Raw genomic sequence first — 57,671 nt, 5'->3', positions numbered from 1 at the left:
AAATATTAATTCGATAACTTTACATGAATACACCCCAAAAGTTAGATATCTCCTCTAACTTTTGGGGTGTATTTCACTTGGACGCCTCATCTGGTTTCTTATTTTCCTGATGAATATTTTTACCTTTTTGATTCCCTATGCCGTGATGACTCTGAGATTCCGGCTTCTTTGGTTTCTGCCCATTGCCAACAGGATTCTTTTGTGAATTGCCTTTGATTCCTTTTCCCGTATCGACCGACTCCGTTTTACGAGTGTTGTTTTGGCGTTTTTCAGCAACTTCTCTGGACGGAATATTTTCAGATGGCTCTTTCTCTATAATGTCTTTCGTTGTGTTCTTCTGTCCATTCTGTCGCATTTCCGGTTCGGAATGCGGTTGAATGGCTTTTTCCTTCTGTACTGGTCCGCCGTTGTGCTCTTTTACTCTCTTTTCATTTTCTACTTCTTTTTTCATATCGGTATTGGAATTATGGGACTTCGGCTGAATGTTTTGTTGCTTTTTATATTGCTGAATGGAGGTATCTTTTTTCTTTGCTAGTTTTCGTTCTTGTTCGGAGCTCTCAACTACCTGTAACTTCACTTCTGCCTGACTGTTGCGGGCCGATTTGATAGCGGTATTCATAATATCTTTCATCTTGGCGCTTTTTTCATTATCTTTGAAGACAAGCGTCACTACCATCTCCTCTGCACCACTTTCATCAGCTATCTCATGCGCAGCCTTCCCCAGAACATCATGGATTGGCAATCCAACCCACCCAGAAAGTAACGTTTCAGATACCAACTTCTGCGTATCGCCAAATTGATGATAGCCAACCACCATGCCACGTTGATCCACACCGAATTCCAAAGCAGCTTTCGACTCCATTTGTACATAGGCAAGTGCTTTTTCGTTATCAGGATAAATAGATGCAAAGAGAACTACCAAAAGCATTGCAGCAGCAATAACAGGGCCGTATAGTAAAGGCTTCTTATGGAGGCGGGGCGACGAAATTGGACGAAACTCCACCTCTTGGCCAATTTCAGGGTTATCGCCAATAGGACATCCGCGCACAAATTCACCATCGCTCGTCAAAAACACGGTATATGCAGTTTTCGTCTCGCAAACTATGCCTCTATTTGTACGCATGATATGACGTCCCCTTTAATGTAATCCTGTATGTATATAAAATCGCCCTTCAATAGCAGAACGATAGCCATAATATATTTCCTATGCCGCTCAATTGTTTTTCTGGATACATCCACTAGACTCTCCAGCTCTTTTATCGGTAACTGCTTCTTGTGGTCCATGAAATCGAAAAGAGTGGGCGTTTCAGCTATGATTTGAGCAATCTGGATGGCTGTTCTTCTAGTATCCGCATGCTTTGGTGATGTTCGGCTTAATTCACCGAACGATAATCCGTATGTTGAAAGCAATTCATTATATCGATGTATCTCGTCTTTTCTTTCTTTGGCTTGATAATCTTCTGTATATTGATGCATGGAAACCTTAGTGAAAACAGGATGTTGATCATCTATATTTAAATCCGCCTCCTTGTTTGCATCCACAAGAAGGACGGGAGTGCTATTTGCCGTTTCTTTTCGAATGAAGTCAATGAGTCTTCTCTTGATAATCAAATACGCAAATGTTGTCAGAGAAGCGTAATGTGCCGTTTCAAACTTTACTATTGCTTCATAGAATGCATTCATTGCTATGCTAAATTCATCATCATGTTCATCAATACGACGGTTGCAAATGAAGGAAGCTGTTTTTTTCATGAATGGCGTATAGGTGGAGAGGAGGTCGTTCATGACCTCCTCATCCCCTCTTTTCGCCTTGCATACTAGTTCGTGTAATGTATGGTCTGTTTTTCTGCTATGAAACATTCCTTGAATTAATGACAAGAACATACATACCCTCCGTTCCCACTAAACCCGATTGCTTATGATTGTAATGGGTGCACCGGGTATTGAAAAGATGTTTTGCCTGGTAATTTTTACTTGTGGTTCTCTTTTTTCTCAACTTGCTTTTTGGCTTTTTCTGCTTTACGCTCTACCTTCACTTCGGCACGCAGTTCTTTTTCAGTAGTTTTTAACTCTGCTCGAGCTGCTTTCTCTTTCGCTTTCAACTCGGTCCGCACTTCTTTCTGAGCCGCTTTAAGAGCGTGGAATTCCTCTTTTTGCTTTTGCTTTTGCACACGCAGTTCTTCTTTTTGTTTTACTTTTAAAGCTTTACGCTCTGTCTTTAATTCCATGTTTGTTTGTGCTTTTGTTTTTACTTCTTGATTTACTACTGGTTCTGCAACTACGTTTTCATCTTTTTCCTCGATTGAAGACTCGGATGCTTTGTTTTCTGTCGTTTGCTCCGCTTTATTGTCTGCCTTTACAGTCGATTCTTTTGATTGTTTCGCTTCCCACTTTTCTAAAGCGCGTTCGTAGTTGCGTTTAATAGATGCTTTGGCGTTTGGATTTTCCACTTTGTCATAAGCTTTTGCTAGTGCTGCCAGGTTGCCTGCAGTATAGCCCTCCGGAATTGCTGGCAATTTTTCTTCAGCCTGATCTTCCTTTTCCTGGCCCTCTGCTTTTTCTTCATTGTCATCTTTGGACTCATTCGAAACTGCTGGCACCTCAGTACTTTCTGATGTTTCGAATTTTGGAGCCTCTGTCTCTTCTGCTGTAGTAGCTGCTGCTTCATCCGCTTTTTTATTCAGATTGCTAAGATCGATTACTTCCTCAGCATTCGCCCATACATAGCCTGTCCCTGATACTGTCAAACCTGCAATTAATAGTGCTACTCCGGATTTCTTCCATTTCTTTTTCATATTCTCATCATCCTTTTTTACGTTTTTGTCTTTGCTGACAACTAGTTGTTCGAACTATAGTTTGATTTTCTGGGGGTCATTCAGCTATAAATTGAACTTATTTATGTAAAAGGTAAATTCGTACTATAAATTAGGGTGTTAATAAGCAAAACCGGCTGCGAATGAAGGATAGTCCCTCTTTCACAGCCGGTTTATTATTAAATCCATTGTCTGCCTTATTTCTCGCAAGCAATTAAATCTTTATCACGATCCAGCTTGGTATTTTTATTATAGAGCTCTTTCGATACAAAGGGCGTATACTTCGTTTTGCCGCCTTTATTTTTCACGTTCGCAGATTGGGCAACGCCGCCTTTGTAAACCTTGTTCAGCTCGGTGCAGTTTTTATAGGCTACTACTTTTTCGCCTTTCGCTTCGACTGGTGCAGAGCTGACTGAAAATGTGAGTGCGATTAGCAGTGCAAATAATGCGGTGATCCATTTCTTCAATGTATTCATCTTCCTTTCAATCAAGTTCCATATACTGCTAATAGAATACTCCCGATTTACTATTTTGTCTAGAAATCTTTTATTTATTACATAAAAAAACCAGAGAATAAGCATCTCTGGTTTTTTCGTTTTTTATGAAGCTTTCCGTAAGTCTTCTGTGCTTGTTTTTCCCCAAATGGACTCTACCCATTCCGGATGGTCGATAAAAGGATTTCGGTTGCCTTGGATGGAAAAGATGACTTCATTCCGATTGCGTTCAAAGGCATCGACCGGATCCTGCTTATGCCATTCAAGAAGAACTGACAGCTTGCCGTGATATGGCGCGCTTCCGTTTCCTAAACGTTCATTCAGCTCAAGATCGACTCGGTCGCCCGCTTCATAGCGTGTCGCCATGTAAAACAGCATTCTCGCCACGTCGCCCTTCACCCGATCTGGCGGCTCAAAGGAGTTCGCTGTCTTGTAACAGCCGTTACACCCGCTTACCGGGCTTCCTCCATTGTCAAAGTCTAGATTTCCACGCGAGCTATTCACTTGGACATCTGTTGGACGTAAGTGATGAATATCTGTTCCCGGACCGACTGATGTTCCAAAGTTGCCGTGTGACTTCGCCCAGACATGCTCTCGGTTCCAGTCGCCGACATTACCTCCATTCCGATCTTTCGAGCGTGATTCGCCGGAGTAGAGCAAAATGACATTGTTTGGATTGGACGGATCTTCATCTGTCTGTTTCAATGCATCCCACACTTGGGTATATGTCAGTTTCCGATGATCCGCGATGATATCATGAAGGGCTGTCTTCAATGCCTGCCCTTCTTTTCCAACAGCATTTTTATAATAGTCATTTTCAGGAGTTGCTTCTTCTTCCGTTACGACTACTGTAAAGCTTGCAGTGACTGTCTTTTCTCCATCCGTCGCTGTGACACCGACTATATGATCCCCTTTTTCAAGAGAAAGCGTCAAAGTTCCTTTTCCTAGATCGACTGTTCCCTTTGTCGCTGAATAACTTAATTTGTCGCCATCCGGGTCAGAGAAATGCTCGGAGAGATTGATGGTAATCGTCTCTCCGACTTTCACATTTTTATTGGCAATCGGCTTCGTCACAACGGGTGCTTGATTGACAGCCGGTACCTGAATCCGCTTGCCTTTTGAGTTGTAGAAAACAACTTTTGATGGATCTGCACCTTTTACAAAGTCGATTTTCCGGATATTCTCCGCTCCTCTGACTTCTAGAGGATTCGATCCTTCAACAATGACATGCCCCATTTCGGTGCCTTTCATATCTACGATCAAGCCTTTTTTCTTTGGCTGTAGAATGACGCGATTCGTCTTGAAGCCATCTCCCGTCAACTCTACATAATCCCCTTTTAAATAAAGGCCTTCCTTTAGAGAAGATGCCGCATCCATTGAAACGGAGACACTTGGTTCTGCTACAACGATCTGCTTTTTATGCTCATTCACTAATGTATACACTTTCTTAATCGGAACCGGTTCCCAAATAACTGGAGCTTTAAACTCGATTTGTACCATGACCGGATCATGGTCGCTCGCACGTCCTGCCATGTCTGTGAAATCAGCATTGATATGCAACATATCAATTTCCGTCTGATCCGCCAGGTTATTTGAAACTAGAATATGGTCGAGCACTTGTGAATTTCCTTGGTAGACATAGGAGTAACGATCGGATTCTTCTACCCGGTTGATCATATCCGTCATTAACTCGCCCTCATGGATTTTGATCGCTTGAGAGAATTGGAAATCGTTAAAATCTCCTAGGGATACGACATACGCATCCGGATTTGCGTTTTTGATTTCTCCGATGAAATCATAGACGATTTTCGCGATTTTCTTCCGCTGTACTTCACTGCCAAGAACCGGTGGCTGAATTGCACCAAATGCCGGTGTATCCCCATTCTTTGAATTCCAGTGGTTCGCAATGACGACAATAGACTCCCCTTGGAAGTCGAACTGTGCCGCAAGCGGCTTTCGGCTGCTCACGAATGCTTCATTGTTCGGATCAATACGTCCAGGGTTCAATGTTAATTTTCCGTTTTCATAGCCAACGGCAGTCGTTGCATCACCTGCTGGGCTGCCTTCCGTCAATGAGACACGGGCCGGATTGTACAAGAATCCGACACGGATGTTGGCATTCGGCTGACCGCCGTCTGCATTATTGACCGGATCGATATTGACATATTCATACCGCACACCGCCTGCATCGACAATCGCTTGGATGAGACGCTCGTAGCTTTCATTGGCACGTGAATCGCCTGCATCTGGTCCGTTATTGTCTTGCACCTCGGTTATACCGACGATATCAGGGCTCTGCATGTCGGATGCGAAAGCTCTTGCCAGTTTTCTTGCTTTGTCATCGGATGTCGTTTTCCGGTTGTTAGAGAAGTTCTCTAAGTTATACGAAGCGATTGTCAGCTTGTCATCCGCTTTCACAATCGTCGTCTTTTCAGGTGTTGCGTTCCCTTTGCGATGGGCCGCTCTCATCGTATCTAATGACGTGTAAATCTTATAGTTTTGGAATGAATAGCCGACGACCCCTGTGATTGGACCTTCGAATCGGTCGCCTGTCGCTACTTCAAACTCGCGTGCCGGTCCGTTCGGCTCTAACCTGAATTGGACGCGATCCGCGTTTTCATCGTTTTCCTTCAGAAGAATTCCGCCCATAATCGTCTCAGTCGGAACATTTTCAAATACTGTTACAAGATCGCCATGCTGCTGTGGCCCGACTGCCTTCACAGTCCCGACTTCCACGAGCATCGCTTCACGGCTTTCCCAGAAATCTGCCGCATATTTAGTCGGATCGAATTCCGCAAAGTTCGGGCTTGCAATATGCGATGCCGGCAATTTTGTTTCATCGATGACAAACGGGGTAGGCAGTGGAACATTGCGTTTAAGGATCGTCACCTTGCCGCCACGGTCATCCCGAACATTGATCTGTGTCGTTTTCAAATCAGTTTCTTGTCTGTCCGCGTATCCATCAATCGCATATTCGCTTACTTGACCTGATACAGACACCAAATCACCGATAGCTAGTTTCCATTTGTCTTTTCCGCTATAGAGAACAATCGCTTCCGAAGTATTCAAATCACCATCACGTTGATCGTCAGGCGTTTGGATATGGTAATACGTCGAACCGTTCAGTTCGTACTTGTACGTCACAATCCCTTCAACGCCTTCAACTACTTGATTATTGAAAGGCGATACATGGCCATCCCCTTGGATGTCATGGATTTTCAAGCTTTCAGTAATCGTGTAAGTGAATGTTTTTACATCGCTGTAGCGACCGTCATTTGTTCGAACGACCGCCTGGATAGTTGTTGATTCTTGAATGTCAATTGGCTCCGCATATGTGGCGCCATTTGCAATTGGGTTCGTTCCATCCAATGTATAGAGGATGTCCGCATCAGCTGTCTGTGTCGACAGCGATACCTTTGTGCCCCCGACATACGTTCCACTTCCAGGCGTTGCGATAACCGGCTGGACAATGGAGCTGTCGACTACGATATCTTGCGCGGAACGCGGAATTAGTTGATAGTCGTTGTCAAACTGCTGAACGATACCTGTAATGGAATCATACGTCGTTCCAACTGCAAGTCCGAGTGCAGCTGTTTCATCACGAACAATGAATTCCGTTCCATCTGTTGCCAAGTAATTCGCCCATCCGCTACCTGCCTGCACGTCGGAAAGAATGACGTTATGCACCGTAACAAGCTGAGATTCATTGGCTTCGTTTACATCCGCACCCGTAATGACTTTAGGTGCAGGAGCGCCGACTTGTTCCTTTTTCTCGACAAGGGTTGCCTTGTCCAATTGGAGCAGTCCACGATAATCTGCAAGCGTTCCGGTCAAGACGACTTCATCTCCAACCGTTGCTGCAAGTGATGTCGGCCTGACTGCGATCCCGCCTGTTTCATCTTGGACGGAAATCGTATTTTTGAGGGTAGCTGCTACGACTCCCTTGATCGTCACGGTTTCCCCAACAGCCATATTGCGCGCTTCAGCAATGGTTACAGTTCCAGCTGGATCTTCAGGATCACCCGGTTCTCCAGGAGTACCGCCTCCATCCATTTCATGCTGACCAAGATATTCAAATGTATCTTTCGGATAAACAACCCACTCATCATCACGGTTGAATGAATCATTGATAACACGGTCCCCTTCCGTCACGGAAGATTTCCGCACAAGCGTCACGTCAGTTCCCCAGTTGCTGCGTACCCCGACTTGTCCGAACGAATCAATGATAGTTCCTTTATGCTTCAAAACAAGCGCGTCATCCCCATTAAAATTAATGACGCTCGTATTTTCAAAATCCCCTTTTGCTTTTAACTCTGCCACCGCATCCCGATGCGTCAGGACATACGTGTCATCTTCGGCTAAAGTTCCCGACAATGTGAGCGTAGCTGAAGGCGCCGTTGCCCCATTCGCATACAGCTCCAAGGTGTACTCGCCAAGATTGACCGGAGCGCCTGTCCCGTTATATAGCTCAATGGCTTTATTAAAACTGCTTCCTTCCACATACTCCGAAATAATCAAATCTTCCGCTATTGTAGCCGATCGTACAACAGCCGGAAAAGTTGGAACGATCAAACTTGCAATCAACCCAACCGATAGCAAGCCGTTCAACCCTTTTTTCCATTTCCTACTTTTCATGTAACCGTTCTCCTCTCAAAGTTAGTATTCCACGGTACAATTGGAAAAATCGCTCCCTTTCCCTTGCCAGATTCATATTCTGCAAGACTTCATACTCATCGTACCATTGCCTCGAGAGCGTTTCTATGCGACTTTTTGTAAGATTTTAAAGATTTTATCTATATCATTTGACATATATTTCATTGGAAATTAAGTGAGTTTCGTCCGATTTGGTAATGTGAGGAAAGTTATAGATGTATGATTCTTGCTTGATTTTTTGTGGATTGATTGAAGACGGACAGCATACCCGGGCTTGAGGGACTGCAGAAGAAGTATGACTTTATTAAACTGTTGAGTTGCAAGCGGCGCTTGGAATTTATTGATGTTCGATTTGCCTTATTGGCGTTCGACTCGAGTTATTGGCGTTCAACATGAGTTATTGGCGTTCGACTCGAGTTATTGGCGTTCAGCTCGACTTATTGGCGTTCAACTCGAGTTATTGGCGTTCAGCTCGAGTTATTGGCGTTCAACCCGAGTTATTGGTGTGCAGCTCGCGTTTCTGGCGTTCAACTCGCGTTTCTGGCGTTCAACCCGGGTTTCTGGCGTTCAACTCGCGTTTCTGGCGTTCAACCCGGGTTTCTGGCGTTCAGCTCGCGTTATTGGCGTTCAACTCGCGTTTCTGGCGTTCAACCTCATATACTGGCGTTCGCCCCGCGTAGAATAACCTTCACCCCATTCGGGCGATCACTCCAAATTAAAAAACCATCCCCCACGGAGGATGGCTTTCGGTTTCATTAATATACAATCAACGCTTGCTCGACGCCGGCGCCTTCGACAATTCCTTGGACTTCTGCGCCGTCGAGTGTTTCCTTATGGTAAAGCACGTCGACCAGGTGTTCAAATTGTGGGGCGTATTCTTTAATGAGCATTTCGGTTTTGCGTAAGGCTTCTCCAAAGATTTTTTGCATTTTCTCTTCTTTCTCGCCTTTGTTGAAGGTGAGGGTGAAACTGTCTTGGAACAAGCCGGTGTCGACCATGCGCTCGATGATATCTTTGGCTTGTTGTACGTCACCGCTGACACCGATGCTATGCTCGCCGAGATAAATCCGTTCTGCGACACCGCCGGCCAAAATCATGCTCACTTGATCCATCAGCTCACTCGCCGTCTGCAAGTGGAGTTCCTTCTGAATTGGCGCCACATAACCAAGTGCCTGGCCTCGCGGAATGATTGTCGCTTTTCGGACTGATCCCGGTTTCGTCAAGGCTGCAACGAGTGCATGCCCTGATTCATGAATCGCGACACGGCGTTTCGTTTCAGGATCGTTTAACGCACGAGATGTGCTTCCTAAAATCGTCCGGTCAATTGCGAAGTCCAAGTCGCCTTTTCCGATTTGGTCGCGGCCGTCACGGATCGCGCGCTTACTGGCGGTTTCAAACAATGAACTCAATTCCGCGCCGGAGAAACCGGATGTGCTTTCTGCCAGCACATCGAGTGATGCGTACACTTCTTCAGACAATAGACGCCCTTTTGTATGGATATCGATGATCTCCCGGCGTCCGCTTGTATCCGGAAGCGGAACATTGAACGTATAATCGATACGACCCGGACGTAGAAATGCATCATCCAGCATATCTTTCCGGTTCGTCGCGGCAATGAAAAGAATGTCTTCGTTATCTTTTCCGCCATCTAATTGGACAAGCAATTCCGTTAACGTCTTCTCAGATTCTTCCCCGCCGTGCTCTTTCCGTTTTCCTGCCAGCGCATCGACCTCATCGATGAAGATGACTGCTGGACGTTGCTTGCGGGCATTTTCGAACAAGGTGCGTACACGGGAAGCCCCGACACCTACATATAGTTCTGTAAAGGCAGAGCCGCTGGAAGAGAAGAACGTTGCGCCTATTTCCTGGGCAATTGCTTGGGCAAGAAGCGTTTTCCCTGTTCCGGGAGGCCCGTATAATAGAATCCCTTTTGGCGCTTTAATGCCGATTTGCGCTGCTTTTTTCGGATCCTTAATAATCGATAAGGTTTGGTGGATCTCTTCCTTCATTTCTTCCGGAAGGCCGCCAATATCACTCAAAGTCACATTAGGCAGCGGAGTCGCTTTCGATGCTCCATTTTTCATAGAAGAAAGACCGACGCCGATTTTCCCTTTTTTGTGAAGAATGAGCAGCGTAATAAAAGAAAGGAGAATGATCCCGGCAATGATAAGTCCGCCGTATTGACCATTATCCACATATTTATAGGCAAGATTGTATTTCTCAACGAGCTGTTCTGCCAGCTGGCCTGAGGGACGGACTTGCGTTACATAGACCGTGTCCCCGTTTTCCAAATACAACGTACCATCCGATTTTTCTTTAAGCTTGAGTGGCTCACCCTTATGTTCTTGAATCGTTTTCTCCATTTCGGAAAACGACACCTGAACACCTTTATTTGCACCAGAGACATACCATCCGACACTGACAACTACACCCATGACGAAGAGGACCAGGACGACAATCTTTGTTGCAAATTTTAGATTAGGCTTCAAGCCATCCCCAACTCCTTTAGAAAGATAGACTTATTATATAAGAAAAAAATTCATTTTAACAGTTCTATGATTGGAGAATCATTGACAAATTTATTACGCTTGGTCGCTATCCTACTAGTATTAGTATGTTAGCAAGCCTGTCTTCGCCAATAAAATATTGACTTTCTTTGCACTACATGGTATTATTAATTTCTTATTCAAGTAGTGGCTTTTTAGTTTACATGGCATTCTACGTACTGTTTTTGAGGATACTTATTCACACTGGCGCGGCTATAGGGTCGCAAGGACGCATGAGAAGGAAGGGCTTGCGTTGCTTAGGTTAGAAGACACCCAGTGGAACATTGACCGCGGCAAGAGAATTCAATGAGAATTACTGAAACGAAAACTTGAAAAGTTACTATAATAAAAGGGTTGCTCCGATTTTCCGGGGCAACCCTTTGTTCATATTCTCTCTTCCGTCGAAGAATCAAAGAAATGAGCTTTATTCATATCAAATGCAAGCGTTACAGTTTCCAGCGGCTTGATGGCTGTGTCCGCTTCAATGCGCGCAATAAAGTCAGCACCATTCAAATTGGAATACAAATACGTTTCCGCTCCCATCAATTCAGCCACTTCGATTGTCGCCTCAAACTTCGACTGTGCATTGGACTCGATCGCTTGTGGATCTGTGTAAATATCTTCAGGGCGTACGCCGAGAATTAATTCTTTCCCTACATACCCTTTCTCTGCTAACCTGGCACGTTCCACACTTGGAACCGTAACGGTCGTGTTGCCAATTACAAAACCAGTTTCTGTTAACTTCCCCGGGAAAAAGTTCATAGCGGGTGAGCCGATGAAGCCGCCGACAAAGACGTTTACCGGGTTATCATACACTTCTTTTGGGGTTCCAACTTGCTGAATAAACCCATCTTTCATAACAACGAGGCGTGTCGCCATCGTCATCGCTTCTGTCTGGTCATGGGTCACGTAAATCGTTGTCGTTTGAAGCCGTCTGTGCAGCTTTTGAATTTCGGAACGCATTTGCACGCGAAGCTTCGCATCCAAATTCGAAAGAGGTTCATCCATTAGAAAAATTTTGGCATCCCGGACAATTGCGCGCCCTAACGCTACCCGTTGACGCTGTCCGCCCGACAACGCTTTCGGCTTACGTGATAAATAGTCTTCCAATCCTAAGATTTTAGCAGCCTCTTGAACACGTTCCTCAATCTCTTTTTTAGACACTTTCCGCAGTTTTAAGCTGAACGCCATATTTTCATAGACCGTCATATGCGGATATAGCGCGTAGTTTTGGAATACCATCGCGATGTCTCGGTTTTTTGGCGGCACATCGTTCATACGTTTGCCATCAATTTCAAAATGGCCGTCCGATATGTCTTCCAAACCGGCAATCATTCGTAAGGTTGTTGATTTTCCACAGCCGGAAGGACCGACGAACACGATGAATTCCTTATCTTCTATATGCAAATTAAAGTCTTTGACGGCGATGACGCCTTTTTCGTACTCCTTCGTCAAGTTGACTAATTTCATTTCAGCCATTTAACCTTCCCCCTCGCTTTCCTCCCCGTATAGCACTGTCACATTTGGGTGTTCATGCAGACAGCTGGCGGGAAATGATCCTGTTATTTTACCTGTACGCAGCTGGGCCAGCGCGTCCCTTTTTTCGTGGCCGTATGCCAGCAAGACAATGCTTCGGGCCTTCATGATTGTTTGCAGCCCCATTGTAATTGCCTGTTCCGGCATTTCTTTAACGTCAAAATACTTGGCATTTGCCCGCCGAGTGGAGGCGGACAATTCCGTCACATGCGTCCGTGACTGGAAAGAGGTTCCGGGTTCATTGAAACCGATATGACCATTTTGACCGATGCCGACGACTTGTAGATCGATCCCGCCGCTCGCCTCAATGGACGACTCGTACGCTTCACATGCTCCCTCCAAATTTTCCGCCATGCCATCCGGGATGTGCCGGCTGGCCACCGGTATATCGACATGACCGAAGAAATGGTGTTCCATGTAGGAATAAAAACTCTCAGGCTGCTCCTTCCCAAGCCCGATGTATTCATCCAGATTGAACGCCGTCACGCGGGCGAATGAAATTTCCTCTCGCTTAAAGCGGCTGACCAATTGCCTATACATGCCAATCGGCGTGCCCCCTGTAGCAAGCCCAATCACGCTGTCCGGCTTGCTCTCAAGTTGCTTCATCAGAATCTCCGCTGCCTTTTCACTCAATTCCTCGTAATCTTTCACTTTGATCCAACGCACGGTTTATGTACACCATCCTCCCCCTGCAGAATGTGGCCACAACATTAAATTCCTCATCTAGCAATACGATGTCTGCATCCTTCCCCTCCGTAAGGCTTCCCTTGCGATCATAGACACCAAGCCGTCTCGCCGCATTGGCAGAGGATAATGCGATGAGTTCCGGCATTGTTACAGTGCCAATCCCTTGCAGACGTTTCAACGCGTCGTTCATTTTAAGCACGCTGCCCGCTAATGTACCGTCCTTGAGTGTCGCCCGGCTGCCTTTTACCGTCACTTCCTGGCCGCCAAGCGTGTAGACGCCATCTGTCAATCCCTTAGCCCGCATGGAATCAGTGATAAGTATCATCCGTCCGGGACCGATTGTTTTGATCATCAGTCTGATCATATCTTCCGAAAGATGGATGCCGTCCGCAATCAATTCGCAAAATAAATCATCGATCAGCATGCCCGCACCGACTGTTCCAATTTCACGATGATGCAATCCCTTCATCGCATTGCCGAAATGAGTCAAATGAGAAAGCCCGTGGCAAGCCGCTTCATTGATCGTCATGAAATCAGCGTTTGTATGCCCTGCAGATACAAGAACATTTCGCGACGCCAATTGCCTGGTGACCTGGAAATCCTCATCTAGCTCAGGCGCCAACGTAACGACCGACAGTCCGCCCAAATCGTGGCCAAACCATTGTTCCAGCATTTCCATGGAAGGCAGCCTTATGTAATCGGCCGGCTGCGCGCCAGCTTGTTCTAAATTAATGAAAGGTCCTTCCAAATGAAAGCCGAGCATTTCTGCCCCATCTGGATGTTGCTCTTCCATGAAATGCTTGCCGCAATCAACTGCCAGCCGGATTGCTTCTGGTGATTGTGTCATCGTCGTCGCCAGGAATGCTGTCGTCCCTTCACGCGGCAGGGCATTCGAGATATTCGCATACGATTGCTTCGTTCCGTCCATAAAATCTGAACCGTCCGCCCCGTGGATATGGATGTCAATGAAACCCGGTAATGCCAGTAAGCCTTGGCCGTTAAAAATAGTGCCCGTAAAACCTTCAACAGAATCGGATTGAACGTTAGCGATTCGACATCCTTCCATTTGGATGTTTCCTTCTAGCATACGCCCATCCGGATGTACCATCTTTACATTCGTAATGAGCTTTTCAGACATTGCCCCTCACCCTTTCCTACTTTTTCCGGCGAAATGTCTGGCTTTGGATCTCCTCAATTGCCTCACGGGTCGCATCCAAATAAGTGATGGTCGTATCAAACTGCCTGGAGGCGACAGACATGAATAACATATCGATGACGTGAAGCTGGGCAAGCCGGGAAGATGTTGCACCGCTTCGGAAATTCGCTTCACGGGTAGGCGACGTATATAACTGTATATCGCTTATTTCCGAGATAGGCGTCTGTCCATATTTTGTTATGCTGATCGTGGTCGCGCCGTTTAGGCTGGCCAGCTCCATGATTTTTTCCACTTCGAAGGTGGCGCCGGAAAACGAGATGCCGACCACCACGTCTTCCTCGCTGACGTTCGCCATGATCGTGGCGCCCATATGCAGATCGGTGCTCGCTGTCGACGGTTTATGGATGCGAAGGAACTTCTGCTGGGCGTCTAGTGCCGGAATGCCTGAAGCCCCCACACCGAAAAAGTGAATGTTCTTCCCCTGAACAATCGCTTCTACCGCCCGTTCCAGTTGCTCGCTGTCGAGCAGCTCCACGGTTTCCAGAAGCGTGTGTACCGCATGATCAGTCACTTTTTGCATCAGCGCTTCCACCGGTTCATTCGGCTGGATATCACGATTTGTTATTTCCAGCTTCCGTCCAAGATCCCCGTTGATCCGCAGTTTCAAGTCTTGAAAACCTTTCAGCCTCAACGATTTACACAGCCTTGTGACCGCAGCTCCGCTTGTCTGTGACACTTCTCCCAACTCCGTGACGGTCATGGACACGATATCTTGCGGGTTTTCCAGAATATAATCCGCTATTTTCTGCTCGGACGGCGGGAGGGTTTCCCTCATCTCTTTAACTAATACTAATCCGCCACTCGTTTGTGCCATCTCCATCAGCCTGCCTTTTCGATCAAGTCAACTCTTTCATCATCACTTCAAAGGTTCTGTATGTGGTAAATCCATTCTTTCTATATAAGTGCCCTGCTGCACTCGTTTCACTTGTCCATAGGAACCAAGCCCCTTGAATAGTCAATTGCTTCATTGAAAACAATATCTCATGCAATAGGATTTTTCCAAGTCCTTTGCCTTGTTCCGTTTCACTGACGCCAAATGGCCCGAACCGCTCCCGAATCATCTCATACCCGCCAAACATCGCGAAGCCGACAATTTCGTCTTTCTTTTTCGCAATCATGATTTGCGATGAATCAATCCCTTGCAGCAGCCCTTCCCGAATGGCGCGTCCCCAGTCCGGATTAAAGGCTTCATTTGCAAAACGGATCAAGCCGTACAAATCCCCGTCGCCAACTTTCTCGAAAGAGTAGCCTTCCTTCTCGCGAATCTCCTTCAGCCCTTTGACCTCTTCGGGATATGAGTATTCCGCCAAGCTTCGATGCATGGCAACTGGCGAATAAAGGCGGCGAAAGCCTTCCTTCATGAGAAACTCATAACCCGAAGCATAATGAGCCCGATCAATGCCTGGGAGAAAATAATTGGGTGCGTAGGAAGAGAAAAAGACTTTATCCACTCCCTGTTTCTTTAGGAATCGAAGCGCTTGGTCCATCATGCCATGGCCGATTCCTTCCCTTTGGGCATCTGGTTTTACCATAAAGAACGTAATCCAGCCGGTCCCCTTTTCCAAATCTATTCCGCTCATCGGCAACCTTCGTCGAATGGCAAGAAGCGCCCCGGCCATCTCTCCATTCTGTTCCGCGATAATCAATCCGTCCGGATCAAAATTCGCATCAAGCAACACTTGATTCCGAAAACGTTTCAACGTAATCGGGTCGAAGGCCAGGACTTCATTCCATAAAGAGACGATATCCCTCTCATCACCGCTCGTAAATGTGCGAAAGACTGTCATCGGGTTTCACCTGCTGATGCCAAAGCGACTGCTCTTTTCACAAAGCCTTCCGACCGGTCAATCAATTCCAGAGCCTCCGACTCCGAGACACCCGCGAGAATCATGACAATCGCCTGTTTGACATTATAATTTGTCGTTTCAAGTGTTGTTTCTGCCAGCTCATACGGAGCTTCTGTAATCGTGCACACCATTTGTTTCGCACGTTCTTTTAATTTGAAATTGCTCGCATGCAAATCAACCATTAGATTTTTGTAGATTTTCCCGATTTTCATCATGGCGGTTGTCGAGATCATATTCAACACCATTTTATGGGCTGTTGCTGCACGGAGCCTTGTTGACCCGGCCACGACTTCGGGACCCGTGATCACTTCAATTTTCACATCCGCATGTGCGCTGATGGCGGAATTGGCGTTGCCCGTCAGACTGACTGTTGCTGCACCAATAGATTGGGCGAATGCCAGGGCGCCTTTTACATAAGGCGTCCTGCCGCTTGCAGCGATGCCAATCACGACGTCATTTTCTGCAAGATTCAGCTCCCTCAAATCCGCCGCGCCGAGTGACTCATCGTCTTCCGCGCCTTCCACTGCATGGTACATCGCACCAGGACCGCCTGCCAGTACGGCTTGCACCAATTCTGGCGGTGTGCTGAAGGTTGGCGGGCATTCAACTGCATCCATGACACCGATCCTGCCACTCGTTCCTGCTCCGATATAAATGAGCCTTCCACCATTCTTGAAAGCGGCAACCACTTGTTCAATCGCCTGTTCTATTTCTGGCAGCACTTGCTGGACAGCTAAAGCAATTGTCATATCCTCTTCATTCATGACTGTAATCATTTCCCGGATCGACATCTCATCCAGGTCCACCGTCTTCGGATTACTCTCTTCAGTGATCAGTTTCGATATCTTTTCCATCGCTCCGCCTTCCTATCTATAACGTAAGTATCGTTCTCTGTCCGCTACAAATTCCTTTGTTCCTTCCACACATTCTTCGATATATCCCACTGGGTCCCCAATTCTCAATCCGTTTCGCAACGTGGAACTGCCTGCCAGCAAATCAAACATTGGATGTTTTAATGAACCATATTCCAAAAACGAAATATCGTATGGGTACAATTTGAACAACACATCAAGAACTTGCACCATCGTCCTGACAGGCTCGATTTTTCTTCTGTCCAGCACATGCAGCTGGATGCCTTGGCACATTTCTCCGGCATACTTTTGATACGTCGGAGTGAAAACAGTCGACCGTGCTTTCACATGCTTCAGGCCCAGTTCATTCACCGCATCCTGTAGCCGCTCTCCGTCAATAAATGGAGCCCCCAGAATTTCAAAAGGCTGCGTCGTCCCTCGCCCTTCCGAAAGATTCAGCCCTTCGAGCAAGCAAGTTCCAGGATAGAGCAGCATCATATCAAGGGATGTGACATTAGGAGACGGCGGTACCCACGGCAAGTTCAAGTCTGGCAGTAGATTGTCACGCTTCCACCCTTGCATCTCCACAACAGTTAGTGGACATTTGATCGCAAACGCCTCATTAAAGTAGGACGCCAGTTCCCCGATCGTCATGCCGTGCCGGTTCGGAATCGGATACAATCCGACGAACGACGTAAAATCAGGCGCAATCCTGTTTCCTACCACGGCAGTGCCGCCAATCGGGTTTGGGCGGTCCAACACAATCATACGCTTGCCTTTCCGCGCACAAGCTTCCATCATGTAAGCCATGGTGTATATATACGTATAGTAACGGGCGCCGATATCTTGAATATCCATCACGACGACATCAACCTTCTCCATCATCTCATCCGTTGGCCTTTTCGTTTCACCATACAGGCTGAAGACCGGCACGCCTGCCTTTGGATGACGGCTGTCTCCGAATTTCTCTCCTTCTTTCTTATTCGTCAGCAGCCCATGTTCAGGCGCGAATAAAGCGGTGAGATGGATGTCCGGATGTTCGTGAAAAAGTCGGATTGTCGAATCAAGCGAGGCACTAACTCCGGTTTGATTCGTCAAGAGCCCGATTCGTTTGCCGCGAACTTCTTCAACTTGTGTCTCGAGGAACACGTCAATCCCAAGTTTGACGAACATCATTCTTTGACTCCGCCAAGTGTTAATCCTTGGACGAAGTATCGCTGGAACAGGATGAACACGATGATCATCGGGATTGCAGCAACCGCAGCGCCGCTCATCAATAATTTAAAACTCGCCAAGTTGGCGTCTTGCAATGTTTTCAATCCCACTGGCAATGTGTACAGCTCCGCTGTGTTCAGGACGATAATCGGCCAGAGGAAAGAGTTCCACACGTTCATAAATGTAAAGATGCCGAGCGCTGCCAATCCCGGTTTGGCAAGAGGCAGAACAACTGTCCAAAACGTCCTCCACTCACTTGCACCGTCCATTTTAGCGGCTTCCAGCAATTCATCTGGAATGGAATACATGAACTGTCTCATAAGGAATACTCCAAATACCATTGACAAATCAGGCAGAATGAGAGCCCAGTGCGTATCCATCAAGTTCAAATTCCCGACCATGATGAACAATGGCACAAGCGTGACTTGCCCCGGAATCATCATCGTCGAAATGATAATCCAGAAGATCAGGTTCCTGCCGGGGAACCGCTTTTTTGCCAGTACATATCCCGCCATGGAGTCGATGAGCAGGATGCCGACGGTAACGACAACTGCAATATATAAGCTGTTGAAGAACCATTTTCCGACATCATGTTTTTTGAACAGCGATTTAAAGCTGCCAAATGTATTCGAGACGATATGATCCATCTGCGCCTTATGGTATGCTTCAAGCTCCCCATCTCCAGCTTTTTTCGCTTCCCGCTCGCCTTTCCAATGCTCGAAATACAGCGGGATGCCCATCGGATACATTTTCGGCGGATTGGAATCCACATAGGAAACTGGCCGTTCCATCTCCATGGACTGATAGCTGCTCAATTGGAGTGAAGTCGAGAACACCCAATACAGCGGAAGCAGAGAAACGACTGCAAATATAGAGAGCAGGGCAAAGATGATAAATTTATTTAAACGATCAAGTGGTTTTTTCTTCATTTTCCATCCTCCAATCACTCATCATGACGAAGCATCCGGAACTGGATGACAGAAAAGATGAGGATGATGACAAACAATACGACTGACTGGGCACCAGCCAATCCGAAATCAAAATCGCGGAATCCAGTTTTATAGATGAGATGCACGAGTGTTTCCGTCGCACTTCCTGGTCCCCCGCCCGTCATCATAATAATTTGGGTGAAAACTTGGAAGGAACCAATTGTACTGAGAAGCACTAAATACAAAGTCGTTGGCTTCAATAAAGGGATCGTTATATGGATCCATTGTTTGAACTTGCTTGCTCCATCCATTCTCGCCGCCTCATAGAGAGATTGGGATATGGACCCCATGGATGCCAAGTACATGATGATGCCGACCCCGAACGGGATAAGGCATTGCATAATGATGAGCGCCCAGAGAGCAGTGTTTGATTGGCCCAGCCAGTTGACCGGACCGACGCCAAACCATCCAAGTACATAGTTGAACAGACCAAAATCGTAATTGTACATCCATCTCCAGACCATCGCGATGATGACCATGGAAGTGACCGTCGGCAAATAAAATGCGGATCGGAAAAGACTTTGAGATAGTTTGCCCAGTTCAAAGATAAGCGTCGAAAGAACGAGTGCACTGATCACACCGAATGGCACGGTAACAACTGTAAACAGGAGTGTATTTTTCAGTGCGATCCAAAACGCATCACTTTGGAACACTTCTATGTAATTCTTGAGTCCGATAAACTCGCTGCCGAACACTTTATACTTTTGGAACGATAGAATAAAAGCCCAAACGACTGGAATAGCAACGAAGAGGGTGAATAAAATGAGCTTTGGCAATAAGAAAAGGTACGCGCTATAATTTTTCTTCATTTGCCGGAAGAGGTTTTTGTTCGGTTTTCTGAACAGCTTCATCTTTTCTTCTTTTTTCTTGGGCACAGCACCCATCGGCATTTGCGTCATGAAGACTCCGCCTCCTTAAAGATGAAGCAGGCGTACGCGATGCATAGCCTGCTTGCTTGATCACTTTATTATTTTATCGACTGCTTTTTTAGCGTCAGCCATCGCTTGTTCAGCGGTTTTTTCACCATTGAACACCAGTTGCAATTCATTTTGAATCGCTTCGTCAATTTTTCTCCACTCCGGATGGCGCGGCAGCATGACGACTTGATCGGACATTTCCATTGCTCTTGTCATCTGCGGGTTATCCTTGAACGGATCCATTTCCGCAGCACTTACACGAGCCGGGAAGATACCGTAATGCTGTGCCATGTGATATTGCTCATCCGCAGTTGAAATGAATTTCATGAAATCCGCAACAGCTGCCCGTTTATTCGCATCGTCCTGATGCATCATAACCCAGCCGCCGACACCGCCGATTGTTACAGGATCCTTCGAGTCGCCTGTCGGATAGTTGGCTACCGCAAAGTTAGTCGGGTACGCGCCTTGTGCAGCACCGATCGCCCATGTTGCCCACGGCTCCATTGCGACAGTCCGCTGCTCTTCGTTCGCCCACGCTTGAAATGTTCCGCCGACATCATTGCCGCCCAGTGTTTCCGGAGCAACTTTTTGCTTTAATTTCAAATCAGCCAAATCTTGAATCGCCTTAACGACTTCCGGTGAATCGAAAGTGAACTCGGTCATGTCTTCGTTCAACGGTGAGCCGCCATTTTTATAGAAGAACGGCCACGCTTCATAATAGCCAGGCATGATATACGTCGAGAAGCCGTATACATCCATCTTGCCGTCTCCATCCCGGTCAAATGTCAATTTCTCTGCAGCCTGAAGGAATTCATCATACGTCCAATTGCCGTCTTTCGGTGGTTCCACGCCTGCTTCCTCAAACAGATCCAAGTTCAAAAGCATCGAGTGCAACGTAATACTATTCGGAATTCCGTATAGTTTCCCATCATACGTATAGGCATCTAATGCGTTTTCGTAGAAATCCTCTTTTTCTTTCTTATCCAAGTAGTTATCCATCGATTCGATGACGCCTTGCTCGATATGGTCAATGCTTACCGCGCTGCCGCTAATATCGACCGGCGCGATGTCCGGCCAGGCCTTCCCGGCAATTGCCACACCAAGCTTATCGCCCATCTCAGCCCAAGGTACTTGAACAAGTTCGATCTCCACACCTTCATGCGCTTCCTCATACTCTTTAATCTTCGCTTCAAGCCAGTGGAATTTATTTTCCTCTTCATCCGGCCATCTCGGTCCATCCCAAATCGTGATTTTTCCCTTGAATTCGTCCGCGTTGCCTGCTTCCTTCTTGTCATTGCATCCGGCAAGAACCGATGCAGCAAGGCCCAAGGAAGCTGCTGCGAGTGCAGACTTCTTTAACATCTTTTTCATTCAATTAACCCCCCGATGTTTGATAAATCAACATTTCCCTTTTCTTAATAAGCGATTTTCCCCATTACCGTCTGCCGTTTTGCTCCTGTTGCGGACGGCAAGGAATTCGGCAATCGCTGAAACCCTAGGTAGCCAAGGAGTGCAAAGACGAATGCTTCCTTCGCGTCCGGGTCAATTCCCACTTCGGCAGAGGTCGTGACCTCCAGTCCTTCCGGCAAAAGATCCTTTAAGAAGGTTAGCAATGTTTTATTATGCACCCCTCCCCCACTGACGATGACTGTCTGTAACCGGTATTTGTCATGATGCCGGGTAATTTCGTCAGCAAGCGAATGCGCAGTCAACATCGTAACTGTCGCAATTTTATCCTCATCCGCCATACCTTGTTGCTCCATTTCCGTCCATACGCGTTCTGCAAAGGCAGCTCCAAACAATTCCCGGCCCGTGCTTTTCGGTGGTTGCGCCGAAAAATAAGGTTCCGAGAGAAGCTGATGCAGGAATGGCTCATTGACAGTTCCTTTCGATGCAATTCCTCCATCGGCATCATAGCTCATGGAACCGGTAGAATGCTTCGATACGAACGAATCGATAATCATATTTCCAGGACCTGTATCATACGCGATGACATCCAGTCCTGAATCCCCGGGAGGCAGCACCGTAATATTCGCGATGCCCCCGATGTTAACGAGCACCCTGCCTTCCGTATCAGATTGGAATAAGTAGTGATCCGCGAAAGGAACGAGCGGTGCACCTTGCCCCCCTGCCGCCATATCCCGCGTTCGGAAGTCGCCGATGACCGGAATGCCGGTACGCTCTGCCAGAACGGCAATATCACCGATTTGCATCGTATTCGGATGCGTAAAAGGCGCATCTCCTTCCACAAACGGTTCATGCCAAATCGTCTGGCCGTGTGAACTGATCAAATCAATCGATTCCATCTGAATATCCGAATCATCCAGTGCTTCTTCTAGCAATCTGGCATACAGATCACCTAAGTACATGTTCATAGCAGAAACGCGGTTCAAAGGTGCATGGGCATCCATCAACCGGAGCAGTTCCTGCCTGAGCTCCTCCGGATAAGGGACTGTCACGAACTTTTTCACGTCGAAATGTAGACGGTCAGGCTGCATGGTAAAATCGACAATCGCTAAATCAAGACCATCTAAAGAAGTACCTGACATCATTCCACACACTCGCACAATCACATCACCTTCCTTCCAATCTAGCAATGAAAGCGCTTTCCACCATTTTACTTGTTGTGAAATTAAATTTCAACACTAAATTCTAAATTTAAAAATTTATTTCAAGATAATGAAACCGGCAATTTCCCTTTGAATTGCACCTCGTCTACTAATCCTGCTGCTACGACTTCAAATGCTGTTTTTGTAAACTCATAAGTACAGATCATGCGATTCGCCCCTGTGAAGAGTGACAGGTCATAAGGCGAACGGATTGCAACGATATCCACGGGTTTTCCTGACTCAATTAAGCTCTCTACAAGCCGTCGCTGAGTATCATGCTGGATGGCATTCAAGGTCAGCACGACAATATGGTCATAGTCTTTCGCCATCTGCCCGACTTGCTCCAGCTGACCCTCCAATCGCTCAGGTTTCAGCTCCATGTCGGTTACGTTTTCATGCACCTTTCGCATTTCTTCTGCCATCGTCACCGTTGCGTAACGCTTATCTTCCACCATCGTCGCATATTCATTCGCTGGGTAAACAAGAAGAACCCCATCCCCAGGTTGAATCGTTTTTCCGTGCTCGCCCACTTCGGTAATCCCTCGCTCGTAGATTTTTCGCATTTCCATCTTATGCGCTTCGGAACCGACAAAATCCGGGACAACCTGACTTTCCGCTTCCTCCCATGAGGCATAACGGCGAATAAGCTCTTCAATTCTTGCAACCGATTCATCTACTTGCTGTTCCGAAATCTCCCCGTTTTCGACCGCTTCTTTCATTGCAAGGATCGCTTGTTTCTGCAAATCGAACAAATGGGATACCATGACAAAATCGACTCCAGCCTGAACGGCTTTCACACAGCCCTGCACAGTGCCAATCCCTTTTGCAATCGCATCCATTTCCATACAATCCGTTGTGATCACGCCTTGAAACCCAAGCTCTTCCCGCAGCAAGCCGGTAATAATAGGGCGAGATAACGTTGCCGGTGTATTCACTTCAGACTCCAAAGCCGGAAAATAAACATGGGCACTCATAACCGCATCGGCACCCGCTTGAATACAGCGCTTGAATGGCACGAGCTCCACTTCATGCAGCCGTTTCAAATCATGAGCAATGACAGGCAGATCGAGATGGGAATCAACATTTGTATCCCCATGGCCAGGGAAATGCTTCAACGTCGTCATGACACCCGCACTTTGCATGCCGCCCATCGCCTTTTCTGCCATCTCTGCAACTTGATTCGGATTTTCACCGAAGGATCGTACACCGATGACCGGATTTTTCGGATTGTTGTTCACATCCACAACAGGCGCCAAGTTCCAATTGATGCCGAGCCCTTTCAATTCCTTCCCAGTCAAAGCGCCTGCTTTACTCGCATTCTCGGAATCTTGCGTAGCGCCAAGCAGCATAGCTCCAGGGATAATGGTCGTACCTTCACCTAATCTTCGTACGACGCCATTCTCTTGATCGATACAGATCAACAGTGGTACCGAATAACCCGCTTTTTTCGCCTCCGCTTGCAGACCGCTCGTCAAACGGGCAATCTCTTCTGGTGTCCCGATGTTTCGGCCGAATAAAATAATTCCGCCTATATGGTAGTCATGGATGAGGCTTTTAATCTCCTCAGACACCGTGGTTCCTTTAAATCCCGCAATCATCAATCGACCGACTTTTTTCTGTAAACTCATCTGTCTTCCCCCTTACACCGGAAACCCGGGAATCGTTCCTTCTTTTCGTACATGAAGGCCTCTTGAATTTTTCAATGTTTGTGCATACGTTGCTCGGGCGAGGCAGCCCCGCACGGTTCCGAGCGCTTTGTAATAATCATAGTAGCGGAAGCTCGAAGAATTCATCACGAAATCATAGCAGGAAATCGCTTCTAAATAAGCTTTGAAAGATTCGCTCACGTCTACGTAAATATCCGGTTCATATCCCTCCATGTCTTCCCAGTTCTCACTGTGAAACACCCGCTTTAATCCATGAGGCGGCAGTCCGTCCAGCTCAAACCCGGGAAGGGCGGCCTTTAACCACGCATCTTGTACGATCCGCTGGCAAAGCGCATGGTCGGGATGCATACTGTTCTCCCAATGGGTGATGACAAACTCAGGCTTCTCCCTCCGAAAGATAGCCGCCACTTCCTTGCAAATCTCTTCATTAAAGGTAAGCTCTGCATCACGATGAGAAAGGGTGATGCTGTTGCCTCCTAATATGGCGGCCGCCTGTTCCGCTTCCCTTATTTTCTGGTCACGGTAGACATTCACATCCATCTGGGCTGGCGCTCCTTTTTCTCCTGCCGTCAAATGCAGAAACGTAACATGCCAGCCTGCTTTGGCGTATTTATGCGCAATCGCTCCTGCCTGCAGCTCACCATCTCCGCAATGAGCTCCGACAATCATCATTCGCATGTAAGTCCCTCCTCATCTAATTGGGCGACGATCAAATTATGTAATCGCGGACGAAGTCGTATCATATGAGGATGCCTCCCGAAATAAACGCGGTTCGTCAGGAGCATGACCGTCAGCTCCTTCTCAGGATCAATATAGAAGCTAGTTCCTGTAAAACCGGTATGGCCATACGTACCGACTGACAGCAAATCGCCTGCCGGGCTTGCGCCTTCCCCTTTTAATTGCCAGCCAATCCCTCTGCTTTCGTCAGAGAATGGTGTGTAGTTCCGGCGCGAAACTTCCAGCCAATTCCGGTCAATAATTCGACGACCGCCATATTCACCGCCTGACTCAAGCATCTGGGTAAACACGGCCAAATCGTTCATCGTGGAGAACAGTCCCGCGTGTCCGCTGATGCCCCCCATGAATTCCGTATTGTCGTCATGGACTATTCCATACTTATGATCATTCAAGTGGGCCATGAACTCAGTCGGCGCATAGCGCTCACGTTCATATTGCTGCAGGTATCCCGTGTCATTCATCTCAAGCGGCCGGAAAATATGTGCTTTCGCATAATCATCAATCCTTTGGCCCGACAGCTGCTCGATCAGCTCCATCAGAACAATGAAACCAAGGTCACTATAGACGACTGCCGTATCTGGCTTATACGCTAATTTCTCCTCAGAAATGGAAGCCAGCACTTCCTCCTTCGTCATCTTTTCTTCAAAATAATGCTTGTGGGCAGGCAAACCGGAAGAATGAGTCAGCAATTGTTTTACCGTGACCTGGTCTTTTCCGTTAACTCCGAAAGCAGGAAGGAAGGTGGATACTTTATCATGTAAATACAGTTCACCCGATGCAAACAATTGGAGCATGGCAGGCAATGTGACCATGACCTTCGTCAGCGAGGCCATATCAAAGACATGCCGGCTCGACATCTTTGTCTTCCCTTGCTCCAAACAGTTATAGCCGAGCGCTTGGTCGAGTACTATTCTGCCTTGATGTCGAACTCTGATGACTGCACCCGGCGTCACGCCTGCATCAATCTCTTTCTGCAGGAAATTCAACACTTTTTCCAGAATGAACACCTCCTGATTCCAGTTGTTTGGACATCGTTTGATATTGTTTCCACGGCGTGAATCCCAATTTCTCATAAAATGAGACAAGCTGCGTCCAATCGATGACAATTGAATTCACGCCACGCTTCATCAGCTCGTTTGCCCCCGCTTTTACAATATCCAGGCCAAATCCTCGCCCGCGTAAAGAGCGGTCAATGCCTAACGGGCCAATGCCCCCTAATTCTCCTTGAACCAATTTTCGCCAATATGTATTCGGACCGATTTGCGGGGAGGCCCCATCATTCATTCGGCAAAATCCTTGCAACTGATCGTTTTCGAACAGACCGATGAACTCGCGGCCTGTTCCGTTCAGCAACACATAGTTCTTCGCCTCTTCGTGCCACCGTCCCGGGAAAGAACGCTCCAAGAATTCCAGCAGCTGCGGCAATTCTTTTTCAGTTAGCAATCGGAAGTGCTGCAGCCCATTTTCGAGTTCGTAGGGCTCCCACCCTTTCACGTGAGCAATCAAATCCGTCTCTACTGTTTCACACACATATCCCCTCTTTGTAAACCAATCAATGGCACTTGTATCCTCAGCCGGAACACCAGGAAAGTAATGGCGCATATCCCGCCCTAGCCGGATATCTGTTATCCCCTGTTTGCGAAATGCTTCTTCCGCGCACTCCAAAAGCCGATTGCCGATCCCCTTGTTTCTGGCATTCTCATCTACAAGCAAACATTGGATCCAGCCCATCTTTTGCATTGCCATTTCGTTATGTTCTTCAGGACGTTTTGCGACGATGATTCCGAGTAATTCCTGTCCCTCAACGACAGCCAAAGATGCTTCTCGCATGACGCTCCTGTCATCGACCGTATTTTGCTGCCACAATTCATTTGTCATCGGAAAGCGTCCTCCAATTGAACGATTCCATAACGAGATGATTCTTTCCGGTTTGACTTCGTCGATATACAACATGTTCACGGCGTCCCCTTTCTGTTCAGCTCGCTTGTGATCGTCGACACAAATCCATTTTCCGGTTTTATTTGCATCTCCGACAACCCTGCCAGCACGGCACCTCCTGCTGGCGGTACTTGCGTAGACTGCATCGTGACCGAGGGCAAACGATGGCCAGCCAAATCGATCATCGTGTTTCTGCATAGATCAGAACCCGTAAAAACACCGCCCGACAAAATAACAGTTGTGGAATGCTCCTCATCAAATAATTGTCTCCTACAAGCCGCTATGCTCTCGATCATCTTTTCGCACGCCGCCTCAATGATTTTCTGCGCAATTCCATCCCCTGCCATCGCCTCCTCTACAACATATCGGGACAGCGGCGCAATGACGGAGCGGGGATGCTCCTCACCATATATGAAACTAATCACATCAGGAACGGATGCAACCGAAAAATGATGGAGCACTCGATGGCTGAGCGATGTGGACGGACCTCTGCCGTCATGTGCTTTAAAAATATGATGCAGCGCTTCATTCCCTAAATGAAAACCACTGCCTTCGTCATCGAAAAGATAGCCCCAACCCCCAGAACGTGCTGTCTCACCACGATCATTAATACCAAACGTAATGGCTCCTGTACCGGCAATTTGGACAATCCCCGCTTTTCCGAGTGTTCCGGAATAGAGTGCATTGAAAGCGTCATTTCGGACTGTGATAGATGCGCCTTCCGGGAGCAAATCACGTAGCAAGTGGGCCACCTCTTCATCTTTACCGCTTTCCCCGACGCCCGCCAGTCCAGCGAAACAGCAGCTCACTTGTTCAAATACGCCTGGATTTTGTAAGGAGAGAGTTTGCAGCAAGTCGGTCATGACTGCTGCAAACTCCTTCCGGTCCATCGTATTTGGATTGCTTCTGCCCGTCTTGGCGTACATATGCACGCGACCAAATTCGTCTGAGACGATGCCGGTCGTTTGCGTACCGCCTCCATCAATCCCTATTACATACATATTCGTTACCGCCTTTTATCTCAGTATCTAGTTTCCAGTTCAATTCCTTGATAGAAATGTTTTAGGATGACAGTGAAATCATAGCCGGCTTCAGCCATTCCAACTGCACCAACTTGAGACATGCCGACGCCATGGCCCCAGCCGCCTCCTTCCACTTTAAAGCCAGACACTTCATTCGTAGCCGGATCAAGGACCGGTTCAACGATGAACAAAGTGCTCAATAAAACAGCCGGCTTGCCAGTTGCATCAATATATTGCAGTGCCCAGCGGATGCGGTCCTTGTACTCGTAAAATGTTCCATTCTCAGTAACGAACTCGATTATCGCTGCACGGCCGGAACTGGAACGCTCTGTAATATTAATCTCCTGCACTTCGCCGACATCCGTGCTGAAATAACTGCTTAGTACGCTGCTGATTTCCTCAGCTGTCCACTCAAAGTTCCAGCGATAATACTTGGACCAGTCCGCTTCAAAGTCCCCTTTTTTCGCTTTTCTAAGTGACTCAGAGTTGCCCGTCTTCTTATACACATCAAGGGCAGGAACATACTTTAGCGAGTTTCCTTTTTGCGCTACATGTGTCGCGCGCAAATAAGGTGTCGCTTCCGAATTCCAGACATCCTCATTATTTGCCGTAAAGCCACCACTTGTGGAATGGAATACTGCCGTAATCAGCTTGCCTTCATACGTCGCCACAATTCCTTTTGTGCCATCGACAGCTTCAGTCGAGATCGGATGTTCAGACCTATATCCTCCGTATACTTGATCAGATGTAGTCGGCAACAAGTCATAGCCGTCGGCACTCCGTTTCCCCATATTCGATAACGCATACGTACGGGCAGCAACCGCCTGTGCCTTTTGCGCTTCGACTTCATTGTACGGAACCGGCGGCAATTCTCTCGGCACCACTCCATACAAATAGTGTTCGATATTCACTTCATTAATGCCTGCCAGCGTGCCCCCGCTATTGAATCCAACTTCCGCAATTCCTCGATACGGGGTGCCGTTAATCAAAACAATGCCGGAATCGGCTTGCAATTGAACGGGATGACTTGTAGTTTTTTCCTCCGAGCCCATCTTTGCGGATAGCTGTCGTTCCCCATCAGCCGTCGTCACGATTTTCCAAAAAGCATCTGAGGCAGCTAGCCCCTTTGCCACAACTTCATCCTTAAAAGCAGTTCTTACACTGAACGAGGCATCTGTCGGAAATTCCCCTAAATACAATCGGTATCCGCCATTGTAATCCTCTACATACGTCGGATAACCCTCAGCATGAGCCCGCGCGAGCCAATCGTCCAAGTAGGCCTGGCTTGTCGTGAATGCGACTTGCAGACGATAATAACTCTGAATTTGGGCTGCTGATCCTAACGTAACGGTCACTTCTTCTCCGTTTCCGCTAAACAGAATTTCCCCAGTCCCTTTATCCAGCACAGTAAACGGACCATCCGCCTTTAGCTTGATTGACTCCGCAGTTGGAACGACCCCGATTCGGATCATCGGCTCCGTCTCCTGCGCAAAAGATATGGTGGAATACCCATAGAACGAGAAAGCGCTTACAAGCAAACAAACTAAAACAATCTGTTTCCATTTTCTCAACCTGTTCATCCTCCCTATTCGTCAAATTGTTACTATCTTTAGAGATTCGACTTCAGATTGATATTCCCTTTCAATTTATTAAAATACTTCCGAAAATATTTTTCAGTAAGTTGCGCGATAAATGAACAATTGCTTCCTTTTCTCTTAGTAAGCCTGATAGAACAAGTACATCAGGGCGCAAAGTTCCTTGAAAATAAAAAAACAGCCGCCGGATTTTATTGTCCAGTCAGCCGTTCGTTTTCTCTTTTCAACGCTTCCGCCCGCAACTCGCCGCTTGTCTTTTTGCGCCTGTTAACTTTCAGCTGATGCTGTTGAAGTAATGCTTGAATATCTAGATTAGGTAACATTTGATTCCCTCCATTTTGCTTCTTCCCTCTATCCTATGTTGTGAAAAAAGAAAGGATACAAATTCTAAATATGTTCATCTAATCTAAATATATCCACAAGTCTAAATAGAGCGTGATACCATTTACATAAAATATTCGTAATGAATTGTAATGTATTTGTAATGTTTATGCCGTTAACCTGTAAACTCCACCTAGTAAGATGGAGAACGTAATCAGCTCACGTATATAAAAAAAAGCGAAAATCCATATCGAGCAGTGGTAGATAGGGGAATTACATGAAGAAAGTTGCTTTGTCTGTACTTTTAGCAGGTTCATTGGCATTCGGCCTCGCAGCAAATGACGCTGAAGCAAGCACCCATAAAGTGAAACAAGGAGAATCCTTATGGACTATCTCACAATCGACCAATGTATCTATAGCGAATCTAAAAAAATGGAATAACTTGAAATCGGATCAAATTAAACCGAATCAAGTACTCGTTACTTCTAAACAATCAACTAGCGCATCAGCAACAAAGACTGGCACCTACAAAACAAAACATAACGTCAATATCCGTTCAGGAGCCGGCACAAATCACAAGATTGTAACACTAGCCAAACAAGGCACTTCTGTAAAAGTCATCGGTGAAAAGAAGGTTGGCAAGGAAGTTTGGTACAAAGTAAGTGTCAACGGCAAAAACGGCTGGGCTCTCAGCACTTTGCTGACAAAAGGAACCGTGGCTAAGAAATCCGCATCCTCCAATGTCGCTTTCTCCGATCGAGTTATAGATCAGGCAATGTCGCTTCGAGGCATTCCATACCGATTCGGCGGCACAACCGTCAACGGCTTTGACTGCAGCGGCTTTGTCCAATATGCATTCAAAAAATCCGGAAAAATGGTCCCTCGGGATACACTTGGCCAATTCGCAGCTTCTACAAAAGTATCGAATCCTAAGCCAGGCGATCTTGTATTTTTCCAAAATACATATCGAAAAGGCATTTCCCATGTCGGTATCTATCTCGGAAACAATAAATTCATCCATGCGGGCGGCAAGAAGTCACAAGTCACCAGCTTAAGCGACCGCTATTGGAAATCCAAATTTCACAGCTTTAAAAGATTATAAAAAAAACGTCGATGCGAAAAATGCATCGACGTTTTTCTATTCATTGTCCAATCGCGCCGTATCCTCCCTGCACCAACCGAAACCCACTATAATCCGGGCGGGCATATCGCCAATGATGCAAAAAGACGGTCGTGCGCAGTCGGCCAATCTTAAGTAACTCATCCTTTTGTTCATCATCCAGATCGAATTGGGTGGCACTATAATGATCCACCGGTATAAAAATTATGTCCTTCTCATGCTTTCTTGAAATATATTGATCGTCGTGAGCATTTTTCATCGTGGAAAACAGGGCTTCGAACAGATTCAGCGCATTATCGATCCGGTTACGAGACAGTTCATCTTTCCGGTGGCTCAGTTTCATTCCAACAACCGGCCGTTCCCGATTCCCCTCTTTGTCATCAAATAACCAGAGAGGGAAATTGCTTAACACGCCGCCGTCCACGACAATCGTATCCCCTGTCGGCACCTTCAACCTCACTGGTTCAAAGAAAAAAGGGATGCCGCAGCTCATTCGAAGAGCTTTGGCGACCGAAAATGTTTCAGGCTCAATGCCGTAATGAACGAGGTCATCCGGCAAGACGATCATTTTACCGTTCGTCAAATCAGAAGCGACCAATTTCAGCGATCCCGGGGGGATATCAGAAAACGTATAAATACCTTTCAAGGACAATTTGTCAAAAAACCAATTCTCCAGTTCCTTCCCTTGATACAATCCCATGCGCCAATACAAATTAATCCATTTCATGAAAGGTATCGGCAAAATCGCTTTACGCGGATCCAGCAACGTCTGCAAATCCTCTTCATGTAGCATGGTCTCGATTTCTCTTCCTGTATAACCAGCTGCAATGAAGGAAGCAATAATCGCACCTGCACTCGTGCCTGCCAGACGTTTGAAGCGATACCCTTTCTCTTCCAGCACCTGATACGCACCAACAAGGGCAAATCCTTTCAATCCCCCGCCAGCAAATACCCCGTCGATCTCCAAGTCATCCCTCCTATTGGTATAGGATAAGTTGAAAACTTGTGAAGTAGAACAGATTGGAACAGGATTCCTTATTTCAAATATCTTCTTGCTCCCGCGTAGTTTGTTTTATAAGTACCTGTATTTATCGAGACAATCTCCACTTTCTTGGATGAATTCGGAGCATGGATCATTTTGCCGTTACCGACATACATGCCAACGTGATAGACAGAACCTTTTCCTTTGTCACGTGCAAAAAACAGCAGGTCTCCCGACTTTAGATCGGCCCGTTTGACGGCCGTACCTTCCTTCGCTTGATCCGAAGAGTCTCGAGGTATTAAAATGCCATGATTTTTGTAAATGGAATAGGTTAGCCCGGAACAGTCAAACCCGTATGCAGAAACACCTGCCCATAAATAAGGCAGCCCGATATAGCGCTTTGCCGCATTTATAATATCCTGCCCGGTTGGTTGTGGCACAGCATCATAATTTTCATAGAGCTTCACATCCGTTTTCCGGATATACTTCAATCCATCCCCTGGCGTCCCGACAGTAAGCCAATCTCCCTTTTCCTCTACAACCGGAAAAATCGTCGTGTAACTGACTTCCAAAAACGCATATTTCGGTGACAGCTTCGGCTGCTCATAAAGGGTCGCGAGCTTCGCATCCACAATAGCGATCGAACAGTTGGAATCATACGAGTCAACAGACGTCACGTGACTTTTAGAAACCCACCCTTCATAGCCTGATGGTTTCCCTAGCTTCTTTTGATCCTTTATGGCAATATAAAGCCAATCCCCTTTTGTTTTTAATACAGAAACTTCATCGCCATACAATGCCTGGGTATCCAGCCGGCCGATTAGTCCGTTCTTCTCAGCAACCGTCAAGCTCTTGGTCCACTTCGCCATATGTGGCATCGGGACAACCGTGGTCGCATCGACGGATCGTGGCTTGGAAGGGTGGCGCCAGACGTTCGCAACCGGAACGCTGATCGCATATCGTTTCTCAGCTTTCACCGCATCCTTGTTTTGCAATTCAGATCCTTCACCGCATGGACTCTGCTGGAGCGGTTTTGCTGAGGCAGGATGAGTAATGAACGATAGACAAAAGATGGATAATAACAATGCTAAAAGATTCCTAGACATATAGCCTGCTCCTTTCTACTCAATTACTATTATAGTACTAGGCAGAAATGAAAAAGCATAGAAAAAAAAGACGAAACGATATCATACCGTTCCGCCTTTCTGAATTATTGATTGAGCCGTTGAATTTCTCGATAAATGCCGGAAGGAAGATCATCGGTATTGACGGACGACAAATATCCCTCGGCTTTCATCTTCCTCACAAACTTTTTCAGTTCGATTCTCATTTTAACGATTTCCATGTCCCTGTACTCAACATAAAACTCTGTACCGCTCCGCTCTAGTGCCATCCCATCACGCTCCTTTTCCGTTTGATTATATATAGTTCTTTCTTCTCTCTCAGTGTCCCCGAAAATTGTGTCTATTATGCCTTGTAAAAAGAATATCATGATTAGTCCCCTAGTTGGAGATGAACAGATTGGGACATTTTTTTCAGAAACCGTCGATTTTTAGGCCTTTTTAAAATAAATTTCCCAACATTTCATGATATGATAATAGATACTTATATACTATGATAGATAAAGAGAGGGATCAGGGATGAGGATAGGACATGTGATTCGGGCCGAGCGCGTCCGGCAAGAAATGAAACAAGTCGTTCTGGCCAAAGGGATCTGTACGCCTTCCTACTTATCAAAAATCGAACGGAACCTGATTGACCCCAGCGAAGAAGTAGTCGAATTGCTCATGGATCGTCTCGGCATGGACCCAGGTAAATTCACACAGCCCGCCCAAGATAAAACCGAGCAGGAATTTTTAAAAATGCTCAAAGACAGCTACCGGAATGTCATCACCAAGCGGGACAAAGACTACACACGCCAGCAGCTAGACATGCTCCTTCAGGAAAACCCGATTTTTGAAGATCAATCGATTTATTATACTTATTTGCTTATTGTGCTACATTTTAGATTAAGGCTTGAGGAAGACTTTTTACTCATTAATAAAGAATTAATTGCATTAGAAGAACAAGTTAATAACTTTAACCGTTATCAACAATTTTTATTTCTTCTTTGCAAAGGCCTAACGTATTACAGTAATAGGAACATAAAAAAAGCTGTTGAAGTTTTTGATACAATAGTAGATATGCTTGATAAAATTGATTTAGAGAATTGGGAACTAGCCGATATCTATTACGTACTAGGCGTAGGCTATACTGCTAATAATCAGCTTGTATTATCAAGTGAATACATTGCTAAGGCTTTAGCATTCTACAGAGAAAGTTTATCTATGAAGAGACTGATGGATTGTTATATATTAATAGGAATTATTAATAAGCAAAGTAAAAAATATCAAGAAGCAATCGACGCATATTTAAAAGCTCAACGAATTTGTGATGATTTCAATCTAGATGGTGATAAAGGTATTATATATCACAATATCGGTTCTTTGCATAGTTCAATGGGAAATAGTTGGGAAGCAATTGATTACTATACTAAGAGTATTTCTGATAAATATGAGAGTAAGAGTGGTCAATTGATTACAATTTTTTGCATGGTTTCTGAATACTCAAAGCTTGAAGAAATTCAAAAACTTAACAAATGGTGCGACATTGGAATAAAGCTTTATCACCAATTAAATGATGAAAATTTAGAGTCTTATTACCATCAGCTGTTATTTTTCCAATCACTTCATAGCAAAGAGGGGTTATCAGATGAAGTAGCTAAGAATACAATTAATTACTTCAAGAGTATTCAAGATTATAGACAGACATATAAATATTGCATAGCCCTGGCACAATGGTATTACTCTAAAAGAAAATATAAACTATCATCTATTTATTTTTCTGAATCAATTAGATATAGTTATATTAATAACAACATTAATAGATGGGAGGATATATGATGAAGAAAATAGTTTCCTTGTTTTTTGCCATATTATTGTTAGCTGGTTTTACTATGACCAACCAAGCATCAGCATCCACAAAAGACGAACTTCCAAAAATTCTAAACGCAACTTCTTATTCTGTGTCACAATTACAATAACTCCCCCAAGAAGCTCCCCATTCGGGAGCTTCTTTTTTAATTCTTTCGCCTATTACAAGCGTATTACATTTTCCCATTTTCAGGTGGTTTGCGTTTCTCGCACTCTGCAGCGGGTATGTACGGAGTAGTACTTCGAAGCACAACACAACTTGAAGGAGGAATCTGATAATGGATGATAAACGTTTTATTGGAGTGTATCATAGCGAATCAGCATTACTTGACAAGGTGGAAGAGTTGAAGGCGCAAGGGATTGCAGATGATAATATTTATGTGGTAGCTAAGAATGACACGGATCTTTCGATGCTGCGGTCTCGCACATCGGCAGATATTCAAACGACAGATAATGAGTCGTGGCTTGATAAGTTTATGGATTTCATTACGGGCAAGGATCATGTCAATGGCATGCTTCATCATCTTGGTTTAAGCGATGATGATGCAGAACGATACTATCAAGATATTGAGAACGGCGGCTTGCTCCTCTATGTGGATCAGGGCGAGGCATCGATTTACTATGAGGAAAATGAAGCTACGTTCGGTATGACGGATCTTGGCAGCGATCAAAACTTAGGTGCCAATGCTGTTAATGCCTATCAAAATATGGAACTGCGCAACGAGTATCAAGATAGCTTGCCTCCAGACGAGCAGTACGTCAACGATGGCCAATATGGCCGTGTCGGCGGAGAAGCCGTTTTGGACCGGACTCCTTTAGACACGGACACTGATTATCAAACTGGATACGGCCGTGATGAAGAGCGGATGAAGCTGCGGGAAGAACGGCTTCAGGTTGACAAGTATCCGGAGGAAACCGGCGAGGTGTCTCTAGGGAAAGACGTTGTGAGTGAAGAACAGTCCGTTGATGTCCCTGTTATGCGGGAAGAAGTGTACGTGGAGCGCCGTCCTGTGATGGATGGAGACGTTACGGATACTGATTTCACTATGTCTCAAGAGGAGGATACGATCCGTATTCCTGTCACGGAAGAACGGCTGGAAGTGACGAAAAAACCGATAGTCACAGAAGAGATTGTCGTCGGCAAGCGTCAAGTGGATGACGTGGAAACCGTCAGCGATACCGTTAAACGGGAAGAAGCGCATCTTGAACAACAAGGCGATGTGGACATCACAGGCAATTATTATGGCAAGCGGAAGAATGATGACTTGTTAGATTAATAATGTAAGTGCGAGTCCTTTCGTACTGAGATAGAAGACTGCAGACTAGACCTGACGAATTCAGGTTTGTCTGCAGTCTTTTTATTATCAGCAGATAGATTTGAATGCTCATTATCCGAGAACAACCTTCCGACATTTTTCTTTATTATCCTTCTTTTTGCTGAAGGGTCCCTAGTCAATTCATCTCCATATCACACAACATATGGTCTAGAGACGCAAACTTTGGTACTTCTAATCAACTAGATAATCCCCTTTCTAAACTGCCACCGTTTTAAAATTTCCTTTTTCCTTCGACAAATTCTTTTTATTTTCTACATTCACAAATATGCCATATTTACCTTGACGTTTGTATATTCTCACTTTACGATGGAATGAAACTATTCTCATAATCTACTATGAGCAATACAAAATGGAAAGGAATGGTTTCGTGACTGATTTGACTACGTTCACAAAGCAGTATTTAGAAGAAAATGAATCTTATTTCTCATCGGTAAGTGAATTTATTTTTCGACATCCTGAGACACGATTCGAGGAATATGAGTCTGCCCGCTATCTCGCTGAGCAATGTGAACAGCAAGGTTTTACAGTGGAGCGCAATATCGGCGGAATTGAAACCGCTTTCGTTGCTACACATGGAGCTGGTGAGCCGGTCATTGCATTTCTAGGAGAATTTGATGCGTTGTCCGGTTTAAGTCAGGAACCGAATCTTGCCTCTCCCAAGCCTATTGACGGACCGAATGTCGGCCATGGCTGCGGTCATAACTTGCTCGGTACAGGAGCGTTTGCAGCTGCCTGCGCAGCGAAGGCTTATTTAGAAGCCAATAACTTGCCGGGTACCGTGAAATTTTTCGGATGTCCTGGAGAAGAAGGCGGGTCCGGCAAGACATTCATGGTGCGCGACGGTGCTTTTCAGGGAGTCGATGCGGCTTTGACTTGGCATCCGTCACCGACTAACAGCATTATGAGTTTAAGTTCCCTTGCGAACTATCAAGTCTTCTTCCGCTTCAAAGGGATTACCTCCCATGCCGCAAACTCCCCTCACTTGGGACGGAGCGCACTGGATGCTGTGGAACTCATGAATGTCGGGGTGCAATATTTACGGGAACATATCATTCCCGAGGCACGAATACACTATGCCATCACGAATACAGGAGGCATCTCTCCGAATGTCGTGCAGGCAGACGCCGAAGTGCTTTATTTAGTCCGTGCGCCAAAAGTGGATCAGGTCGATGCGATTTATAAGCGAGTCTGCAAAATTGCAGAAGGCGCTGCATTAATGACGGAAACGGAATTGACGATCGAATTTGACAAAGCTTGTTCCAATTACATACCGAATCGTGCGCTGGAACGGCTTTTGTATGACAGTCTCGTCGAAATTGGAGTCGACCCGCCGACAGATGAGGAAACCGCGTTTGCCAAGCAAATTTTTGATTCCATGACGGAAGGCGAACAGAAAGACTTCCTGAATGGCATGAGAGGATTTGGCTATGAAGGCGACGGCAGCGAGTTTGAAGGGAAATATATTTCGGATGTCATTTCCCCTTACGTCGAATCGGACGGTATTTTAGCGGGCTCCACCGATGTGTCGGATGTCAGCTGGGTTGTTCCGACAGCTCAACTTTCCACGTCAACATCTGCGCTCGGCACACCGCTCCATACATGGCAGATGACGAGCCAAGGCCTGTCATCCAACGCTCATAAAGGGATGTTCCGTGCAGCTGGTTCGATGGCATTGACTGGCATCAAACTGCTTGCAGATCCGGGTCAATTAAATGCTGTTAAGGACGAGTTCAAAGCTTTCTCACAGAAACATCCATACACATGTCCGATTCCAAAGGACGTACGGCCATCTCCGCTTCAGAAGGCCTGAAGGTAAACTATCACTATTGAATCGAGGGGAAGTAAATGGAAACTACGAAAAAACAAGGATTTTTCAGTAAAATTCTGAATGGCATCGAAAAAGTGGGGAATAAGCTCCCGGATCCATTCATCTTGTTCAGCATCTTGGCAGTATCTGTAATTATCGCTTCTTGGATTTTCAGTTTGTTCAACGCATCTGTCATTCATCCGGGAACCGGAGAGACACTCGCCATCAAGAACTTAGCTTCTGGCGAAGGGCTGCAATACATCCTTACTTCCATGGTGACGAACTTCACCGGCTTTGCTCCCCTCGGCATCGTTCTAGCAATGATGCTTGGTATTGGGTTAACAGAAAAAGTGGGAATGCTTGATTATGCAATTAAGAAAACAATTATGAAATCCCCTCCTGCCATGCTGACGTATTCAGTTGCGTTCGTCGGGATTATGGGGAACTTGGCTTCTGATGCTGCGATGTTATTAATTCCGCCATTGGCTGCCATGGTGTTCTACCGTGTCGGACGGCATCCGCTTGCGGGCCTAGCAGTAGGCTATGCTTCTTCTGGAGCCGGATTCACTGCGAACTTGTTCATTGTCGGTACCGATACGCTGCTTTCAGGCATCTCAACGGAAGCGGCAAGAATTGTAGATGATTCTATTACTGTTCATCCTACAGATAACTGGTTTTTTAACATTGTTTCCGTTTTTGTCTTAACATTTCTTGCTGGTTTCATTACATCTCGTTTTATCGAACCGCGACTTGGAAAATATAAAGGCGATAGTGTGGAGATGGATGTCGAAGAGGAAGATCCGAAAGCAGGCAAAGGGTTCCGAAATGCTGTCATTGCCGGTCTTCTCTATATTACCGTACTCATTGTAGCCATTGCTTGGCCGGACAGCCCGCTGCGCGGCGAAGATGGCAAATTGGTTCCATCACCATTCATTTCAGGAATTGTACCGATTATTTTATTCCTATTCCTAACTGTCGGTATCACATATGGTGTCACTGTCGGAAAAATTAAAAGTGGGAAAGACGTTGCAGGCTATATGGCAGAAGCCATGAAGGACATGGCTGGCTATATCGTGCTCATCTTTGCGATTTCCCAGTTCATTGCTTACTTCAACTGGTCCAATATCGGAACATGGATAGCAGTTAACGGCGCTGAATTCTTGACGGAAATTAACTTTACAGGAATGGGATTGATCATCGGGTACATCATTTTCACAGCGCTGATGAATTTCCTCATCACGTCTGGTTCAGCAAAATGGGCGCTTGAGGCACCAATTTTCGTTCCGATGTTTATGCAGCTGAATTACCATCCGGCCTTTACGCAAGTTGCATACCGGATTGCCGATTCTTCCACGAATATTATTACACCGCTCATGCCTTACATGCCTGTAGTTCTATCGTTCATGCAGAAGTATGATAAGAAAGCCGGTATCGGAACATTGATTTCCTTAATGATTCCTTACTCGATCAGCTTCCTTGTCGTGTGGATCATTTTGATACTCATTTTCTTCTATGCAGGAATCCCATTCGGGCCAGGTGTAACACCGTTTTTGAATTAATAAAGGATGAGGTGAATCGTGCGTGGATACAGATTTAAAAGAACAGCTCGTGACTTGGCGGCGGGATTTTCACCGCCATCCTGAGCAAGGCTTCCTCGAACTCCGGACGGCTTCCATCGTCGCCGGAGAACTGGATCGCCTCGGCTATGCGCTGAAAACCGGACTTGAAGTTATGGATCCTAGTCAAATGATGGGAAGGCCAAATCAACAGGCTATTGAAAAGCAGTTGGAATGGGCTCGCGAACATGGCGCAAATTTGGAATATCTTGACCGTTTTCAGGAAGGCTATACGGGCATCGTAGCAGAGTGGGACACCGGAAAAGCTGGTCCCATTACAACATTCCGAGTCGATATGGATGCCCTTCCCATTGTGGAAAGTGATGATGCAGGACATTACCCACAGCAGCATGGATTCAGATCCTCGGTTCATGGTTCCATGCATGCTTGTGGCCATGACGCCCACACTTCGATCGGACTTGGACTCGCCGTCCGGATTGCGGAAACGGCCGAGTCCTTTGGCGGCAAAATCAGGATCATCTTTCAGCCCGCTGAAGAAGGTACACGTGGTGCGAAGTCGATGACCGCAGCCGGCGTGGTTGATGGTACGGATTATTTCATCGCCTCCCACGTCGGTACAGGGGTTCCCCACCGGCATGTCGTAGCGGCGTCAAACGGATTCATGGCGACGACGAAGATGAACGTCACTTTCCGTGGAACAGCATCCCATGCAGGCGCCATGCCAGAAGAAGGTCAAAACGCCCTTCTGGCTGCCGCGAATGCCGCCTTGAACTTGCATGCCATCTCCCGGCATTCTGGCGGTGCTTCACGCGTCAATGTTGGCGAACTGCATGCTGGCAGCGGCCGTAATATCGTGGCAGACCATGCGGAGATGAAAATCGAAACACGCGGAGAAACATCCGATGTCAATCTGTATGTCCGTGAACAGGCGGAAGCCGTCATCAAAGGAGCGGCCGCCATGTACGGCGTCTCATGCGAACTGGATATCGTCGGAGAGGCAATCAGCTGTAAATGCTCTCCGGAGCTGGCGGAAATAATCGTCGAGTGTGCGGCCCCTTCCCCATTTGTGGAACAGGTCGTCTTGGAAGATAATGCTTCTGCTGGTTCAGAGGATGCAACATACTTCATGCAACGCGTAAAAGAACGCGGCGGCCAGGCGACGTACTGCATTTTTGGCACGGAACTTGCAGCCGGTCACCATAATGAAAAATTTGATATTGATGAAGAATCGATGTTTGCCGGTGTGGATGTCTTGTACCGCGTTGCTCAACGATTGAATGCCTTAAAATAAGCGCGCCCCCATTCCTTGTGGAAATGGGGGTATTTTTTATTCTTCAGATTGCCACCTTCCTTTATTGGACCTGAACGTACTTTCATATCACGGTTTAGTGGATTGAATGCTATCTCATCTTATAACTCTACTTCTTTATAACGCAGCTGTCGTGACTACGCCGCCAAAACCTGATAGTTTGCTCCTTAATGGCAGTACTTTGTTTTATTAATTATTTACAAGCAAGGACTAAAGGAGTGGTAATGGTTTTGAAAAGGAAGGGATAGATAGCAAGACTAGGTTGAGACTACTAATTTGAGGTTTGATTACCAATAAATAATTTTTAAATACCTATTGAGCTAGTAGCTTGGCGCTCCGATAATACTATTGGAGGCGATTAATTTGAAACGAATATCAGTCATTTTCTCTGCTATATTACTAACATTAGTTTTATTTTTTCATCACCCTCACCTTTCTGAAGCAGCTACAATTTCTGCACCTAAGTCCTATGAACTGATTAAAAATTCTCTTTTAAGCGGACAAACAACCGGCCGATTTGAGACGAATGAACTGACGTATAAGCAAGTGGGAGACTTGATACATACGGTAGTGACGGAGACTCCGGCCATCCAATACTATGAAGGTGCCTCGATTCGTTCGGATGGACAGATTCAATATAAATATGCTGTCCCTGTCGATACAGTGGATGCCAACCAAAAGTCCATGCAGGCAGAAGCCGACCGTGTGCTCCAATCGATCATTAAACCGGGCAGCTCCGACTTGGAAAAAGTCAAAGCCATTCATGACTATTTGATATTACATGTTGCCTATGATTATGAAAACTTGAAGAATAACAGTCTGCCGCCTGATACCTATACGGCTTATGGAGCACTTGTGAAAAAAAGTGCAGTTTGTGAAGGGTATACAAAAGCGGCGCAATTGCTTTTGGATCGCCTTGGAATCGAGAATCGATTTGTCGTCGGTTCTGCTGGCGGTGAACTCCATTCATGGAATGCTGTCAAATTAAACGGCAGCTGGTATATGATGGACATTACATGGGATGATCCCGTTCCGGATAAGCCGGGTTATCTTCAATATACGTATTTCCTCGTCACGTCCGAGCAGCTTCGAAAAGACCATACGTGGAAGGAAGACGAGTATCCTGCAGCTACGAGCACAACGTACGGATACTTCCATGATTTCGGACAAACTGTTGCAGTAGGCGATACGTTTTATTTCAGCAATCAAGCCGATCAAAATAAACTATATAAAATCAATAAAGATGGGACCGGGCGCCAGCGTGTCGGAAATGTCCGCGCTCCTTACTTTGCCATCTACGGCTCGACCATCTACTTGAGCAACTACATGGATAGCGGCTACTTATACAAGATGGGATTAGACGGCAGCGGATTGACCAGGATGAATACGGTCCATTCCACGGCCATTCAAAATGATGGCAATCTCCTTTCCTATCGGAACGAAAAAACAGGCAAGCAAGAAACCATTACATTGAAAAAAGAAGTCCAGCCTGTCGTCCCGTACGGTGAAACAGTAACCGCAACGAAAATGTGGACAGTCACATTCAATACGAAAATTGACCCGGCCTCGGCAACGAATGGCAATGTGTTCGTCACATCAGCCGAAGGGAAAACAGTGCCTGTTAAAATATCTGTGCATCCGACAGATCCTACCAAACTGCTCGTCTATCCGCCTGCCGGAAACTATGAGCGGAACCAAAACTATGTATTAACGATTGAGAAGGTAAAAACCCCAACCGGAAAAATTCAATTTAACCGAGCCACCCATCCATTCTATGTACAATGAACCACACGCACGCACGATATCTTCGTGCGTGTTTTTTAATTCCCAGCAGGAAACTAGTTTTCAACTGCTGCAAGGAGGGTATTTCCGCAATACAACGAATTTCAAGGAGGCACCATCATGAAAAAAACATTCATTGGAAGTTTCCCGACCCAAGAGCGCTTGATTTCAAAGATAAAAGAATTGCAGCGAAAAGGTGTGAAAGAGGATGATATGTACATCGTCATGAAAGATGACCTGGCTGTCGCCGAATTGAAAAGCCGCACCTCCCAAGACATCCATGGCACCCCCTCTTCCTTTTTCAACCGCTTTCTCGGATTCATGGCCGGTGAAGATAACGTCCGCAGCATGCTGAAAGATGCCGGCTTCACCGACGAGGAGGCCAAAATCTATTACAATGCGGTACAAGACGGCGCCATTCTTCTCTACATCGACGGGCAAATTGACAAAGAGATCCTACTCGACCAAGTTGCAGACGAAAGCCGTTACGGAGGATATGATCCTATTTCACCTGAAGAATTACAGCAGCAGGAACGAAATTTGTAAGAATACCGAAGAAAGCAAGCCGCTCGTTGACGAAAACGAGCGGTTTTGATTTGAACTCGTTTTGACTACCGGGAGTGTCTTGTACTATTCTGGCTAGGGTAAGCATATACGAGCGGTCATCTCGCTTAATCGAGCGGTTCGACAACAGATACGAGAGGTTACCTCGCATAATCGAGCGGTGACATATAGATACGAGCGGTCCCCGACATATACGAGTGGTTCGACTACAAATACGAGTGGTTAGGAGTAATAATCGAGCGGTTCAAAAAAAGATGGTCGGTCTTTGAAATTCACGGTCGCTCCGATTTCTGCAAAATAAAGAAGGCCGGCTGTATTAAAAACGAATCGCTTCGATAATCTTTTTCATCCAGACATTCCGAATGAACATAAAAGGCAGGCTTCGCTCTACCTAAGAGCAGCCTGCCTTTCATCATTTATACGTTTTCCGCCATTCGCTCAGTTCCTGTTCCATAATGAATTGCTCCAGCGCTTTATCCCATTCGCCCGTCATCGTATTCCAAACGCGTGCATACATCCGGTCGTCAGCCACCTGATGCAGCCGGAATTCGATACATTCGACGGAATGGAGCTCTACATCAGTCACAGACTTGACGGCATGGATAGACGTTTGTCCATATTCCTCTTCTTTGTCTTCCTGCAACTTTTCGAGTATTTCGCGCACCGCCGATTCGGGGATCGTCTCGGCATGCCACTCGCTGTTCCCAAACCGGAATTTTTTCGCTTTCGACTCTTTTATTTCTCCTAACAAGAACGTGCCATGAATGGGACTGAAATAGGCTGTTTTCTCTTGCCGTTCGGGCGACTGCACGTAAATGCCGCTCTCCAACTGTTGGCTGCCCGCATCCGTCAGCGAGTACCCCTCGCTGTTTTTGACAATCAAACCGGACCTGACCATCGCCTCCATCATGTCTTCGATGAACAACGATTCCACCAGCAAGATCTCACTCACTTCCTCCGCAGTCTGGAAACGTCCTTTCCGGAAACTGATCAGCAGCATTTTCATCAGGATATCCATGGGCGTCCGTTTGACCGTTTCATATGTGATTTCAACGGAATGCACTGGCAGTCCCCATGTCTCAGAAGCAAGCAGTTTTACATTTGCATTCCGCAGCACTTCGTTTTGCAGCCGCTTTTGTAAATCCATTTAATTCTTCCTCTCCATCAGCGCAAGCTCCTTGAAGCCATTCTGTGCCTTTACCCGGTCAACTAGCCGGCTGTACATCGCTTTAGTCTCCGCCTTTTTCGGCCGTTTCGTGAACATCTCCGCACTTCCTACAACAATCAATAGTTCCCGGGCTCTCGAGAGGGCGACGTTCAAGCGTCGATAATCTTCCGCAAATCCAATTGTGCCGCTTGGCTGATCGTGGTTTCGTACAAAGCTGAGGATGATGATATCCATCTCCATGCCTTGGAATTTATCGACCGAGCCCGTGCGGCAATGCAGATGCTTCGGCATTACATCCTGCTCAATGAGCCGATCAATCCGCTTCACCTGTTCCCCGTAGAAGCTAATAACGCCAACGCTTTTCTTCGCATCGGGCGCCAGCCGCCCTTCTTCGATTGCGTTTACCGTGGCGGCATCGATGTCCATCAGCAATTCGCGGATGGAGCGAAGCTCAGCCTCATTGTACAGACTCGTGCCGCCTTTCACTTGGGCTTCAAAGAACGCAGATTCATTCGGCATGTCGAACCAAAGAAGATGATCTTTCCGCTCGATGAGCCGGGATGATAATAAATGATCGCGCGTACTGTCCGAATCAGTTAAACCGCATTGAAGCCTATACTGCCCTTCCGCATAAAACGGCGTGATCGTCTCCATGATTTCCTCATGCATCCGGTATTGAATGCCGAGCATCGTCTTGTTCTGCTTCGGCAGCGTTCGGAATAACCGCTCAAACAGCGACTCTTTCAGCATGTTCCGCAGCTCATTCTTTTCCTTATCATCTTTAATTTCTTCAATGAACTCTTCCATTGTCTCCCTGCCGACAAGAGGCGGCAACTGATGATGGTCTCCGACTAGGACAATTTTCTTCCCTTTCAGCATCGGCAGCAGCAATTCCGGTGGCGTCGCTTTAGAAACTTCATCGATAATGACGACGTCGAATGTCGGGTAGTCCTCCATGAACTCCTTCCGCGCCGAAGCGACACATGTCGTACCAATTACGTTGGCATGCCGGACATAGAGCTTCCGGATTTCATCGAGATCGTAGTCGCCTGCTTCCGCAAGCAGCTTGCTCCACTCATCCTGCAGCTCCACGGCAAGCGGCAAGTGTGCCTGCTCGTCATTCAGTTTACGTATCGTTTCATTCATGACTTTCATTTCCGCTTGGACTTGCGCAATGCGTTCTTCAGGATTCGTCTGGATCACTTCTTCTAGCGATGCCAGGACAGTGACGTGCTGGGCAGCTTTCTCCTTCAATTCGGCATGCCTCTGCTGCAGAATGCCCAGCTGTGTTCGAGTGGACTCTAGGTTGGCAGTCGCTTCACCCAGGCAGGTCCGCTCCTGTTCCAGTTGCACTTCAGACTGGTGGAGCTTGGCAAGCCGTTCCTCATACTGCGCCAGTCTCTTTACCCCTTCCTCGAGCTCTGCCTGGACAACAGCGAGTTCTTCATGGCCAGTTACTTCAGGAGCCAATTCATCGTGTTCCTGTGTCAGCTGCTTTAAATGGGCCGTATGGTTCGCGCGATCCTCTTCGAGCTGGGAAGCATCGTGCTCCAATTGGCCAATTGTATCCCCGAGTTCTGCGACAAGCTCCTTTTTGACTGAGTTGAACATTAACTTGGCCTGTTCCTGCGCCGCCTCTTTAATACGGGTCGCATGGCCGGTCACTTCTTCCAGCTTGCCGTACAAGTAGGTGAGATTCTCAGCAACCCGGTTCAGAAGTGCCGCTTTTTGCTCAGGCGGAAGCTTCGGGATTAACGGGCTTTTCGTTTTAATGAACCGCCCGATGGCATCAATCATATCGTGCATTTCATCGGCAGTCCGGTACAAATCGCTGTCTTTACTCGGGAGAGTAGTAAACGGAAAACCATTTTTCTTTAGCACACTCTCTAGAAAGGAGATGCCATTTTCAAGCCGTTCAAAAACGCCTTTCCATTCTTCAAATTCGTATGAGTAGGTACCTGTCCCAATCGTCTTCAAATGCTTATGCAGTGAGTTGATTTCAAGCTTTAGCGGTAATGACGGATCGTATCGAAAGGTCTTTACTTTATCCAATAAATCCGGCAACCCTTGAACTGGCGAAATTTCTTCCCTCAATTGGCTGTGGGTCCTCCGGCGCTCGGCCTTCTCATGGATGTCGCTGCTAATCTGTTCGAGAACACGCTCCGCTACATCCATCGCTTCTTCCGTCTCATAGAAGCGCATGATTTTTCGGTTTGCATCCACTTTTCCTTTTACAGCATCCATTTCCAGTTTCTCGTCATCATGCAAACGCAATGATTCGATATCCATTTCAAGCCGGGCTGCCGTTTCAGCAAGCTGTTTCATTTCCTCGTCAATGCGAGATTGTTCCCGTTCCAACTCCTCTGCTTGCCGGGCAGTCTCCTTTATTTCCAGCTCCACTGCCTGCAAATCAGCCGACTGTGCTTCGTGCTTCTGTTTCGCTTCCCGCCTTCTCTTCTTCGCCTCTTCCAAGTCAGCCAGTTCTGCTTTATTTTTCTCTAATGCCTGCTCACATTCATCAATTTCCTTGGCAATGGCGTCCAATCTATCGGCACGTTCTTTTCGCTGCCCATCTATGGCGGCCAGTGTCTCTTCCTTCCAGTGGTGAGCTACATTTTCTTCAATGAACCGCTTGCCTTCCTCTTCAATACTTTCGGTCCTTCCGTAACGTAAAATCCGGATGCCCGGATCGGAGAGCAGTCGGCCAAGTGCATTATCCACAGCAAGATTGGACTGTGAAGCGACAAGCGTCCGCATGCCGGCTTTTACAAGCTGGTGGCATAATTCCGAGATAACCGTCGTTTTTCCTGTCCCGGGTGGTCCTTGGATGACATAAATATCATTTGCCGACATGGCGCCGACAACGGCTTCCCGCTGAAATTCATTGAGAGGATGGTGGAAATCTAGCTCTGCTTTTTTATTCGTAATTTGTACAACAGGACGTTCTTCAAAAAGAATCTTCTCTAAGTTTTGATTGGCAGCAAATCCATCCTGCAAATCTTTAAACCCTTTACGCAATCTCCTAATCTGGCTCAATTCGGCAAAATTGCTGAATACCAGTTCCTTCTCCTTCATGGCCGGAACGAGCGAACCTCGCCGGGCAAGTGCTTGATAATGACGCTTCAACTCAATCTTCACTTTCCGTTTCGCCCGATTGACGTCGATAACAAATCCGAAATCGTCGCCGGAACCTTTCCATTTCGCACTGAAGCCAGAAATCGCATTCCAATCCTTCGCTTCCAATCCGCCGCATGTGAAAGTGGCCTGGGTAAAATCCTCATTGACGGCCACTTCCGAGAAGCGGGCTGTAATATCTGCGACGTCCGCATTCTTTTCTTCAATCCGCAAATATCCTTCCCAGCTGGAAATCCTTTTTTCCACATAGGCGGACCGCTCCTCTGCGATTGGCAGTTCCCGCAAGCTTGTATACAGCTGAATCGGCATCGGCTTTCCGGCCTTGCCCACTTGGAATTTCAGCCGTGCCGGCAAACGGCGATTCGTCCGAACCGGCTCCCTTCTGCCTTTCACGCGAAATGAAATGGCGACGAACCCTTCATTTTTCATGACGCATTCCAGGACGGCAACACGGTCATCCAGCAGTCTGCATAACGGACCGTTCGTTTCATTGTCAAAGAAGAAGGAGAACGTCATGACATCCTGCTTGGCAGGCATTTTTTCTATGTAGACATCAAAATAATCTTGCATGGCAAAAAAGCTCACTTCATCGAGCACCCATCTGCCGATCTCTTTCCGGGCCCGCTGAGTCAGTTCCAAGCGGCATGCAGCCTTGATCTGTTCCATTGACATTCTCCTTCCTCAAAAAATGAAGTCATACGTTCTATCATACAACAAAATTGAGGTTCATTTGTATGTGGAAAGTCCTTTTTTCTCGAATCATGACAGGAAGTATCTGCCCTTTACCACTTGTGCTATCTTCAGAGGTTGGCCCTTCTTCCTGAGTTTTCCTTTACGCTGAGGCGGGTAATTAGTAAGTAAGGAATGAAGGAGGTGCAAGCCATGAAAGAAAAAACGTTTATTGGACTGTATGACAACTTAGATGAAATGACTTCTAAAATTAATGAATTGGATCATAAAGGGATCGACCCGTCACGCATATTCGTGATCGCAAAAGAGGAGACGGCAGTGTCGGCTTTGCGGCACCGTACATCCGAAGAAATCCAGTCAGAGCCGTCATCCTGGTTTGACCAGTTTATCGGTTTTCTTTCCGGGGAGGACCGGATCGAAACGATGCTTGTGGAAGCAGGGTTTGATTCCTCAGAGGCAAAACAATATTACGAGGAAGTCGAGATGGGAAAATACTTGGTGTATATCGATGGGACTGTGGAGAAAACCGTATATGAAGTCCATGCCGATCAACAGAACGAGCAGGAGGAAAATCCGTTTGATCCAATTGAAATGCTGCCTGGCAAATCACCTAAGGAGCAGGAAGAAGCGACTGAACAAAATCCAGTCGGTCGTAAAGGTCGCGAAGCGCTGTTTGATCATACCAGATATGAAGAAGATCATGACACATCCCGAGAAGCCGCTACCCGGGGATACCCGCAAAGCGATCGCGAGAAGGAATTGATCCGCGATTACTACGAGCACCAAATAGAGGAACACAGAGCAGAAGAACAGGTCGACATCGTGCCGGACGCATTCCAAGAAAGCCAGATGGACCGCCAAGACGCCATAGCGGAAGAAGCGGCGAGCATAGAAACTGTCATCCCCCCTTTGGAATCTGGTCATAAAAAGAAGGAACCTATTATTATTGACTTACGTAATATCCCGCGAGAACATAAGCAATAAAATCAGGTCCATGCCCCGGTTTGCGGAGTATGGACCTTTTTTAGATGAACAGATAGTACTTAAAAACTGGTGACACGATTGCGTCCAGAGCGTTTGGATGCATACAAGGCGCTATCCGCCCGGATATACATACTTTCCGCGGTATCTCCGTCCTGATAAGTTGCGATTCCGATACTGACTGTAACAGGCTTGCTGTGCCAAGTGGAATTTTCGATATAAGCCCTCAATTGTTCCGCAAATGCAGAGGAACTCTCCTGCTCTGTTTCTTTAAGAATAATCGCGAATTCCTCTCCGCCAATCCGGGCGGCTGAATCATGTATTGGGATCAGCCCCTTAATCTTGATTGCCAGCTCTTTCAGTACCTCGTCCCCCACATTGTGGCCATATGTATCATTCACATTCTTAAAATGATCAATATCAAAAATGATCACGGAAAAAACACTCTGCTCCGTAATCGCCTTTTCCACTTGTTCGGCCAGTCTCTCTTGAAATACCCTGCGGTTAAATAATCCAGTTAACGGATCTGTCGTCGCCATCGTCTGCAGGCGATGGTTCAGCTCTACTAATTCTTCCTGCTTCTGCTGAACCTCATTCATCAGACCAAGTAACGTTGTATACGCCTTATCGGTTTCTTGCTGAATTTGTTCTGCATTCCGTTTCGCCACAAGCAATTCATTTTCATATTCTTCACGGACAGTCATCTGCATAAGGGCACATTCATACAATCCTTTGCGTTCGCGGGCGCTCATTAATACCGGAAGCGGCCCCTCTTTCCCTTTTAATGTCAAATGAAGTTCATCTACACGTCCGTGTATATGAAGGGCCGGCACAAAATACGTCTGGAAATAGACCTTTGAAGGAACCGTCAGTATATCGCGCATGTTCACCGCCGCACGCTCGCTGCCAAGCATATCCCGCAACGTCTGGTTCATATCCGTGATCTCCCAATCCTTTGTAAGAACCAAATAGCCGCAAGGAGCAAAATTCAATTGCTCATCCATCGTTATTTCACGCCTCCATTGAGATAGTCCCGAATCACTTGAATGGTCTCTTCCGGGTCGCTTATGTGTGGATTGTGGCCTTTCGCATTCATTAAGACAAATGCACTGTCTTTAATATGCTCGTGCACATATTCACCAACTTCAATCGGCGAAATGGCATCCTCGCGCGTCTGCAAAATTAAAGTCGGAACCGAAACATCTGCCAGGCGGTCACGCAAATCGGAAGTAAACGTCACTTCCGCAAATCGCCTTGCAATAACCGGGTCATTTTCACATAAAGTCCTTTCAAAATTAGCGGCCAGTTCTGGGCGTTCCTCATTTTTCATCACAACGGGTGCCAAATATTTGGCCCATTCCTTGTAATTCAGCTCCATCATATCCAGCAATTCATTGATGTCCTCTCGTTCAAATCCACCTTTATAATCCCCATCGTTCATATAATGCGGCGACGGTCCGATCATGATCAATCGGTCCATCAATTGAGGGCGCAGAATTGAAGCGATTGCGCCGATCATACTAGAAACAGAATGGCCGACAAAAATCACGTGAGACAGATTCAATTCATCCGCAATCTCGACCAAGTCTAATGCATAGCCGTCTAGTGAACTGTAGCGGTCCTTAGAAAACAGCGTCTTATCGCTCCTTCCCGAACCGGTATAATCGAACAATACGATGCGATACTCTTTTTCAAATGCGGGCACAACCCGGTTCCACACCGTTTGATCGCATCCGAAACCGTGAGCGAAAACCATCGTCTTTTCTCCATCCCCTAAAACTGTTACATGATTCCTTTGTTTATAGCTCAATCGTCTTCATCCTTTATCTGTAATATTGATTGCTTACATTCTATCACAAGGATGATAGAGGTTTCATGTGTTATCGGAACACTCATTGCGCTTGCAACAAGGGCTGCCAATTCAGTACGATGTACGTACCTTTCCACACGTCAGGAGATGAATGACAATGAGAGAATTCAAAATCACTTATTTTTTTAATGAAGAGCATTATATCCGGCGTTTCATCCATATGGAGACGATGGAACAAGCCATCGCACTAGTTCAAAGCGAACGGGGCCGATTCATTTCCTTTACAGACAGCCGCGGCATTTACCACGAACTCGACACCGGGAAAGTGAGAGTTACCCAAGTAGCCGAATACTTCAGGACAAAAAAATAACTCGATTTTTCAAGTTAATAAAAGAAAGAACCTCAGAGGAATCCCCTGAGGCTAAACGTTTATAGGGAGCCGAGTCACGTTCCCTGCCAAAAGGAAGGAGGTGAAAAGGCAAAGAAGTGTGCAAGCATAAGAGATGATTCCCTTCATAGGGTCGCTTGTCCTATTATTTTCATAATCTGTACAAGCGACGGGCCGTCCACAAATGAAGCGGCTGCTTCTGGCGGCGCGTAAATGATCTTTCTTCTGCTCCTCGATAACCTGCCGGTAAGCCGATAGGCAGTCCCATCCGCAACCGAGGCTTGCCTCCCGTAGATCAGCCCTCAGATTTGAGAGCTCATACTACCATATGAAATCAAACGAAGCATGCTTAGGTGTACGACTGCACCATTACAATAACCCTTTGTAGTTCTTTAAGTGCGCCAGGCAATTTTTGTCGGGCGGATAGTGGCTGATGGACAGAGGAGACATGCTGTTAGTGGAATATATGAGCAGTCGAGGACGACATTCGAGCTCTCGCTGGGATATACGAGCGGTCGCAGGCGGCATACGAGCTCTTACAGAAATATACGAGTGGTTCGCGATGACATACGAGTGGTTCGCGGCGACATTCGATCTCTTTCCGAATTATACGAGCGGTTCGCGATGACATACGAGCTCTCACAGAATTATACGAGCGGTTCGCGACGACATACGAGCTCTTACAGAAATATACGAGTGGTTCGCGGCGACATACGAGCTCTTACCGAATTATACGAACGGTTCGCGATGACATACGAGCTCTTACCGAGTTATACGAGTGGTTCGCGATGACATACGAGCTCTTACCGAATTATACGAGTGGTTCACGACGACTTACGAGCTCTCTCACAAAAATATACGAGTGGTTCGCGACGACATTCGAGCTCTCACAAAAATATACGAGTGGTTCGCGATGACATACGAGCTCTTACAGAAATATACGAGCAGTGCAGGCGACATACGAGCTCTCACAGAATTATACGAGCGGTTGGCGACGACATACGAGCTCTCACAAAAATATACGAGTGGTCGCGATGACTTACCAGCTCTCACTAAATTATACGAGCGGTATGCGACAACATTCGAGCAGTCAGCAAAAACAAAAGAACTCTCCATAACCTGCAGCCCACTCTCCTTAAATAAAAAATCAGGTGAAGAGCAACTAATCGTTACTCTCCACCTGAATCCTATCTATTATTCTTTTAAATCTTCGATCGAGTCAATATCCATATATTCCGGCACGACGAGGCCGATTTTGACCCCTTCCATGTTGATGCCGAGCTCATCGAATTTACCATCGAATTTGTCTGCATATGTTTTATGCGTGACTGGAAGCCAAGCTGCTAAGGATGCGTCCGCACTTCCATCTGCAATCGCCGTCCATAAAGGACCGGCTTCGACTTGTGTCAAAGTCACATTGTATCCCATGTCTTCCAAAACGGTTTTTACGACATTGTGGCTGGCGATTTCGCTGTCCCATGCGACATAAGCAAGATTGATTTTATCGCCATTGACCGGATCTACGCCGTCTGTCCACTCGGAAATCTTATCAGCATTGGCGTCTACCCAATCACGGGCAGCGTCTTCTTCCTTAGCCCCTTCTTGGATTGCCACCATGACAGATCCCATGTCTTCCTCTGTCCAATGGAAGTTCGATAGGATTTCATAAGCTTCTGGCAGATCATCTTTCAAGCCTTTTCTTGCAATGGTACGGATTTGTTCTTCCCCGCCGTATACGCCTTTCGGGTCATCAAGATACTTCAAATCGAACTTCGCGAATTTCCAATGGGGTGTCCAGCCTGTCACGATGATCGGCTCTTCTTTATCATATGCTTTTTTCAAAGCTGCTGTCATAGCCGCTCCTGAACCAGTCGTCACTGTCCATTTGTCGAGACCATACTCTTCAATTGCTTTGTCTGTCGCTTCCATGATGCCGGCACCCGGGTCAATTCCAGTGATTTTGTAATCAACCGATTCCCCTACTGACGAAGAAGAACCTCCATTCGCTCCCTCGTTTTTCCCAGCATTATCGTCTTCATTGCCACAAGCGGCGAGGACGATCGCAAGCATTGCTGCCGCTCCTAGTCCAAAAAATTTCTTTGTGATGTTCATGATAAAGTTCCCCCTTGTTTTTTCTTACCTGCATGTTGTGTAATCCGGTCGAGAATAATAGCTACGATTACGATGGATAAGCCAGTTTCAAACCCGACACCCGTTTTTAATTGCGTCACCGCGCGATATACTTCTTCTCCAAGTCCCGGTGCGCCAACCATTGACGCGATAACAACCATGGAAAGCGAAAGCATGATGCTTTGGTTGACTCCTGCCATGATTGTCGGCTTTGCAAGCGGAATCTGCACTTTAACGAGGCGCTGCCATGTCGTTGAGCCGAATGCTTCCGTCGCTTCAATCAAATCCTTTGGCACCTGCTCAATGCCGAGCATCGTCAGCCGAATGGTCGGCGGCATGGAAAAGATGACTGATGCCACTACGCCCGGCACGACGCCGATATTGAAAAAGAAGATGGCCGGCAGTAAATAGACGAAGGCTGGCATCGTCTGCATCAAGTCTAAAATCGGACTGATGATTTTCTTGGCCGTCGGCTGCTGCGATCCCCATATACCTAATGGGATGCCAATTATGAGCGCGATGACGACAGATGTGATGACAAGCGACAGCATCTGAAGCATCGAATGCCAATAGCCGAGGTAATCAATGAATAACAGGCCAAGCAGCGTGAAAATTGCAATGCGCCGAGTGGAAAGCAACCAAGCTACAACCGCAAAGAGCACCGCAAGTACAATGGATGGCACCCAGGCCATAAGATCAACGGCTCCCTCTACCGTTCCTTTCAGGAATCCGGATAGTCCATCGAACACGGATCCGAATTGTGTAACAAGCCAATCAATGCCAGTATCAATCCAGTCGGCAAACGGCAATCGAGGCAATAAATTATTCATTGCTTGCCACCTCCAACTCTACAGGCTTCATTTCTTCTACCGTTCGGCTGTCGTTAATGAACTGCCCATCTCCAGCAAGCGCGCCAATTAATGCGCCCCGGATAATGATGCCTTCCAAATGATTGCGTTCGTCCACTACAGCCATTGGAATAGACGTTTTCGAAACCGTATCAAACAGCTCCGTCAATACGGTATCTGCTGATGTAGTCGGCACATCTTTGATCAGCACCTCTTCCAATGAAGCGCCAGATTCAGAAGCCGCCACTGTATCTTGAGCCGTAACAGCCCCGAGCAGACGATTCCCTTTGTCGACGACATAAAGAGAGGAAATGCGAAGCTGTTTCATTAAGCGCAATGCAACCCGCGGTCCCCGGTCAACTTGGACGGTGTCTGCTTTTTTCATAATATGGCCCGCCGTCAATACTTTGGATAGATCAACATCCTCGACGAATTTTTCGACGTATTCATTAGAAGGACTCATCAGAATTTCTTCCGGCGTCCCAATTTGAACGATATCGCCGTCTTTCATGAGAGCGATCCGATCCCCGATCCGGAGTGCCTCATCCAAATCATGTGTAATAAAGATAATCGTCTTGCCCATGTCATGATGCAGTTGAAGCAATTCGTCTTGCATATCTTTACGAATTAATGGGTCCAGTGCGCTGAACGCCTCATCCATGAGAAGAATATCGGGATCGTTCGCCAGCGCCCTCGCCAAGCCGACCCGTTGCTGCATTCCTCCGCTCAATTGGTTCGGATATTGGTCTTCATAACCAGACAGGCCGACGAGCCGCAGCGATTCTTTTGCACGTTCCTGCCGCTCAGCCTTTGCCGCGCCTTGGATCTCCAATCCATATTCCGTATTCTCCAAAATCGTTTTATGCGGAAAGAGCGCAAAGTTCTGGAAAACCATCCCGATTTTTTTCCGTCTGACATTCCGTAGTTGCTCCTTATTCATCCGTACGATATCGTCGCCGTCAATCCGTATTTCTCCAGCTGTCGGCTCAATGAGTCGATTGAACATACGAACGAGCGTCGATTTGCCGCTTCCCGATAAACCCATAATGACGAAAATCTCACCATCGTACACATCGAACGATGCATTTTTCACGCCGACTGTCGTTCCGGTCTGCTTCAGAATCTCAGCTTTTGATTTTCCTTCATTCAAAAGCTGCGTCGCACGTTTACTGTTCTTACCGAAAATCTTCGATACATTCCTCACTTCTATTTTCTTCTTAACTTCCATTTCTTCCATACGTACACTCCTTACAAACTCAATGTCTACTAGTATATGTGTAGTAGAAATTAATTTCAACCGTTTTAACCATATTAATTGTTTGTACAGAAAAAACTGTACAAAACTAACGTATATCATTGCAATTCCAATGTGGATATAATACGCTTAAGAAAAGTGACATGATAATAGCGGAGGGAACTCACACATGGAAGGCAAAGAAGCACTCGACAAAGCACGTGAGCGAATTATTGAGACCATTGCACAGAATATACATTTATACGGTTTGACATCATCGGCAGGACGCCAATTTGGCACGATGTTCTTTCACGACGAACCGATGACACTAGATGAAATGACGGAAGAGCTCGGCATGAGCAAAACGAGCATGAGCACATCGGTCAGGGCTTTGTCTGATTTAAAATTAGTGGAGCGAGCCTGGAAGCGGGGCGTACGGAAAGATTTATATCAAGTGAAGGACGATTGGTATCAAAGTTTTATCGATTTGTTCTCCATTAAGTGGCGCAGATCGATTTCCCTGCACTCCACTGCGATAAAAAAATCATTGAGCGAGTTGGAAAGTTTGGTTGAGGATCCGGCAACGAGCGAGGAAGTGAAAGAACTGGCTCAACAGGACGTAGCCAGGCTTGAATATATCCGGGATTACTTTGAATGGCTCGACAGACTCGTCGATGCGTTTGAACACCATAAAATCTTTGATCTGGTTCCTTTGACGAAAGATCTGAAGGATAAATAATAAATGAAAAAGCCTCCATCGATTCATCCAATCGGTGGAGGCTTTCACGTTGCTTATAATTTTACTCGTTGAAGACGCAATGCATTCAAGACGACAGATACCGAACTGAATGCCATGGCGGCCCCTGCCACCCACGGAGCAAGTAATCCGAGAGCTGCGATCGGAATGCCAATCGTATTGTAGAAGAAGGCAAAGAATAAATTTTGCTTAATGTTGCGCATCGTTTTGCGGCTCATGATGATGGCATCCGCCACGCTATTCAAGTCACCGCGCATGAGCGTAATGTCAGCTGCTTCAATTGCAATATCGGTTCCCGTTCCAATCGCCATGCCAATATCTGCAATGGCTAGCGCAGGGGCATCGTTGATTCCATCACCGACCATTGCCACCTTTTTGCCTTGTGCCTGCAGCTTCTTAATTTCCTCACTTTTTTCTTCAGGCAACACTTCCGCAATGACATGGCTCAATCCGACTTGTCGCCCAATTGCTTCAGCTGTTTGCTTGTTGTCGCCTGTCAATAAAATGATGTCCAATCCGAGGGCCAGCATCCGTTCGATGGCAGCTTGCGATGTTTCTTTTACTGTATCCGCTACTGCCACTATGCCGGCAAGCTGTTCATTCACCGCAATCAGCATGGCCGTTTTGCCCTCGTTTTCCATGTTCGCCATTTTGGATTCAATATTCATCAAGTCAATATTTCGGCTGCGCAGCAATTTACGTGTTCCGACCAGCAGTCGCTTTCCGGCGACTTGAGCTTCAATGCCGAAGCCCGGGAGCGCTTGGAAGGATTCCGGTGCAATTAATTCGATGCCTTTCTCCTTCACACCTGATACGATCGCGCGAGCCAGCGGGTGCTCTGATTGGTTCTCTGCTGAAGCGACCCATTGCAGGACATCTTCTTCCTCATAGCGTTTCGTAATGACAACATCGGTCAATGCAGGTTCACCTTTCGTCACAGTGCCCGTCTTATCCAAGACGACGGTGTCAATAGTCCGTGTATTTTCAAGATGCTCACCGCCCTTGAACAGGATGCCCATTTCAGCGGCTCTTCCAGAACCCGCCATGATAGAGGTCGGTGTCGCAAGACCAAGTGCACACGGACATGCGATGACAAGGATAGAGATGGTAGGAATCAAGGCCGCCCGGAAATCTCCTGGCGTCACAAGGAAGTACCAAATCAGAAACGCCAAGATGGCAATCCCGACTACGATTGGAACAAAGATGCCGGATATTTTGTCGGCCAAACGCTGGATTTCCGCTTTTGAACCTTGTGCTTCTTCGACAACTTTAACAATTTGGGATAACGCACTATCTTTCCCAACCTTGGTTGCTTTAATTTGCAAGGAACCATTTTTATTGATGGTCGCCCCAATGACAGAATCTCCCGCAGTTTTATCCACAGGAATACTCTCTCCGGTAATCATTGATTCATCAATCGCACTCT

The 57,671-nt window shown here is 46.6% G+C and carries 50 protein-coding genes (2 of these 50 only partly in view); 15 read left to right on the top strand and 35 right to left on the bottom strand.

Features of this window, described 5'->3' with window-relative positions:
• Window positions 1-17, top strand: partial view of a hypothetical protein gene (locus L7D49_RS09410; protein ID WP_238080569.1) — the 3' portion only. 544 nt of this gene lie to the left of the window's left edge; only the last 17 of its 561 coding nucleotides appear in the window; its start codon lies beyond the left edge, outside the window; the stop codon is at window positions 15-17.
• Between the two features lie 56 nt (window positions 18-73).
• Here L7D49_RS09410 and L7D49_RS09405 read toward each other — a convergent pair whose 3' ends face one another.
• The 5 genes from L7D49_RS09405 to L7D49_RS09385 all read right to left on the bottom strand — a co-directional run bounded on the left by L7D49_RS09405 (window position 74) and on the right by L7D49_RS09385 (window position 7,942).
• Complete coding sequence (locus L7D49_RS09405; RefSeq protein WP_238080568.1) at window positions 74-1,069, bottom strand: anti-sigma-I factor RsgI family protein; 996 nt, start codon at window positions 1,067-1,069, stop codon at window positions 74-76.
• A gap of 32 nt (window positions 1,070-1,101) precedes the next feature.
• Complete coding sequence (gene sigI / locus L7D49_RS09400; RefSeq protein WP_238080567.1) at window positions 1,102-1,884, bottom strand: RNA polymerase sigma-I factor; 783 nt, start codon at window positions 1,882-1,884, stop codon at window positions 1,102-1,104.
• Window positions 1,885-1,970: 86 nt separating this feature from the next.
• Complete coding sequence (locus L7D49_RS09395; protein WP_238080566.1) at window positions 1,971-2,795, bottom strand: hypothetical protein; 825 nt, start codon at window positions 2,793-2,795, stop codon at window positions 1,971-1,973.
• A gap of 215 nt (window positions 2,796-3,010) precedes the next feature.
• Entirely contained in the window at window positions 3,011-3,280 is a 270-nt protein-coding gene (locus tag L7D49_RS09390) for an excalibur calcium-binding domain-containing protein (protein ID WP_238080565.1), read from the bottom strand.
• 132 nt (window positions 3,281-3,412) lie between these two features.
• Entirely contained in the window at window positions 3,413-7,942 is a 4,530-nt protein-coding gene (locus tag L7D49_RS09385) for an endonuclease (RefSeq protein ID WP_238080564.1), read from the bottom strand.
• Window positions 7,943-8,303: 361 nt separating this feature from the next.
• Between L7D49_RS09385 and L7D49_RS09380 the strand changes: the two genes are divergently transcribed.
• Window positions 8,304-8,645 (top strand): hypothetical protein, encoded by a 342-nt coding sequence (locus tag L7D49_RS09380; protein ID WP_238080563.1) that lies wholly within the window; start codon window positions 8,304-8,306, stop codon window positions 8,643-8,645.
• A gap of 70 nt (window positions 8,646-8,715) precedes the next feature.
• On the opposite strand, the gene L7D49_RS09375 is transcribed toward L7D49_RS09380, so the two are convergent.
• From L7D49_RS09375 to L7D49_RS20215, 19 genes are all read right to left on the bottom strand, one after another.
• On the bottom strand, window positions 8,716-10,449 hold the full coding sequence (locus L7D49_RS09375) for an AAA family ATPase (RefSeq protein WP_418895866.1): 1,734 nt from the start codon (window positions 10,447-10,449) through the stop codon (window positions 8,716-8,718).
• 441 nt (window positions 10,450-10,890) lie between these two features.
• Entirely contained in the window at window positions 10,891-11,985 is a 1,095-nt protein-coding gene (locus tag L7D49_RS09370) for an ABC transporter ATP-binding protein (protein ID WP_238080562.1), read from the bottom strand.
• Window positions 11,986-12,708: a glucosamine-6-phosphate deaminase gene (gene nagB / locus L7D49_RS09365; RefSeq protein WP_238080561.1), complete on the bottom strand. Its 723-nt coding sequence runs from the start codon at window positions 12,706-12,708 to the stop codon at window positions 11,986-11,988. It abuts the gene before it with no gap.
• Window positions 12,668-13,867, bottom strand: coding sequence for an N-acetylglucosamine-6-phosphate deacetylase (nagA, locus tag L7D49_RS09360; RefSeq protein ID WP_238080560.1), 1,200 nt, complete (start codon window positions 13,865-13,867; stop codon window positions 12,668-12,670). The genes nagB and nagA overlap by 41 nt, the downstream gene beginning before the upstream one ends.
• Window positions 13,868-13,883: 16 nt before the next feature.
• A complete protein-coding gene (locus tag L7D49_RS09355; RefSeq protein ID WP_336246383.1) occupies window positions 13,884-14,765 on the bottom strand; it encodes a MurR/RpiR family transcriptional regulator in 882 nt (293 codons plus the stop codon).
• Window positions 14,766-14,781: 16 nt separating this feature from the next.
• Window positions 14,782-15,732, bottom strand: a complete 951-nt coding sequence (locus L7D49_RS09350) for a GNAT family N-acetyltransferase (RefSeq protein ID WP_238080559.1) — start codon at window positions 15,730-15,732, stop codon at window positions 14,782-14,784.
• Window positions 15,729-16,646 carry an N-acetylmuramic acid 6-phosphate etherase gene (murQ, locus tag L7D49_RS09345; RefSeq protein ID WP_238080558.1) on the bottom strand — a complete coding sequence of 306 codons (918 nt, stop codon included), beginning with the start codon at window positions 16,644-16,646 and terminating at the stop codon, window positions 15,729-15,731. The genes L7D49_RS09350 and murQ overlap by 4 nt, the downstream gene beginning before the upstream one ends.
• Window positions 16,647-16,658: 12 nt before the next feature.
• Window positions 16,659-17,819 carry an exo-beta-N-acetylmuramidase NamZ family protein gene (locus L7D49_RS09340; RefSeq protein WP_238080557.1) on the bottom strand — a complete coding sequence of 387 codons (1,161 nt, stop codon included), beginning with the start codon at window positions 17,817-17,819 and terminating at the stop codon, window positions 16,659-16,661.
• Window positions 17,816-18,787, bottom strand: a complete 972-nt coding sequence (locus L7D49_RS09335; protein ID WP_238080556.1) for a carbohydrate ABC transporter permease — start codon at window positions 18,785-18,787, stop codon at window positions 17,816-17,818. The genes L7D49_RS09340 and L7D49_RS09335 overlap by 4 nt, the downstream gene beginning before the upstream one ends.
• Window positions 18,788-18,801: 14 nt before the next feature.
• A complete protein-coding gene (locus tag L7D49_RS09330) occupies window positions 18,802-19,746 on the bottom strand; it encodes a carbohydrate ABC transporter permease (RefSeq protein WP_238080555.1) in 945 nt (314 codons plus the stop codon).
• 60 nt (window positions 19,747-19,806) lie between these two features.
• On the bottom strand, window positions 19,807-21,135 hold the full coding sequence (locus L7D49_RS09325; protein WP_238080554.1) for an extracellular solute-binding protein: 1,329 nt from the start codon (window positions 21,133-21,135) through the stop codon (window positions 19,807-19,809).
• A 44-nt stretch (window positions 21,136-21,179) separates the two neighbouring features.
• Complete coding sequence (locus L7D49_RS09320) at window positions 21,180-22,337, bottom strand: anhydro-N-acetylmuramic acid kinase (RefSeq protein ID WP_238080553.1); 1,158 nt, start codon at window positions 22,335-22,337, stop codon at window positions 21,180-21,182.
• A 98-nt stretch (window positions 22,338-22,435) separates the two neighbouring features.
• Complete coding sequence (gene nagZ, locus L7D49_RS09315; protein ID WP_238080552.1) at window positions 22,436-24,001, bottom strand: beta-N-acetylhexosaminidase; 1,566 nt, start codon at window positions 23,999-24,001, stop codon at window positions 22,436-22,438.
• A 12-nt stretch (window positions 24,002-24,013) separates the two neighbouring features.
• The gene (locus L7D49_RS09310; RefSeq protein WP_238080551.1) at window positions 24,014-24,718 is read right to left on the bottom strand and encodes a PIG-L deacetylase family protein; all 705 of its coding nucleotides are present in this window, start codon (window positions 24,716-24,718) and stop codon (window positions 24,014-24,016) included.
• A complete protein-coding gene (locus L7D49_RS09305; RefSeq protein ID WP_238080550.1) occupies window positions 24,709-25,785 on the bottom strand; it encodes a serine hydrolase domain-containing protein in 1,077 nt (358 codons plus the stop codon). The genes L7D49_RS09310 and L7D49_RS09305 overlap by 10 nt, the downstream gene beginning before the upstream one ends.
• Window positions 25,739-26,731, bottom strand: coding sequence for a GNAT family N-acetyltransferase (locus tag L7D49_RS09300; protein WP_238080549.1), 993 nt, complete (start codon window positions 26,729-26,731; stop codon window positions 25,739-25,741). The genes L7D49_RS09305 and L7D49_RS09300 overlap by 47 nt, the downstream gene beginning before the upstream one ends.
• Before the next feature lie 2 nt (window positions 26,732-26,733).
• On the bottom strand, window positions 26,734-27,717 hold the full coding sequence (locus L7D49_RS09295; protein ID WP_238080548.1) for an N-acetylglucosamine kinase: 984 nt from the start codon (window positions 27,715-27,717) through the stop codon (window positions 26,734-26,736).
• A 20-nt stretch (window positions 27,718-27,737) separates the two neighbouring features.
• A complete protein-coding gene (locus tag L7D49_RS09290) occupies window positions 27,738-29,309 on the bottom strand; it encodes a SpoIID/LytB domain-containing protein (RefSeq protein WP_238080547.1) in 1,572 nt (523 codons plus the stop codon).
• Between the two features lie 215 nt (window positions 29,310-29,524).
• Window positions 29,525-29,656, bottom strand: a complete 132-nt coding sequence (locus tag L7D49_RS20215; protein ID WP_269135917.1) for a hypothetical protein — start codon at window positions 29,654-29,656, stop codon at window positions 29,525-29,527.
• Window positions 29,657-29,931: 275 nt separating this feature from the next.
• On the opposite strand from L7D49_RS20215, the gene L7D49_RS09285 reads away from it, so the two are divergent.
• The gene (locus tag L7D49_RS09285) at window positions 29,932-30,756 is read left to right on the top strand and encodes a C40 family peptidase (RefSeq protein ID WP_238080546.1); all 825 of its coding nucleotides are present in this window, start codon (window positions 29,932-29,934) and stop codon (window positions 30,754-30,756) included.
• A 40-nt stretch (window positions 30,757-30,796) separates the two neighbouring features.
• On the opposite strand, the gene L7D49_RS09280 is transcribed toward L7D49_RS09285, so the two are convergent.
• The 3 genes from L7D49_RS09280 to L7D49_RS09270 form a co-directional block, all read right to left on the bottom strand.
• Complete coding sequence (locus L7D49_RS09280; RefSeq protein ID WP_238080545.1) at window positions 30,797-31,741, bottom strand: patatin-like phospholipase family protein; 945 nt, start codon at window positions 31,739-31,741, stop codon at window positions 30,797-30,799.
• A 68-nt stretch (window positions 31,742-31,809) separates the two neighbouring features.
• The gene (locus L7D49_RS09275; protein ID WP_238080544.1) at window positions 31,810-32,862 is read right to left on the bottom strand and encodes a C40 family peptidase; all 1,053 of its coding nucleotides are present in this window, start codon (window positions 32,860-32,862) and stop codon (window positions 31,810-31,812) included.
• Between the two features lie 104 nt (window positions 32,863-32,966).
• Window positions 32,967-33,149 (bottom strand): hypothetical protein, encoded by a 183-nt coding sequence (locus tag L7D49_RS09270; RefSeq protein WP_238080543.1) that lies wholly within the window; start codon window positions 33,147-33,149, stop codon window positions 32,967-32,969.
• Between the two features lie 247 nt (window positions 33,150-33,396).
• On the opposite strand from L7D49_RS09270, the gene L7D49_RS09265 reads away from it, so the two are divergent.
• From L7D49_RS09265 to L7D49_RS09230, 8 genes are all read left to right on the top strand, one after another.
• Window positions 33,397-34,698: a tetratricopeptide repeat protein gene (locus L7D49_RS09265; RefSeq protein WP_238080542.1), complete on the top strand. Its 1,302-nt coding sequence runs from the start codon at window positions 33,397-33,399 to the stop codon at window positions 34,696-34,698.
• A complete protein-coding gene (locus L7D49_RS09260) occupies window positions 34,698-34,838 on the top strand; it encodes a hypothetical protein (protein WP_238080541.1) in 141 nt (46 codons plus the stop codon). Before L7D49_RS09265 ends, L7D49_RS09260 begins: the two co-directional genes overlap by 1 nt.
• 168 nt (window positions 34,839-35,006) lie before the next feature.
• On the top strand, window positions 35,007-36,005 hold the full coding sequence (locus tag L7D49_RS09255; protein WP_238080540.1) for a YsnF/AvaK domain-containing protein: 999 nt from the start codon (window positions 35,007-35,009) through the stop codon (window positions 36,003-36,005).
• A 409-nt stretch (window positions 36,006-36,414) separates the two neighbouring features.
• Complete coding sequence (locus tag L7D49_RS09250; protein WP_238080539.1) at window positions 36,415-37,875, top strand: M20 family metallopeptidase; 1,461 nt, start codon at window positions 36,415-36,417, stop codon at window positions 37,873-37,875.
• Window positions 37,876-37,910: 35 nt separating this feature from the next.
• Window positions 37,911-39,431: an AbgT family transporter gene (locus tag L7D49_RS09245; RefSeq protein WP_238080538.1), complete on the top strand. Its 1,521-nt coding sequence runs from the start codon at window positions 37,911-37,913 to the stop codon at window positions 39,429-39,431.
• Window positions 39,432-39,453: 22 nt separating this feature from the next.
• The gene (locus L7D49_RS09240; RefSeq protein ID WP_238080537.1) at window positions 39,454-40,740 is read left to right on the top strand and encodes an amidohydrolase; all 1,287 of its coding nucleotides are present in this window, start codon (window positions 39,454-39,456) and stop codon (window positions 40,738-40,740) included.
• Window positions 40,741-41,121: 381 nt separating this feature from the next.
• Complete coding sequence (locus tag L7D49_RS09235) at window positions 41,122-42,543, top strand: transglutaminase domain-containing protein (RefSeq protein ID WP_238080536.1); 1,422 nt, start codon at window positions 41,122-41,124, stop codon at window positions 42,541-42,543.
• Between the two features lie 117 nt (window positions 42,544-42,660).
• A complete protein-coding gene (locus tag L7D49_RS09230) occupies window positions 42,661-43,086 on the top strand; it encodes a YflT domain-containing protein (protein WP_238080535.1) in 426 nt (141 codons plus the stop codon).
• A gap of 430 nt (window positions 43,087-43,516) precedes the next feature.
• On the opposite strand, the gene L7D49_RS09225 is transcribed toward L7D49_RS09230, so the two are convergent.
• Window positions 43,517-44,251 (bottom strand): hypothetical protein, encoded by a 735-nt coding sequence (locus tag L7D49_RS09225; protein ID WP_238080534.1) that lies wholly within the window; start codon window positions 44,249-44,251, stop codon window positions 43,517-43,519.
• Complete coding sequence (locus L7D49_RS09220; RefSeq protein WP_238080533.1) at window positions 44,252-48,073, bottom strand: DEAD/DEAH box helicase; 3,822 nt, start codon at window positions 48,071-48,073, stop codon at window positions 44,252-44,254. It lies immediately after the preceding gene.
• A gap of 216 nt (window positions 48,074-48,289) precedes the next feature.
• On the opposite strand from L7D49_RS09220, the gene L7D49_RS09215 reads away from it, so the two are divergent.
• Window positions 48,290-49,081, top strand: coding sequence for a YflT domain-containing protein (locus L7D49_RS09215; protein WP_238080532.1), 792 nt, complete (start codon window positions 48,290-48,292; stop codon window positions 49,079-49,081).
• A 59-nt stretch (window positions 49,082-49,140) separates the two neighbouring features.
• Here L7D49_RS09215 and L7D49_RS09210 read toward each other — a convergent pair whose 3' ends face one another.
• Window positions 49,141-50,082, bottom strand: coding sequence for a GGDEF domain-containing protein (locus L7D49_RS09210; protein ID WP_238080531.1), 942 nt, complete (start codon window positions 50,080-50,082; stop codon window positions 49,141-49,143).
• A gap of 2 nt (window positions 50,083-50,084) precedes the next feature.
• Window positions 50,085-50,834 carry an alpha/beta fold hydrolase gene (locus L7D49_RS09205; RefSeq protein ID WP_238080660.1) on the bottom strand — a complete coding sequence of 250 codons (750 nt, stop codon included), beginning with the start codon at window positions 50,832-50,834 and terminating at the stop codon, window positions 50,085-50,087.
• A 211-nt stretch (window positions 50,835-51,045) separates the two neighbouring features.
• Between L7D49_RS09205 and L7D49_RS09200 the strand changes: the two genes are divergently transcribed.
• A complete protein-coding gene (locus L7D49_RS09200) occupies window positions 51,046-51,258 on the top strand; it encodes a hypothetical protein (RefSeq protein WP_238080530.1) in 213 nt (70 codons plus the stop codon).
• A 451-nt stretch (window positions 51,259-51,709) separates the two neighbouring features.
• On the top strand, window positions 51,710-51,904 hold the full coding sequence (locus L7D49_RS09195) for a hypothetical protein (RefSeq protein ID WP_238080529.1): 195 nt from the start codon (window positions 51,710-51,712) through the stop codon (window positions 51,902-51,904).
• A 566-nt stretch (window positions 51,905-52,470) separates the two neighbouring features.
• Here the strand turns inward: L7D49_RS09195 and L7D49_RS09190 are convergent.
• Genes L7D49_RS09190 through L7D49_RS09180 form a run of 3 tightly spaced genes read right to left on the bottom strand, consistent with a single transcriptional unit; the run spans window position 52,471 to window position 55,491 of the window.
• Window positions 52,471-53,382: a glycine betaine ABC transporter substrate-binding protein gene (locus tag L7D49_RS09190; RefSeq protein ID WP_238080659.1), complete on the bottom strand. Its 912-nt coding sequence runs from the start codon at window positions 53,380-53,382 to the stop codon at window positions 52,471-52,473.
• A gap of 2 nt (window positions 53,383-53,384) precedes the next feature.
• Window positions 53,385-54,236, bottom strand: coding sequence for an ABC transporter permease (locus tag L7D49_RS09185; protein ID WP_238080528.1), 852 nt, complete (start codon window positions 54,234-54,236; stop codon window positions 53,385-53,387).
• Entirely contained in the window at window positions 54,229-55,491 is a 1,263-nt protein-coding gene (locus L7D49_RS09180; protein ID WP_238080527.1) for a quaternary amine ABC transporter ATP-binding protein, read from the bottom strand. Before L7D49_RS09180 ends, L7D49_RS09185 begins: the two co-directional genes overlap by 8 nt.
• Window positions 55,492-55,678: 187 nt before the next feature.
• On the opposite strand from L7D49_RS09180, the gene L7D49_RS09175 reads away from it, so the two are divergent.
• On the top strand, window positions 55,679-56,227 hold the full coding sequence (locus L7D49_RS09175) for a GbsR/MarR family transcriptional regulator (protein WP_238080526.1): 549 nt from the start codon (window positions 55,679-55,681) through the stop codon (window positions 56,225-56,227).
• 53 nt (window positions 56,228-56,280) lie between these two features.
• Here the strand turns inward: L7D49_RS09175 and L7D49_RS09170 are convergent, their stop codons facing one another.
• Window positions 56,281-57,671 carry the 3' portion of a heavy metal translocating P-type ATPase gene (locus L7D49_RS09170; protein ID WP_238080525.1) on the bottom strand. 1,021 nt of this gene lie beyond the right edge of the window, so 1,391 of the gene's 2,412 nt are visible here — the last part of the coding sequence; its start codon lies beyond the right edge, outside the window; it ends in the stop codon at window positions 56,281-56,283.

Origin of the sequence: Sporosarcina cyprini, from assembly GCF_022048975.1 — a bacterium.
Classification (GTDB): Bacteria; Bacillota; Bacilli; order Bacillales_A; family Planococcaceae; genus Sporosarcina; species Sporosarcina cyprini.
The sequence above is the reverse complement of the archived record's forward strand: the minus strand, read 5'-3'. Positions and strand labels throughout refer to the sequence as shown.

Coding starts and splice junctions, on each gene's coding strand:
- L7D49_RS09210 (WP_238080531.1), bottom strand. CDS start 50,082: ATGGATGAGCAATTGAATTTTGCTCCTTGCGGCTATTTGGTTCTTACA.
- L7D49_RS09340 (WP_238080557.1), bottom strand. CDS start 17,819: ATGATGTTCGTCAAACTTGGGATTGACGTGTTCCTCGAGACACAAGTT.
- L7D49_RS09175 (WP_238080526.1), top strand. CDS start 55,679: ATGGAAGGCAAAGAAGCACTCGACAAAGCACGTGAGCGAATTATTGAG.
- L7D49_RS09195 (WP_238080529.1), top strand. CDS start 51,710: ATGGACAGAGGAGACATGCTGTTAGTGGAATATATGAGCAGTCGAGGA.
- L7D49_RS09330 (WP_238080555.1), bottom strand. CDS start 19,746: ATGACGCAAATGCCGATGGGTGCTGTGCCCAAGAAAAAAGAAGAAAAG.
- L7D49_RS09215 (WP_238080532.1), top strand. CDS start 48,290: ATGAAAGAAAAAACGTTTATTGGACTGTATGACAACTTAGATGAAATG.
- L7D49_RS09275 (WP_238080544.1), bottom strand. CDS start 32,862: ATGTCTAGGAATCTTTTAGCATTGTTATTATCCATCTTTTGTCTATCG.
- nagA (WP_238080560.1), bottom strand. CDS start 13,867: ATGTCTGAAAAGCTCATTACGAATGTAAAGATGGTACATCCGGATGGG.
- nagZ (WP_238080552.1), bottom strand. CDS start 24,001: ATGAGTTTACAGAAAAAAGTCGGTCGATTGATGATTGCGGGATTTAAA.
- L7D49_RS09370 (WP_238080562.1), bottom strand. CDS start 11,985: ATGGCTGAAATGAAATTAGTCAACTTGACGAAGGAGTACGAAAAAGGC.
- L7D49_RS20215 (WP_269135917.1), bottom strand. CDS start 29,656: ATGTTACCTAATCTAGATATTCAAGCATTACTTCAACAGCATCAGCTG.
- L7D49_RS09310 (WP_238080551.1), bottom strand. CDS start 24,718: ATGCGAATGATGATTGTCGGAGCTCATTGCGGAGATGGTGAGCTGCAG.
- L7D49_RS09180 (WP_238080527.1), bottom strand. CDS start 55,491: ATGGAAGAAATGGAAGTTAAGAAGAAAATAGAAGTGAGGAATGTATCG.
- L7D49_RS09335 (WP_238080556.1), bottom strand. CDS start 18,787: ATGAAGAAAAAACCACTTGATCGTTTAAATAAATTTATCATCTTTGCC.
- L7D49_RS09285 (WP_238080546.1), top strand. CDS start 29,932: ATGAAGAAAGTTGCTTTGTCTGTACTTTTAGCAGGTTCATTGGCATTC.
- L7D49_RS09300 (WP_238080549.1), bottom strand. CDS start 26,731: ATGTTGTATATCGACGAAGTCAAACCGGAAAGAATCATCTCGTTATGG.
- L7D49_RS09380 (WP_238080563.1), top strand. CDS start 8,304: ATGTTCGATTTGCCTTATTGGCGTTCGACTCGAGTTATTGGCGTTCAA.
- L7D49_RS09350 (WP_238080559.1), bottom strand. CDS start 15,732: ATGACAGTCTTTCGCACATTTACGAGCGGTGATGAGAGGGATATCGTC.
- sigI (WP_238080567.1), bottom strand. CDS start 1,884: ATGTTCTTGTCATTAATTCAAGGAATGTTTCATAGCAGAAAAACAGAC.
- L7D49_RS09295 (WP_238080548.1), bottom strand. CDS start 27,717: ATGTATGTAATAGGGATTGATGGAGGCGGTACGCAAACGACCGGCATC.
- L7D49_RS09230 (WP_238080535.1), top strand. CDS start 42,661: ATGAAAAAAACATTCATTGGAAGTTTCCCGACCCAAGAGCGCTTGATT.
- L7D49_RS09355 (WP_336246383.1), bottom strand. CDS start 14,765: ATGGAGATGGCACAAACGAGTGGCGGATTAGTATTAGTTAAAGAGATG.
- L7D49_RS09250 (WP_238080539.1), top strand. CDS start 36,415: ATGGAAAGGAATGGTTTCGTGACTGATTTGACTACGTTCACAAAGCAG.
- L7D49_RS09325 (WP_238080554.1), bottom strand. CDS start 21,135: ATGAAAAAGATGTTAAAGAAGTCTGCACTCGCAGCAGCTTCCTTGGGC.
- L7D49_RS09225 (WP_238080534.1), bottom strand. CDS start 44,251: ATGGATTTACAAAAGCGGCTGCAAAACGAAGTGCTGCGGAATGCAAAT.
- L7D49_RS09265 (WP_238080542.1), top strand. CDS start 33,397: ATGAGGATAGGACATGTGATTCGGGCCGAGCGCGTCCGGCAAGAAATG.
- L7D49_RS09260 (WP_238080541.1), top strand. CDS start 34,698: ATGAAGAAAATAGTTTCCTTGTTTTTTGCCATATTATTGTTAGCTGGT.
- L7D49_RS09220 (WP_238080533.1), bottom strand. CDS start 48,073: ATGGAACAGATCAAGGCTGCATGCCGCTTGGAACTGACTCAGCGGGCC.
- murQ (WP_238080558.1), bottom strand. CDS start 16,646: ATGGAAAAGATATCGAAACTGATCACTGAAGAGAGTAATCCGAAGACG.
- L7D49_RS09245 (WP_238080538.1), top strand. CDS start 37,911: ATGGAAACTACGAAAAAACAAGGATTTTTCAGTAAAATTCTGAATGGC.
- L7D49_RS09270 (WP_238080543.1), bottom strand. CDS start 33,149: ATGGCACTAGAGCGGAGCGGTACAGAGTTTTATGTTGAGTACAGGGAC.
- L7D49_RS09205 (WP_238080660.1), bottom strand. CDS start 50,834: ATGGTTTTCGCTCACGGTTTCGGATGCGATCAAACGGTGTGGAACCGG.
- L7D49_RS09255 (WP_238080540.1), top strand. CDS start 35,007: ATGGATGATAAACGTTTTATTGGAGTGTATCATAGCGAATCAGCATTA.
- L7D49_RS09395 (WP_238080566.1), bottom strand. CDS start 2,795: ATGAAAAAGAAATGGAAGAAATCCGGAGTAGCACTATTAATTGCAGGT.
- L7D49_RS09185 (WP_238080528.1), bottom strand. CDS start 54,236: ATGAATAATTTATTGCCTCGATTGCCGTTTGCCGACTGGATTGATACT.
- L7D49_RS09200 (WP_238080530.1), top strand. CDS start 51,046: ATGAGAGAATTCAAAATCACTTATTTTTTTAATGAAGAGCATTATATC.
- L7D49_RS09385 (WP_238080564.1), bottom strand. CDS start 7,942: ATGAAAAGTAGGAAATGGAAAAAAGGGTTGAACGGCTTGCTATCGGTT.